Source organism: Variovorax sp. GW821-FHT10B04 (assembly GCF_059415645.1).
This window is the reverse complement of sequence record NZ_JBWKNQ010000007.1, coordinates 110,769-165,840: the sequence shown is the minus strand read 5'-3', so window position 1 is coordinate 165,840 and position 55,072 is coordinate 110,769. Positions and strand designations below refer to the sequence as shown.

Annotated in this window: 52 protein-coding genes and 1 tRNA gene (2 of these 53 only partly in view); 20 read left to right on the top strand and 33 right to left on the bottom strand. The window is 68.7% G+C overall.

The window, feature by feature from the left end:
- The 3 genes from AC07PZ_RS18660 to AC07PZ_RS18650 all read left to right on the top strand — a co-directional run.
- Positions 1-182 carry the end of an outer envelope protein gene (locus tag AC07PZ_RS18660; RefSeq protein WP_495296622.1) on the top strand. 634 nt of this gene lie to the left of the window's left edge, so 182 of the gene's 816 nt are visible here — the last part of the coding sequence; its start codon lies off the left edge, out of view; it ends in the stop codon at positions 180-182.
- 138 nt (positions 183-320) lie between these two features.
- Positions 321-566 carry a hypothetical protein gene (locus AC07PZ_RS18655; RefSeq protein ID WP_495296621.1) on the top strand — a complete coding sequence of 82 codons (246 nt, stop codon included), beginning with the start codon at positions 321-323 and terminating at the stop codon, positions 564-566.
- A gap of 119 nt (positions 567-685) precedes the next feature.
- Positions 686-994, top strand: coding sequence for a hypothetical protein (locus tag AC07PZ_RS18650; RefSeq protein WP_495296620.1), 309 nt, complete (start codon positions 686-688; stop codon positions 992-994).
- Between the two features lie 10 nt (positions 995-1,004).
- Here the strand turns inward: AC07PZ_RS18650 and AC07PZ_RS18645 are convergent, their stop codons facing one another.
- Complete coding sequence (locus AC07PZ_RS18645; protein ID WP_495296619.1) at positions 1,005-1,829, bottom strand: hypothetical protein; 825 nt, start codon at positions 1,827-1,829, stop codon at positions 1,005-1,007.
- 177 nt (positions 1,830-2,006) lie between these two features.
- Here AC07PZ_RS18645 and AC07PZ_RS18640 point away from each other — a divergent pair, with 177 nt between their 5' ends.
- Positions 2,007-2,576, top strand: a complete 570-nt coding sequence (locus AC07PZ_RS18640; protein ID WP_495296618.1) for a PH domain-containing protein — start codon at positions 2,007-2,009, stop codon at positions 2,574-2,576.
- 40 nt (positions 2,577-2,616) lie between these two features.
- Here the strand turns inward: AC07PZ_RS18640 and AC07PZ_RS18635 are convergent, their stop codons facing one another.
- The 8 genes from AC07PZ_RS18635 to AC07PZ_RS18600 all read right to left on the bottom strand — a co-directional run bounded on the left by AC07PZ_RS18635 (position 2,617) and on the right by AC07PZ_RS18600 (position 12,962).
- Positions 2,617-3,780 carry an acyltransferase family protein gene (locus AC07PZ_RS18635; RefSeq protein ID WP_495296617.1) on the bottom strand — a complete coding sequence of 388 codons (1,164 nt, stop codon included), beginning with the start codon at positions 3,778-3,780 and terminating at the stop codon, positions 2,617-2,619.
- A gap of 35 nt (positions 3,781-3,815) precedes the next feature.
- Positions 3,816-3,890: transfer RNA gene (locus tag AC07PZ_RS18630), tRNA-Arg, on the bottom strand.
- Between the two features lie 28 nt (positions 3,891-3,918).
- The gene (locus AC07PZ_RS18625) at positions 3,919-8,007 is read right to left on the bottom strand and encodes a translocation/assembly module TamB domain-containing protein (protein WP_495296616.1); all 4,089 of its coding nucleotides are present in this window, start codon (positions 8,005-8,007) and stop codon (positions 3,919-3,921) included.
- A gap of 11 nt (positions 8,008-8,018) precedes the next feature.
- On the bottom strand, positions 8,019-9,935 hold the full coding sequence (locus tag AC07PZ_RS18620) for an autotransporter assembly complex protein TamA (RefSeq protein ID WP_495296615.1): 1,917 nt from the start codon (positions 9,933-9,935) through the stop codon (positions 8,019-8,021).
- 86 nt (positions 9,936-10,021) lie between these two features.
- Positions 10,022-11,209, bottom strand: coding sequence for a vWA domain-containing protein (locus AC07PZ_RS18615; RefSeq protein ID WP_495296614.1), 1,188 nt, complete (start codon positions 11,207-11,209; stop codon positions 10,022-10,024).
- Positions 11,210-11,229: 20 nt separating this feature from the next.
- The gene (locus tag AC07PZ_RS18610) at positions 11,230-11,829 is read right to left on the bottom strand and encodes a GNAT family N-acetyltransferase (protein WP_495296613.1); all 600 of its coding nucleotides are present in this window, start codon (positions 11,827-11,829) and stop codon (positions 11,230-11,232) included.
- 12 nt (positions 11,830-11,841) lie between these two features.
- A complete protein-coding gene (locus AC07PZ_RS18605; protein ID WP_495296612.1) occupies positions 11,842-12,087 on the bottom strand; it encodes a hypothetical protein in 246 nt (81 codons plus the stop codon).
- A 20-nt stretch (positions 12,088-12,107) separates the two neighbouring features.
- Positions 12,108-12,962 carry an AAA family ATPase gene (locus AC07PZ_RS18600; RefSeq protein WP_495296611.1) on the bottom strand — a complete coding sequence of 285 codons (855 nt, stop codon included), beginning with the start codon at positions 12,960-12,962 and terminating at the stop codon, positions 12,108-12,110.
- Positions 12,963-13,127: 165 nt separating this feature from the next.
- On the opposite strand from AC07PZ_RS18600, the gene AC07PZ_RS18595 reads away from it, so the two are divergent.
- A complete protein-coding gene (locus AC07PZ_RS18595; RefSeq protein WP_495296610.1) occupies positions 13,128-13,811 on the top strand; it encodes a c-type cytochrome in 684 nt (227 codons plus the stop codon).
- Positions 13,812-13,898: 87 nt separating this feature from the next.
- Here AC07PZ_RS18595 and pcaG read toward each other — a convergent pair whose 3' ends face one another.
- Together pcaG and pcaH are read right to left on the bottom strand one after the other, a co-directional pair.
- Complete coding sequence (gene pcaG / locus AC07PZ_RS18590) at positions 13,899-14,504, bottom strand: protocatechuate 3,4-dioxygenase subunit alpha (protein WP_495296609.1); 606 nt, start codon at positions 14,502-14,504, stop codon at positions 13,899-13,901.
- Positions 14,505-14,517: 13 nt separating this feature from the next.
- Positions 14,518-15,246 (bottom strand): protocatechuate 3,4-dioxygenase subunit beta, encoded by a 729-nt coding sequence (pcaH, locus tag AC07PZ_RS18585; RefSeq protein WP_495296608.1) that lies wholly within the window; start codon positions 15,244-15,246, stop codon positions 14,518-14,520.
- A 98-nt stretch (positions 15,247-15,344) separates the two neighbouring features.
- Between pcaH and AC07PZ_RS18580 the strand changes: the two genes are divergently transcribed.
- A complete protein-coding gene (locus AC07PZ_RS18580) occupies positions 15,345-16,301 on the top strand; it encodes a LysR substrate-binding domain-containing protein (protein ID WP_495296607.1) in 957 nt (318 codons plus the stop codon).
- Between the two features lie 15 nt (positions 16,302-16,316).
- Here the strand turns inward: AC07PZ_RS18580 and AC07PZ_RS18575 are convergent, their stop codons facing one another.
- Entirely contained in the window at positions 16,317-16,748 is a 432-nt protein-coding gene (locus AC07PZ_RS18575; RefSeq protein ID WP_495296606.1) for a DUF1841 family protein, read from the bottom strand.
- A 169-nt stretch (positions 16,749-16,917) separates the two neighbouring features.
- On the opposite strand from AC07PZ_RS18575, the gene AC07PZ_RS18570 reads away from it, so the two are divergent.
- Positions 16,918-19,071 carry a TonB-dependent receptor domain-containing protein gene (locus AC07PZ_RS18570; RefSeq protein ID WP_495296605.1) on the top strand — a complete coding sequence of 718 codons (2,154 nt, stop codon included), beginning with the start codon at positions 16,918-16,920 and terminating at the stop codon, positions 19,069-19,071.
- 25 nt (positions 19,072-19,096) lie between these two features.
- Here AC07PZ_RS18570 and AC07PZ_RS18565 read toward each other — a convergent pair whose 3' ends face one another.
- The 5 genes from AC07PZ_RS18565 to AC07PZ_RS18545 are packed head-to-tail and all read right to left on the bottom strand — an operon-like array spanning position 19,097 to position 25,965.
- The gene (locus AC07PZ_RS18565) at positions 19,097-20,485 is read right to left on the bottom strand and encodes an FAD-binding oxidoreductase (protein WP_495296604.1); all 1,389 of its coding nucleotides are present in this window, start codon (positions 20,483-20,485) and stop codon (positions 19,097-19,099) included.
- A gap of 25 nt (positions 20,486-20,510) precedes the next feature.
- Positions 20,511-22,400 (bottom strand): dipeptide ABC transporter ATP-binding protein, encoded by a 1,890-nt coding sequence (locus AC07PZ_RS18560; RefSeq protein WP_495296603.1) that lies wholly within the window; start codon positions 22,398-22,400, stop codon positions 20,511-20,513.
- Positions 22,401-22,413: 13 nt separating this feature from the next.
- Positions 22,414-23,316: an ABC transporter permease gene (locus tag AC07PZ_RS18555; protein ID WP_495296602.1), complete on the bottom strand. Its 903-nt coding sequence runs from the start codon at positions 23,314-23,316 to the stop codon at positions 22,414-22,416.
- On the bottom strand, positions 23,313-24,329 hold the full coding sequence (locus AC07PZ_RS18550) for an ABC transporter permease (protein ID WP_495296601.1): 1,017 nt from the start codon (positions 24,327-24,329) through the stop codon (positions 23,313-23,315). The genes AC07PZ_RS18555 and AC07PZ_RS18550 overlap by 4 nt, the downstream gene beginning before the upstream one ends.
- A 19-nt stretch (positions 24,330-24,348) precedes the next feature.
- Positions 24,349-25,965: an ABC transporter substrate-binding protein gene (locus AC07PZ_RS18545; RefSeq protein ID WP_495296600.1), complete on the bottom strand. Its 1,617-nt coding sequence runs from the start codon at positions 25,963-25,965 to the stop codon at positions 24,349-24,351.
- A 182-nt stretch (positions 25,966-26,147) separates the two neighbouring features.
- On the opposite strand from AC07PZ_RS18545, the gene AC07PZ_RS18540 reads away from it, so the two are divergent.
- The 4 genes from AC07PZ_RS18540 to AC07PZ_RS18525 all read left to right on the top strand — a co-directional run bounded on the left by AC07PZ_RS18540 (position 26,148) and on the right by AC07PZ_RS18525 (position 29,809).
- Positions 26,148-26,948 carry a GntR family transcriptional regulator gene (locus tag AC07PZ_RS18540; protein WP_495296599.1) on the top strand — a complete coding sequence of 267 codons (801 nt, stop codon included), beginning with the start codon at positions 26,148-26,150 and terminating at the stop codon, positions 26,946-26,948.
- Positions 26,949-28,043, top strand: coding sequence for an LLM class flavin-dependent oxidoreductase (locus AC07PZ_RS18535; protein WP_495296598.1), 1,095 nt, complete (start codon positions 26,949-26,951; stop codon positions 28,041-28,043).
- 159 nt (positions 28,044-28,202) lie between these two features.
- Positions 28,203-28,973 (top strand): HpcH/HpaI aldolase family protein, encoded by a 771-nt coding sequence (locus AC07PZ_RS18530; protein WP_495296597.1) that lies wholly within the window; start codon positions 28,203-28,205, stop codon positions 28,971-28,973.
- Positions 28,970-29,809, top strand: a complete 840-nt coding sequence (locus AC07PZ_RS18525) for an alpha/beta fold hydrolase (protein WP_495296596.1) — start codon at positions 28,970-28,972, stop codon at positions 29,807-29,809. The genes AC07PZ_RS18530 and AC07PZ_RS18525 overlap by 4 nt, the downstream gene beginning before the upstream one ends.
- A 6-nt stretch (positions 29,810-29,815) precedes the next feature.
- Here AC07PZ_RS18525 and AC07PZ_RS18520 read toward each other — a convergent pair whose 3' ends face one another.
- Positions 29,816-30,640, bottom strand: coding sequence for an IclR family transcriptional regulator (locus tag AC07PZ_RS18520; protein WP_495296595.1), 825 nt, complete (start codon positions 30,638-30,640; stop codon positions 29,816-29,818).
- Between the two features lie 164 nt (positions 30,641-30,804).
- Between AC07PZ_RS18520 and AC07PZ_RS18515 the strand changes: the two genes are divergently transcribed.
- The 4 genes from AC07PZ_RS18515 to AC07PZ_RS18500 are packed head-to-tail and all read left to right on the top strand — an operon-like array spanning position 30,805 to position 34,176.
- On the top strand, positions 30,805-31,506 hold the full coding sequence (locus AC07PZ_RS18515; RefSeq protein WP_495296594.1) for a 3-oxoacid CoA-transferase subunit A: 702 nt from the start codon (positions 30,805-30,807) through the stop codon (positions 31,504-31,506).
- Between the two features lie 9 nt (positions 31,507-31,515).
- Positions 31,516-32,157 (top strand): 3-oxoacid CoA-transferase subunit B, encoded by a 642-nt coding sequence (locus tag AC07PZ_RS18510; RefSeq protein WP_495296593.1) that lies wholly within the window; start codon positions 31,516-31,518, stop codon positions 32,155-32,157.
- Between the two features lie 20 nt (positions 32,158-32,177).
- Positions 32,178-33,386: a 3-oxoadipyl-CoA thiolase gene (pcaF, locus tag AC07PZ_RS18505; protein ID WP_495296592.1), complete on the top strand. Its 1,209-nt coding sequence runs from the start codon at positions 32,178-32,180 to the stop codon at positions 33,384-33,386.
- Positions 33,387-33,417: 31 nt separating this feature from the next.
- Positions 33,418-34,176 carry a sulfite exporter TauE/SafE family protein gene (locus AC07PZ_RS18500; RefSeq protein WP_495296591.1) on the top strand — a complete coding sequence of 253 codons (759 nt, stop codon included), beginning with the start codon at positions 33,418-33,420 and terminating at the stop codon, positions 34,174-34,176.
- Between the two features lie 40 nt (positions 34,177-34,216).
- Here the strand turns inward: AC07PZ_RS18500 and AC07PZ_RS18495 are convergent, their stop codons facing one another.
- From AC07PZ_RS18495 to AC07PZ_RS18450, 10 genes are all read right to left on the bottom strand, one after another.
- Positions 34,217-34,714: a MarR family winged helix-turn-helix transcriptional regulator gene (locus AC07PZ_RS18495; RefSeq protein WP_495296590.1), complete on the bottom strand. Its 498-nt coding sequence runs from the start codon at positions 34,712-34,714 to the stop codon at positions 34,217-34,219.
- Positions 34,715-34,760: 46 nt separating this feature from the next.
- Complete coding sequence (locus AC07PZ_RS18490) at positions 34,761-36,521, bottom strand: acyl-CoA dehydrogenase family protein (protein WP_495296589.1); 1,761 nt, start codon at positions 36,519-36,521, stop codon at positions 34,761-34,763.
- 23 nt (positions 36,522-36,544) lie between these two features.
- Positions 36,545-38,287: a tannase/feruloyl esterase family alpha/beta hydrolase gene (locus tag AC07PZ_RS18485; protein ID WP_495296588.1), complete on the bottom strand. Its 1,743-nt coding sequence runs from the start codon at positions 38,285-38,287 to the stop codon at positions 36,545-36,547.
- Positions 38,288-38,321: 34 nt separating this feature from the next.
- Positions 38,322-39,077, bottom strand: a complete 756-nt coding sequence (locus AC07PZ_RS18480) for an ABC transporter ATP-binding protein (RefSeq protein WP_495296587.1) — start codon at positions 39,075-39,077, stop codon at positions 38,322-38,324.
- On the bottom strand, positions 39,077-40,897 hold the full coding sequence (locus tag AC07PZ_RS18475) for a branched-chain amino acid ABC transporter ATP-binding protein/permease (RefSeq protein ID WP_495296586.1): 1,821 nt from the start codon (positions 40,895-40,897) through the stop codon (positions 39,077-39,079). Before AC07PZ_RS18475 ends, AC07PZ_RS18480 begins: the two co-directional genes overlap by 1 nt.
- Position 40,898: 1 nt before the next feature.
- Positions 40,899-41,939 carry a branched-chain amino acid ABC transporter permease gene (locus AC07PZ_RS18470; protein WP_495296585.1) on the bottom strand — a complete coding sequence of 347 codons (1,041 nt, stop codon included), beginning with the start codon at positions 41,937-41,939 and terminating at the stop codon, positions 40,899-40,901.
- 69 nt (positions 41,940-42,008) lie between these two features.
- On the bottom strand, positions 42,009-43,145 hold the full coding sequence (locus AC07PZ_RS18465; protein ID WP_495296584.1) for an ABC transporter substrate-binding protein: 1,137 nt from the start codon (positions 43,143-43,145) through the stop codon (positions 42,009-42,011).
- Positions 43,146-43,194: 49 nt separating this feature from the next.
- Positions 43,195-43,959 carry an SDR family NAD(P)-dependent oxidoreductase gene (locus AC07PZ_RS18460; protein ID WP_495296583.1) on the bottom strand — a complete coding sequence of 255 codons (765 nt, stop codon included), beginning with the start codon at positions 43,957-43,959 and terminating at the stop codon, positions 43,195-43,197.
- A gap of 51 nt (positions 43,960-44,010) precedes the next feature.
- On the bottom strand, positions 44,011-45,918 hold the full coding sequence (locus AC07PZ_RS18455) for a feruloyl-CoA synthase (protein ID WP_495296582.1): 1,908 nt from the start codon (positions 45,916-45,918) through the stop codon (positions 44,011-44,013).
- Between the two features lie 25 nt (positions 45,919-45,943).
- Complete coding sequence (locus tag AC07PZ_RS18450; protein ID WP_495296581.1) at positions 45,944-46,717, bottom strand: crotonase/enoyl-CoA hydratase family protein; 774 nt, start codon at positions 46,715-46,717, stop codon at positions 45,944-45,946.
- Positions 46,718-46,841: 124 nt separating this feature from the next.
- Here AC07PZ_RS18450 and AC07PZ_RS18445 point away from each other — a divergent pair, with 124 nt between their 5' ends.
- On the top strand, positions 46,842-47,753 hold the full coding sequence (locus AC07PZ_RS18445) for an amidohydrolase family protein (RefSeq protein ID WP_495296580.1): 912 nt from the start codon (positions 46,842-46,844) through the stop codon (positions 47,751-47,753).
- A 21-nt stretch (positions 47,754-47,774) separates the two neighbouring features.
- Here AC07PZ_RS18445 and kefC read toward each other — a convergent pair whose 3' ends face one another.
- Together kefC and kefF are read right to left on the bottom strand one after the other, a co-directional pair.
- The gene (kefC, locus tag AC07PZ_RS18440) at positions 47,775-49,604 is read right to left on the bottom strand and encodes a glutathione-regulated potassium-efflux system protein KefC (protein ID WP_495296579.1); all 1,830 of its coding nucleotides are present in this window, start codon (positions 49,602-49,604) and stop codon (positions 47,775-47,777) included.
- 1 nt (position 49,605) lies between these two features.
- Entirely contained in the window at positions 49,606-50,385 is a 780-nt protein-coding gene (gene kefF / locus AC07PZ_RS18435) for a glutathione-regulated potassium-efflux system oxidoreductase KefF (protein WP_495296578.1), read from the bottom strand.
- Between the two features lie 112 nt (positions 50,386-50,497).
- On the opposite strand from kefF, the gene AC07PZ_RS18430 reads away from it, so the two are divergent.
- The gene (locus AC07PZ_RS18430) at positions 50,498-50,953 is read left to right on the top strand and encodes a MaoC family dehydratase (RefSeq protein ID WP_495296577.1); all 456 of its coding nucleotides are present in this window, start codon (positions 50,498-50,500) and stop codon (positions 50,951-50,953) included.
- A 102-nt stretch (positions 50,954-51,055) separates the two neighbouring features.
- Here AC07PZ_RS18430 and AC07PZ_RS18425 read toward each other — a convergent pair whose 3' ends face one another.
- On the bottom strand, positions 51,056-51,328 hold the full coding sequence (locus AC07PZ_RS18425; protein ID WP_495296576.1) for a DUF4148 domain-containing protein: 273 nt from the start codon (positions 51,326-51,328) through the stop codon (positions 51,056-51,058).
- Positions 51,329-51,483: 155 nt separating this feature from the next.
- Between AC07PZ_RS18425 and AC07PZ_RS18420 the strand changes: the two genes are divergently transcribed.
- Entirely contained in the window at positions 51,484-52,419 is a 936-nt protein-coding gene (locus AC07PZ_RS18420; RefSeq protein WP_495296575.1) for a LysR family transcriptional regulator, read from the top strand.
- Here the strand turns inward: AC07PZ_RS18420 and AC07PZ_RS18415 are convergent.
- Together AC07PZ_RS18415 and AC07PZ_RS18410 are read right to left on the bottom strand one after the other, a co-directional pair.
- Positions 52,412-52,873 (bottom strand): tRNA (cytidine(34)-2'-O)-methyltransferase, encoded by a 462-nt coding sequence (locus tag AC07PZ_RS18415; protein WP_495296574.1) that lies wholly within the window; start codon positions 52,871-52,873, stop codon positions 52,412-52,414. The two genes, AC07PZ_RS18420 and AC07PZ_RS18415, sit on opposite strands and share 8 nt — an antisense overlap.
- 35 nt (positions 52,874-52,908) lie before the next feature.
- The gene (locus AC07PZ_RS18410) at positions 52,909-53,625 is read right to left on the bottom strand and encodes a ComF family protein (RefSeq protein WP_495296573.1); all 717 of its coding nucleotides are present in this window, start codon (positions 53,623-53,625) and stop codon (positions 52,909-52,911) included.
- A gap of 24 nt (positions 53,626-53,649) precedes the next feature.
- Here AC07PZ_RS18410 and AC07PZ_RS18405 point away from each other — a divergent pair, with 24 nt between their 5' ends.
- Positions 53,650-54,564 carry a biotin synthase gene (locus AC07PZ_RS18405; RefSeq protein ID WP_495296572.1) on the top strand — a complete coding sequence of 305 codons (915 nt, stop codon included), beginning with the start codon at positions 53,650-53,652 and terminating at the stop codon, positions 54,562-54,564.
- Between the two features lie 169 nt (positions 54,565-54,733).
- Positions 54,734-55,072, top strand: the 5' portion of a protein-coding gene (locus AC07PZ_RS18400; protein WP_495296798.1) for a DUF2244 domain-containing protein. It continues 138 nt past the right edge of the window; 339 of the gene's 477 nt are visible here — the first part of the coding sequence; the start codon lies at positions 54,734-54,736; its stop codon lies off the right edge, out of view.

Here is a 55,072-nt window from a genome sequence, read left to right as displayed (position 1 = left end):
CGCCTGAAACCAACATCGATGCAGCGGTCATGTACGACGTGGGTACGCCCATGGGATGGAGCAAGAACGCCTTCCGCATCGGCGTGGGCTACCAGTACTGGCGCAACAAGTTCGGCAATCCGTCGAGCGTGCCGGGCTCCCTGGCCAAGACGCCCATGCTGAAGGCAGACATCCACTTCTAGTCCCGGAGCGCGGATCGGCCGCCCGCCGGTGCCGCGCCGCAGCGGCGATCGTCGATGCCCTGGCGATCCGCCGAACGGCACATGGCAATCTCCTTGCAAAAAGATACATTAGTGCCACTTTGTATCTAAAAGGTGGGCATGCTGGACGAGGAGGGTTTGGGCAAATTTGAAAGATGGCGGGCCGATTCGCGACCATCGAGTTTTGCCGCCCGCGTGCTGGCCGCCTGGCTGAAGGCACGCACCGGTTGCCAGAACACGGTGGCCGAAGACGCTCTGCGGGATCTGCCGATGGAGTCCGGCCTTGGCGAATTGATCGATACCGTGGCGGCACGTACGGCCGAGCGCCCGAGCAGGCGCGCTGGCCGGCGCCCTGGAAAGCCTTGATCAGCGCGGGGGTGGTTGCGTCGTAATTCACGGAATCGTGAACTTTTGTGTGCACTTGGCGTTCAGACGAAGAACGATGCTGGCACGCTTGCCTGCATTGCATGCAAGGGAGCCATCACATGGCATCAGAGCCACATTCCGGACCATCCTCCAACACGTCAGCCGGTGCGGCTGACGTTCACATCGCGCCGTGGGCCAGCAAGTGGGACGCCTTGCCCGAGCCGGTCGAGGCAACTCCTCCGGCCGCTGTTCGGGCCGATGCCGCCAAGACGCCACCTGCTCCACCCGCACCGCGCCCCGCCAAGGCAGAAGCCGCCCAAGGCTTGTTTGCATCCAGGTTGATGGCCGGCATTTCGGCGCTGTCGTTCGCGCTGCTGTTATTGCTGGCCGTGGTTTGCTGGCCCGACATCGCCCGCCTGGTGGGCTGACGACAGAGGTTCAGCGTGCCGGCGCCAGGCCGGACATTGCCCAGCGGATCGTCCACCAGGACACCGCCAGGAAGGCGATCGGCAACACGATCGTCTGCAGGATGAAGAGCGCCATCAGCCGGACCATCTTGGCCGTCCAGTCGGACGCCGCGTTCAGGATGGCGTCGTAGCCGGCCTTCACGTCGGGCAGGCTCTTCCACCAGTTGCGGATGCGTTCGATCAATCCGTCACCGCCCACATTGGATTCCAGACCGCGGCCCGAGACCGAAGCCGGCGATTTCTCGATCGTGGCCAATGCCGCGTGGTACTCGTCGGCCATGAAGGTGCGGTAGATCGCTTCGTTCGTCAGCGCCGACAGGGGCACGGCGAAGCGCACGAGCAGCAGGGCAACCAGCAACGGCTGCAGCCAGCGTCCGGCGCGTGCGTCGCCGCTGCGCCAGCGCAGCACCAGCCAGAGCAGCACGGCCGCAGACACCAACCCCGACACGAAGGCATGCGCGCCGATGTTCAGCAACAGGAGCTGGATGCCGAACGCGACGCTGGCGACCAGCATGATGGCGCCGAAGCGATCGACCAGTTCGTTCAGCGGCTGAAGCGCCTGCCCCGGCGCGAGGCTGACGCCGAAGCCGCCGGGCGTCACATCCAGCTGCGTGCCCTGGGCAACCGAGATCACCGCGCCGAGCGCCCGTGCGGCCGCGAACGCGGTCAGCGCGCGTTGCAGTCCAGCCTCGATCTGCGCCCGTGCGGGTTGGTCGAACGGGGTGACCCAGCAGCCGATGAGCACCGCGGCGGCGAGCAGAAGCAAGGTGAGGCGACGAAGCGTGGAAGAAGGCATTCGGGCAGCTTATCGGGTCGCGCAGCTTCAGTGCAAACCCTCGGCATCCCCCGAACATGGGATATCGCGAGCCCCACACGGGTCGCGCAACGTGAGAACATGTTTGTGTCAATGTTGACTTGATTGAAACAACATGCAAACCGCCGTCGCTACGGCGGACTCTCTCGAGGATGGGTCATGCCTTTCGATTTCAAGAACGCCAGAGCGACGGACAGGAAGCGCGAATGCGCGCGCATCGCCAAGGACATGGGTGACAACGGCCTGCTCGGTCGACGCGAACTGCGGCAGTTGCCCAAGGTGCTCGCCGATCGCGAACCCGTGTTGAGCTTCACGGCGGGTGCCATGGGTGGACATCACTGGTTGATCGCCCTGACGGACCGGCGCCTGCTGTTCCTGCACAAGGGCTGGCTGCAGACGCTTCAGCAGACCTCGATCGACCTGGTCAAGGTCAACGCGGTGTCCAGCCATCTCGGTGTCTTCTCCGGCAAGCTGGTGATCGAAGAGGCCGGCGCCCAGCGCGTGATCGAGCGCGTTCGCAAGAAGACGGTGTTGACCTTCAGCAGCCGGGCACGCGATGCGATCGAGGCCCGGCGCATCGCCATGCGACGGTCATCGCCTGGCCCTGGCGGCAGCACCGCGCTGGAAGACGTGGTCGGTCGCCTCGAGCGCCTTGCGCAACTGGTCGACAGGGGGATCCTGACGCCGGAAGAGTTTGTCCAGCAGAAGCGGAAGATGCTGGTGAGCTGACTCACTCCTGGCCGTCTGCGCCGGGATCGTGCCGGTCGTCCTACCGTCCGGCCGCCGTCTTCGGCACCGCCCGGCTGCCACACAGTGCCGAGCCCAGCCGCATGCCGGGCAATTCGACGATGCGGTACGTGGCATAGGCAAACGCATAGGTCAGGGGAACGACGGCCAGCCAGATCCCGAGGGTTCCCACGTTCAGCGAGAGGCCCATGGCGTGGGCTGCAAGGCCGACCCGGGAGCCGACGATCGCCAGAAAAAATCCGTGGAACAGGTAGACCGAATACGAAACGTCCGACATGAACGTGACGGCGCGCGTACCGCAGACGCGATCGAGGATGTGCAGACGACGGCGAGGCTCTCGACCCGGAATCACACAGGCGGCCATCAGTGCCACGGCACCGAGCAGCCACAGGACATCCAGACCATAACTGCGCCCCATCTGGGCACAGAACACCAGGGCGAGCAAGGCGTAGGCGGTACGCACCGACCGGTCCGTCGTGCGCCCCGCCTCGAAGAGCAGCATGCCGGCCAGGAAGATCGGCAGCCGGAAGACGAGCAGCGATGGCTCGTAAAAAGCCGGTATGGTCTCCGCCGTTGCTCCTTGTGCGAGGGCTCGTTCCAAAGCGAACGACACCGCCGCGAGAACCAGGCAGACGTATCCGGCGCCGAAGCGCCGCATGGCCAGAAAGATGGCCGGAAAGGCCAGGTAGAACTGCATCTCCAGCCCGATGCTCCAGTCGGGCAGGAATGTCGAGAACGAATACGTGGGGTGAAAGCCGAACAGAAAGGACACGTGCAGCAGGATGTTCGTCGCCGTGTAGCGCGTGTTCGCCGGGTCATAGACCACGTCGCCCTGCCAGAAGGCCGGGTTCAGGCCGCGCAACAGCGAATAGCCACCCAGGAAGTCGGCGGCCAGCAAGACCGCGAGTGCGAGAGACAGGTAGTACGCAGGCGCAAGGCGAAAGAACCGCCGAATGTAGAAGCGGAGCCAGTTTTTCTTCGACGACATCGATTCCCTGGGCTCACGGGCAGTGACCGTGTACGACATCAGGAAGCCCGACAGCACGATGAAGATGTCGACGGCGGTCTTCGGAGAGGGGAGCGGGATCGACGTTGCGGCGCCGCCCCAGATCACGCAGTGCGCGGTGATCACCCAGAACGCGGCAAGAGCCCGCAGCGCATTCAAGACTGAAATGTTGTGATTCATTGCAGATCGGCAAGGCGTTGATGCCGAAGCGCGGGTGGTGCCCTCGACAGGAATCGAACCTGTATCTGAGTCTTAGGAGGACCCCGTTCTATCCATTGAACTACGAGGACTTGGGCGGCAGCGACTTTACCAGTTCATTCAGTCGTATTTCAGCGTGTAGATGAGGTCGATGCCGCTTTGCAGCCCGGCCTGCCCGCGCAGCGTGAGGCGCTGGGTCAGGTCGTAGAAGATGTAGAGCGTGCCCAGCGTGCCGGCCAGGCTGCGTTCGTAGGTGAGGTAGAAGTCGTTGGCCAGTCGTTTGCCCACGGTCACCGCCGACTCGCGCACGTCGCCGCCGCTGCCCGGTCCCTTGAAGCCGATCTCGTCCAGGCCGAAGCGGCTGGCCAGGCTGCCGCCCGTGCCGCCCTTGCCGAGTCCGCCCAGCAGCGCCAGCGCGGCCTGCTGCAGCAGCACCGATTCGCCGCCGCTGGTGGCCGACGCGCGGCCCAGCACCACCCACGACAGCGTTTCCACATCCGACAGCGAGGGCTGCGAATACAGGCGCACCCGCGGCGCCTGCGCGGTGCCGGTGACCTGGACGCCCGCGCGCTGCGAGATGTTCGGCCGGATCGCGAGGATGTCGAGCGACGGGTTGTCGAACGGGCCGTTGAAGCGCGCCAGCCCGGTCTCGACGTCGAGCTGCTGCCCGTAGGCGCGGTACTGGCCCTTGACCGTGCGCACCTCGCCGGTGATGCGCGGCGGCCCGCTCAGCGACGTCGTGCGGATGTCGAGCTCGCCCTCCAGCCGCGTCGTGATCCCGCGGCCCTGCACCGCGAAGTCGTCGCCCAGGTTGAAGTTGACGGCGATGTCCGGCGGTTTCGCGGTGTCGGGCTTGGCGATCTGCGCGTTGTTGCGCGCCATCTCGCGCTGGGCAGCGGCGGCGTTTTCCTTGTCCTTCGCGGCCGAGCGCACGACCACATCGGTGCCGAGGCTCGGCGCGGTCTCGTCGGGCAGGATGATCACGGCGCGATCGGTCTTGAGGTTGCCGCGCACCGTGAGCTGGCCGGCATCGAGCTTCGCCTGCAGATCGCCCGACAGCGTGACCTGCCGGTCGGAGCGCACCAGCAGGCGCAGCGCGCGCAGTTGGCCCTGCAGGTCCATCCGGATGCCGGACGCGCCCGGTGCCGCCGCGCCGCCCCAGCTCAGGCTGCCGCGCGCCGACAGCGTGCCGCCGTCGCGCGCGGCCTCGCTCGACACGGTGCTGCGGTTGCCGCTCTGCCCCGCGATGCGCGCGCTGCTGCCGGTGCCGCCCTTGAGCGTGAATTCGGTGATGTCGACCCGCTCGCCGGACAGCGTGGCGCGCAGGCGCCCGTCGTGCAGGTCCAGGCCCTCGACCAATGCCTTGAGTGCGAGCTGGTCGGCGCCGAGCGTGCCGTTCCAGCGCGGTGCGGCGCGCGTGCCGGCCAGCGTGGCGTCCGCGTTCAGCGTTCCGGCCACGCGCCAGCCGGGCGGCGCCAGCATCGACCAGACGCCCAGGCTCGGCAACCGCGCCGTGACGCGGCCGGCGAGCGGCGCGTCATCGGCCCACTGCCAGCCGCCGTCGCGCTGCTGCACACGGGTCGAGGCCTCGGCACGCAGTTCGCCAGCGCGCTCGCTGTCCCACACCAGGTTCGCCTTCACGGCATCGCCTTCGGTCTGCACGCGGATCTCGGCCTGCCGCACGCCGGCCGGCGTGGGCGGCGCGGAGGCTTGCGCACCGGTCGACGTTTCCATCGTGATCTCGCTCTGCGCGCCGGCGCCGTGGCTGCGGATGCGCGTGACCAGCGCGGCCTCGCCGGCCTGCACGCGGATGTCGCCGCTCTGGCGCGACAGGCTGGCGCTGGCACGCAGCATGTCGCCGGCGTCGATGTCCCAGGCGCCGTCGAACAGCAGGTCGCCGGTGATGCCGGCATCGGCCAGCGCGGTGTTGTCCGAGAGCGCCTGCGCCCAGGCCATCGGCAGGCCCTGCAGCGTGCCCTTGGACTGCACGCGCAGCGCGCGATGCGGCGCCGTGCCCGACTGGCGCAGGCGCACCGGCTGCCAGTCGAGCCGCACGGTACCGGGCACCGGTCCCTGGAGGGCCGCACCGCCGGCGGACGTCTCGATCTCGAACTGCGATCCGCCGGTACGCACGGTGGCGCTCACGGCGTCGCGCAGCGTCAGCGTCCAGGGGCCGGGCCGCGTGGTGTCCTGTGCCTGGAGCCGCAGGCTGGCGATCGCGGCGTGCCAGCGGTCGGTCGCCTCGATGCCGCCGCTGGCCTTCGTGTCGAGCGTGAGCTTCTGGGTGCCGCTGAGGACGTCGCCCTGCAGCGCCAACGTGGCCTGTGCCAGGCTGCCGCCGATCTCGGCGCGCAGGCCGCGCAGCTGGATGGGGTTGCTCGCCGCGACCGGGGCGGTGCCGGCGCCTGCCGCGGCCGGCATGTGCAGGTCGAGCCGTGGTGCGTTGAGGGTTGCCTGCAGCGTCGGCTCGACGGTGCCGCGCGCGGCGGGCGCCGACGCGTTCTGCAGCCGGCGCTGCACCGACTGCCAGCCGCCTTGCCAGCGCGCGTCGAGTTGCGCGTTGCCCTGCACCGACATGCCGGCGAAGACCTTCGACAGGCCGGGCAGGCTTTCGACCCAGCGTTGCAGCAAGGCTGCATCGGCCACGGTCGCCTGGATCTCGCCGCTGCCCTGCGTGGGCGCGATGCGGCCCTGTACCTTGGCGCTGCCGCCCGGCAATACCGCGCGCAGGTTGCCGCTGCCGGCCTGCTCGGCCACGCGCAACTGCAGCGTGCCGTCGATCTGCGTGCGTGCCGCGTCGATGCGCAGCGTACGCAGGTCCAGCACCTGGTTTTTCCACTGGCCCTGCGCGAGCGCGCGTTCGAGCTTTACGCCCTGCAGCGCCGGGCTGCCCGCGCCGCCCTGCGCCTGCAGGTCGACGTCGAACACCACCGCGTCGTCGCGCTGCTCGACCTTCGCCTGGCCGCTCACCGGCGCGCCGGCCAGTTGCGTGTGCAGGTCGCCGGGGCGCACGTTGCGCACGGTGACCTGGCCTTGCCACGGCGCCGGCGCGGGACGCCATTGGCCCGAGGCATCGATGCGCCCGCCGCCGGCCCGCACGGTGGCCGCGGGCACGGTCCAGGTGCTGTCGCCATCGAATTGCGCGCGGCCCTGGATCTGTTCGACCGGCAGCTTGCCGCTGTCCCATGGCCCCGGCAGTGCATTGCGGATGTCCGCGCTGGCCTGCCAGGCGATGCCGCTGCCCGTGGCGCCGGGCCCGGCCAGCACCTGGCCGCTGAGTTGCGTCGCGGGCGCGGTGGGCAGGAGGCTGGCGAGGTTCACGTTCTGCAGCTCGGCCCTGGCGTCGATCACCGGCTGCGGCAGCCAGGGCGCGAGGTGGGCCAGCAGTTGCGCCCGCATCGGCGCGGCCGTGTCGGTGCTGGCAGGCTTCAGGTCGGCCGCGACTTCGAGCCGCGCATCGTTGCCGGCGAGCGTGCCCTTGGCTGTGGCCGTGCCGGTGACTTCGAGGCGGCGTCCGTCGGTCAGCGGCGCCTGCACACGGGCGGCGAGCGCGGCCTCGATCGCCATCGGTGCCGGACCCTGCAGTTTCACGTTGCCACTGTAGTGCCCGTCGGCGACGTCCACGCCCTTCAGGTCCAGCAGATGGTGCGCGTCGGTGTAGCGATAGCGGCCTTCGAGCTGCGTCGCTTCGAGCGGCGGCGGGCCGGCCCAGCGGATCCGGTCGATGCGGAAGGGCAGGTCGACCTCCACCGGCAGCACGATCGGCTCCAGCGGCTGCACCGGCTTGTCTTCGGCCGGGCCGCGGCGCTCGACCAGCACTTCGGCCGCATGGATCTCGCCGAGCTCGATCTTGCGCTTGAGCAGCGGCTCGAGTTGCCAGCCGATGTCGACGCCCTTGACTTCGACAGACAGCGCCGGGCTCTGGTAGCGCAGCCAGCCGATGCGGCCGCCGCGGCGCAACGAGCCGTGCACGTCGCGGCTCTCCAGCGTCTGGCCCGCCGGCAGGTAGCGTGCCGCGCGCGCCAGCGTGAAGCCGAGCGATTGGTCGGAGCCGAGCCACCACCAGGCGCCACCCAAGAGCACGCCGGCCAGCAACACCAGCGCCAGCAGCGTCCATGCGAGCGCGCGCAGCAGCCGGCGCAGGCGCGACCGGCGCACGGGCGCCGGTGTGGGCGGGTTGGTTGCGGGTGGCGTCGTCTCGGTCGTCATGCGCTGCGCGGTCAGAAGGTGAAGCCCAGGCGCAGATGCAGCCGGACTTTCTTGGTGGCGACGCCATAGGCCAGGTCGGCCTGCACCGGCCCGACCGGGCTGCGCCAGCGCGCGCCCACGCCGACACCGACCTTGGTCTTGAACTCGTTCGGGTTGTCGGCCACTGCGCCGGCATCGACGAACACCGCGCTCTCCCATTCGGTGAGCTTGCCGTTCCAGACGAAGGGGCGCTGCCATTCGGCGCTCGCGACACCGAGGTAGCGGCCGGCCACGATCGAGCCGTCCGTGCGTTCGGTGCCGATCTGGCGATAGCTGTAGCCGCGCACGGTGGTGTCGCCGCCGGTTAGGAACATCAGCGTCGACGGGATCTGCGCGGCGTCCTTGGCCGTCACGGCGCCGCCTTCGGCACGCAATTGCAGCCTGCTGCGGCGGGCCTGGCTGCCGTCGGTGGTCTCGACGGTCCACAGCGGCACGATGCCGAGCCAGCGCGCGTAGGTGCGCGTGAAGGGCAGCCGCTCGCCGATCAGCGTGTAGCCGGTGCCGAGCTCGACCGCCAGGCCGTAGCCGCGCGTCGGCGCGGCTGCATCGTCGAAGTAGCGCGCGGTCCAGCCCCAGTTGATGCTCAACGCGGCGGCCGACGGCGGCGCGCCGTCGCCGACGTTCTTCGCGTAGTCGTACTGGAGGTAATAGCCGCGGTCGATGTGGTCGTCGGCCTTGCTGCGGCCGGTCCGCAGCCGGCCGCTGTCGACGTCGTAGCTGCCTGCGGTCTCGCGCTTCACCAGGCCGGAGCTGACCCAGCGCCAGCTGTTGTCGTCGGGCACCGAATTCCACTCGGTGCCGAGCGATTGCGTCTCTCGGTCGACCGACAGTTTCGACACGGCGCGCCAGCCGAGCAGCGGTATCTGGTTGTGGATGTGGTCGACCGACAGCCGCGGCCCGCTGTCGGTCGTGAAGCCGACGCCCAGTACCACTTTCTGCAGCGGCGCTTCGCGCACCTGCGCGATCACGGGGGCGGCCTGCGGCTCGTCGGCCGCGGTGTCGAGCGTGAGGAAGACCGAGTCGTAGTAGCCGCTGCTCGCCAGCCGTGCCTGGGCATCGAGCAGCTTCTGCTGGTCGTAGTCTTCGCCGGTCGGCACGCGTGCGATGCGGCGCGCGGCGTCGGGGTCGTAGCGCTGGCTGCCGTTGACCTTGAGCGCGCCGAAGCGGTAGGCCGGTCCGGACTGGTAGCTGATGCTGAGCTGCGCGGTGTTCCTGTCGGCATCGACTTCCGCCCGGCTGGTCACGATGCTGGCGGTCGCGAAGCGCTGCGACGTCAGGTTGCGCAGGCCGACCGCCTTGGCGTTGTCCCACGCGTTCTGCGTGAAGGGCTGGCCGGGTTGCAGCGACCAGGCGTTGCGCACGGCGTCGCGCCGTGAGTTCGCGGCCGGCTCGTTCTCGATCGGTCCGCTGAAGTTGATCTCGGCCTTCGCCACCCGCGTGAGTTCGCCGGGCACGACCGTGACGATGATCTCGCGCGGCGCCTTGTCGCTGTCGGGCGTTTCCTTGAGGTCGAGCGTGAGCGTCGGTGTGAAATAGCCGAGCGTGCCCATGAGCTCGCGCGCATTCGTCTCGGCCGCGACCATCAACCGCGAGAGCTCGGTCGCACCCAGGTCGGGAATCTGCCGGTAGCGCTGGAGTTCGAGGTGCAGCGTCAGGTACTCGCGCACGCTGTCGGGGCCATGGACCTCGATCGTGAAGGCGTCGCGCTTCTTGCCGTCCGCCGTGTCGTTGGTCGACGACGTCGTGGCGCCGGCCACCGGATGCGCGCCGGCGCTGTCGTCTTCGGCATTGCGATGCGGCAGCAGGCTGCATCCCTGCAACAGAAGGACGCATGCAAAAAACAACGCCGGCTTCCAAGCCGGCGAAAAAATGGGAGCCACCCTGAGCATCGGGGCATTCTGACAGCAAGGCATGCGCCGTCAGCGGAGCCCCACGGATGCGTGGGGAAAAGTCGGGAAGCCGTCCTACTTGCGCCCTACTTGGACAGCATGCGCATCGCGTCCTCGAGCCCCTTGAGGGTCAGCGGGTACATGCGTTGCGACATCAGCTGCTGCACCACCGAGATGCTCTGGCGGTACTGCCAGACGCCCTGCGGCTCGGGGTTGATCCAGGCGAACTTCGGGAAGGTGTGCGTGAGGCGCTGCAACCAGTCGGCGCCGGCTTCCTCGTTGTTGTATTCGACGCTGCCGCCGGGCTGCAGGATCTCGTAGGGGCTCATGGTCGCGTCGCCGACGAAGATGAGCTTGTAGTCCTTGTTGTACTTGCGCAGGATGTCCCAGGTCGCGAACTTCTCGGAGAAGCGGCGCTTGTTGTTCTTCCACATGAAGTCGTAGACGCAGTTGTGGAAGTAATAGAACTCCAGGTGCTTGAACTCGGTCTTCACGGCCGAGAACAGTTCCTCGACGCGCTGGATGTGCTCGTCCATCGTGCCGCCCACGTCCATCAGCAGCAGCACCTTGACGTTGTTGTGGCGCTCCGGCCGCATCTTGATGTCGAGGTAGCCGGCGTTGGCGGCGGTCTTCGCGATGGTTTCGTCGAGATCCAGTTCCTCGACGTTGCCTTCGCGTGCGAACTTGCGCAGCCGGCGCAGCGCGACCTTGATGTTGCGCGTGCCGAGTTCCTGCGTGTCGTCGTAGTCCTTGTACGCGCGCTGGTCCCACACCTTGACCGCGCTCTTGTTCTTGCCCGCGCCGCCGATGCGCACGCCTTGCGGGTTGTAGCCGCCATGGCCGAAGGGCGACGTGCCGCCCGTACCGATCCATTTGCTGCCGCCTTCGTGGCGTTCCTTCTGTTCCTCGAAGCGCTTCTTGAGCGTCTCCATGAGCTCGTCCCAGCCCATCTTCTCGATCTTGGCTTTTTCCTCGGCCGTGAACTCGCGCTCCAGCGTCTTGCGCAGCCAGTCGAGCGGGACTTCCTTGGTGAAGTCCGTGAGCATCTCGACGCCCTTGAAGTAGCCGGCAAAGGCACGATCGAACTTGTCGAAGTGCTTTTCGTCCTTCACCAGCGCGGTGCGGCTGAGGTAGTAGAAGTCGTCGATGCCGTAGTTGCCGTCGGAGTTCGGGCCCACCACGTCGGACTTCAGCGCCTCGAGCAGCGTGAGGTATTCCTTGACCGACACCGGCAGTTTGGCCGAGCGCAGCGTGTAGAAGAAGTCGATCAGCATGGCGGAACTCCCCGTTCAGGTCATGGTTGGCGAGGCTTGTCGAGCAGGTACAGCAGTTGCGCCTTCACTTCGGGCCATTCGCCCGCGGCCACGCTGTACATCACGGTGTCGCGGATCGTGCCGTCGCGGCGGATGGCATGACCGCGGATCACGCCATCCTTCTTGGCGCCCAGCCGTTCGATCGCGCGTTGCGACGCGAAGTTGAAGTTGTCGGTGCGCCAGCCCACCACGTTGCAGCCGAGCACCTCGAAGGCATGCGTGAGCATCAGCAGCTTGCAGGTGGTGTTGACGTGCGTGCGCTGGCAGCGTTTGGCGTACCAGGTGTAGCCGATCTCCGCGCGCCTGATCGCCGGCACGATGTCGTGGAAGCTCGTGCTGCCGAGCACCGTGCCGCTGGCCTCGTCGGTCACCGCGAAGGCGAAGCGGTTGCCGTCTTCGCGCATCTTCAGCGCGGTCTCGATATAGCCGCGCGTGCCCTCGGGTTCGGGCACGGAGGTGATGCGCAGCTTCCAGAGTTCGCCGTCCGCGGCCGCGGCGCGCAGGCCGTCTTCATGCGCAAGGGCAAGGGGAACGAGTGCGATGCCGCGCAGCTTGAGCGTGACGGGTTCGACGAATGCCATGGAGTCGGGATCTCAGGATCTGGGGTTGCCGTATTTGCGGACGTACCAGCGCCGTCCGAGCTGCGCGCCCGCGCCGCCGCCCAGGCCGATCAGCAGGATGCCCGCGATCTCGCGGTTGCCGTAGCCCGTGTTGCTCAGCGCGTCGAGACCGAACAGCAGTCCGAGCCCGCGGCCGAGCAGGGCGCCCAGCACGAACAGCAGCGCCTGCGCGACGCCGAGCTGCAGAAGCTGCCGCGGCGGATGCGGTCCTTCGCTCATGCGTGCCTCGTGCCTGCCGCTCAGCGGTTGTTGCGCTGCATGAACACGAGCTTCTCGAACAGCGTCACGTCCTGTTCGTTCTTGAGCAGCGCTCCGACCAGCGGCGGCACCGCGACCTTCTCGTCCTTGCTCTGCAACGCCTCAAGCGGAATGTCTTCGGCGACCAGCAGCTTGAGCCAGTCGAGCAGCTCGGAGGTCGACGGCTTCTTCTTCAGGCCGGGCAGGTTGCGCACGTCGTAGAAGGTCTTCATCGCGGCGGTGAGCAGTTCCTGCTTGAGGCCGGGGAAGTGCACGTCGACGATGCTCTTCATCGTGGTCGCGTCGGGGAACTTGATGTAGTGGAAGAAGCAGCGACGCAGGAAGGCGTCGGGCAGTTCCTTCTCGTTGTTGGAGGTGATGAAGACCACCGGCCGGTGCTTGGCGCGGATCAGCTCGCGCGTCTCGTAGCAGTAGAACTCCATGCGGTCGATTTCGCGCAGCAGGTCGTTCGGGAATTCGATGTCGGCCTTGTCGATCTCGTCGATCAGCAGTGCGACCGGACGGTCGGCCGTGAAGGCCTGCCACAGCACGCCCTTCACGATGTAGTTCTGGATGTCCTTGACGCGCTCGCCGCCGTCCACATCGGACAGTTGCGAGTCACGCAGGCGACTCACCGCGTCGTACTCGTACAGGCCCTGCTGGGCCTTGGTGGTGGACTTGATGTGCCATTGGAGCAGCGGCAGGTCGAGGGCTTGCGCGACCTCTTCCGCAAGCATCGTCTTGCCGGTGCCGGGCTCGCCCTTGACGAGCAGCGGGCGCTTGAGCGTGATGGCCGCGTTGACCGCGAGCATCAGATCCTGAGTGGCAACGTAGTTGTCTGAACCCTTGAATTTCATGGATGGCGTCGGCAGGAAAATGGGTGGGTCGGTGCGTTTGATGCGGTGGGTTCTGCGGGCTTGTGCGGGCTTTCGAGGGGGCCTGCGGATGGCTCTTTCAAAAGAGCGCCCCATATAATCAAACGCTGATCTGAAACTGTTCCTCCACGAGATTGTGCGCGCAAAATGAACAAGTTGTTGACCACGATGTTTGGCCTTTCTGTCGCTTGCGTGACCCTCGCCGCGGGGGCTCAGCAGATCACCGGCAGCGTTGAAAACGGTGCCAAGAAAACCGCCATGTGCGTAGGCTGCCACGGCATCATCGGCTACCAGGCCAGCTTCCCCGAGATCCACAAGGTCCCCAAGATCGCAGGCCAGAGCGCCAGCTACATCGTGGCGGCGCTTGGTGCTTACAAGGCCGGCGACCGCAAGCATCCGACCATGCGTGCCATCGCCGATTCGCTCACCGACCAGGACATCGCCGACCTCGGCGCCTATTACAGCCAGCTTGGCCTGAAGGACGGCGAGCCCGTGCCCGCGACCGCCAAGGCGCCCAGCGAGCGTGTGCAGGCGCTCATCGCGCGCGACGCTGCCAATGCCTGCACCAAGTGCCATGGCGTCAACTTCAACACCCCGAACGACGGCACGGTCGCCAAGCTCGCGGGCCAGCATCCGGACTACCTCTTCGTCGCACTCAAGGCCTACAAGGCCGAGAACCATGCGCAGGTCGGACGTTCCAACGGTGTGATGGGCGGCATCGCCAAGAAGTACACGACGGCCGAACTCAAGGAGCTCGCCGGCTACATCGGCTCGCTGCCGGGCGAGGTCAAGACGGTGCCCGAGTCGCGCTTCCATCACGCGGGCAACTGAGCGCCGCGCGCCCAGGCGCAACCAATGAAAAAGGCCCGCATCGCGGGCCTTTTTCTTGTCCACGCGGTCCGTTGGACCGCGGGCCGTTCAGACGTCGAAGAACACCGTCTCCTGCGCGCCCTGCATGTGGATGTCGAAGCGGTAGGTCACTGCGCCACCGACTTCGATGCGCTCGGCAACCAGCGTCTGGCGACGTGCTTCGGGCACGCTCTGCATCACCGCGTCCTCGGCGTTGGCGGCGGCTTCATCGCTGAAATACACGCGGGTGAAGGTGTGCAGCAGCAGGCCGCGCATCAGCACGATCACGTTGATGTGCGGTGCCTCGCCAGGCGCCTCGGCGGCCGGCTTGACGGTCTGGAACACGTAGCGGTTCTGTGCATCGGTGCCGGTGCCCACGCGACCGAAGCCGCGGAAGCCGATGGCGGCGGCGTTCTCGACCGATGCCGGGTAGCGGCCCTCGCCGTCGACGTGGCTGATTTCGACCAGCGCGTCGTTCACCGGCTTGCCGTCGCCGTCGATCACGCGGCCTTCTAGGCGGATGCGCTCGCCGCTCGCGCCGTCGAGCGCCACCACGGCGTCGAAGGGCTGGTCGAAGTCGTAGCCGTACTGGGTGGCGGTCAGGCCGTAGGCGAAATAGGGGCCGACGGTCTGGGAAGGCGTCTGTCCGAAGTTGGTTTCAAGCGAACTCATCATGGCTCGGGTCTCCTCAGCGGGTCTCGAAAGGCGTTTCATCGGCGCCGCGCAGCACCATGTCGAACTGGTAGCCGAGCGCGTAGCCGTCTTCGGTGACGTCGAGGCTGAAGTCGGCGATCAGGCGGTTGCGGGTCTTCTCGGGCGTGCCCAGGACCATCGGGTCGTACTGCAGCAGCGGGTCGCCCGGGAAGTACATCTGCGTCACGAGGCGGCTGCCGAAGTGCTCGCCGAACAGCGACACGTGGATGTGCTGCGGCCGCCAGGCGTTGGGGTGGTTGCCCCATGGGTAGGCGCCGGGCTTGATGGTGAGGAAGCGGTAGCGGCCCTCGTCGTCGGTCAGGCAGCGGCCGGCGCCGAGGAAGTTGGGATCGAGCGGCGCGTCGTGCTGGTCGACCTTGTGCACGTAGCGGCCGGCGGCGTTGGCCTGCCAGATCTCGACCAGCGTGTTGCGCACCGGGCGGCGGCGTTCGTCGAGCACCTGGCCGGTCAGGATCATGCGTTCGCCGAGCGGCTCGCCGTTGCGGCGTGCGTTGCGCGTGAGGTCGTTGTCGAACTCGCCGATGCTGCTGTGGCCGTAGACCGGCTGGCGCAGTTCGCCGAGCGAGGCCTTGAGCGGGATCAGCGGCTGCGTCGGGCCGCGCTTGGCGGTCGACTTGTAGCCGGGGTAGAGGTACGAGGGATGGCTGGGCCAGTCGCGGGGCGAGAGGACGGGCAGGGCGCCGCCGTCGGAGGGCAAGGACATGATGTCTCCTGGATCGTGAGGGATGGCATGAATGTATTCATGCGTGGTGTTGATGTAAATTGATCTTTTATCGATTTTTCATAACCACGGGTAATTCAATGAGCGCGAGCCCCGAGCTGTTCGTCCGCGGCGTGCAACTGCGGCATCTGCGCTGCCTGGTCACGGTGGCGCAGGAGCGCCATCTGGCACGCGCGGCGGAGCGGCTCGCACTGAGCCAGCCGGCGATGTCGAAGACCCTTGCCGAACTGGAGGCGCTGGCCGGTACACGGCTGGTGGAACGTGGCACGGCGGGCCGGCGCGGCATCCAGGGTTTCACGGCCGCGGGTCAATTGCTGCTGGCGCAGGCGCTTCGGGTGCTCGAAGCGATCGATGCCAGCGCGCAGGCCGTGATGCCCGGAGGCGGCGGACGCGTCGAGCGCTTGCGCATCGGTGCGTTGCCCAGCGTGGCGCCTTCGCTGCTGCCCGATGCGCTGGTCGCGCTGCGCGATCGAATGCCCGCGCTGCAACTGCAGGTGCATACGGGCACCAACGCCGGCCTGCTCGACGCGTTGCGGGCCGGTGACCTCGACCTGGTCGCCGGCCGCATGAGCGATCCGCAACTGATGGCCGGCCTGACCTTCGAGCTGCTCTACACCGAGCCGCTGGCGCTGGTCGCGCGGCCTGGCCATCCGTTGGCCCGCGCGGTGACGCCGTCGCTGCAGGGCGTGCTGGGTTTTCCGTTGATCGTCTACAGCGAGGGCACGATCCCGCGCCATCACACCGAGAGCTTCCTGTCGGGCCTGGGTCTGACGTTGCCTGCAGCGGCCACGCAGACGCTCGACCTGGCGCTGGCCCGCGCGATGCTCGCGCGATCCGATTCGATCTGGTTCACGCCGCTGGGCGCGGCACGCGACGACCTGGCGTCGGGCCAGCTCGTGCGGCTCGACGTCGACACCGGTGGCACGCAGGAGCCGGTCGGCCTGCTGGTGCGCAGCGACGCCGAGCCTTCCGCCGCGCGTCAGGCGCTCATCGGGCTGCTGCGCGAAGGCGCCGCAACCAAGCCAGTCCGTCGCTGACGCCGGGAGGACGCTTTATCGCGTCGCGCGACGCTGCACGCATTCGACATACGCATCGCCATCCGGCGGCCGGCCTGCGCGCTGGGCCTCCCACATCATCCGGCCCATGCATTCCATGGCCTCATGGTGCGCTTCGAGCAGCGAGCCGCGGCGCGCTGCCAGCAGTTCGACGGCCTGGCGGATGCCGCGCGGCTGGTCGATCGAACTCTGCTCGCTGATCGACAGGTGCATCGACAGATGGAGGAACGGGTTCTCGCGCCCGTCCTGGCCGTCATAGACGCGGGTGACGGCCGCGTCGGCATCGGCGAGATCGGCGTGGTATTCGGGGTGCTGGTCGATCCAGCCGGCCGCGATGGTTTCGAGCGCTTCCATCGGAAGCCCCTGGCGGTTCTTGGCATAGGCGCCGCAGAAAAAACGGCGGACCTCTTCTTGGGACGGATTGAACATCCGGCGAGGGTAGCACCGGCCTATTCCCGGCCGGGCACGGCGGTTTTTCGGCAAATGCAAGCTGTTCGCATTTACATTCGGACATCCTTCGGACAGCGCGCAACAAAAAACTCCAGAGCGACGTTCCCGGTTTTTCCCGTCGTTCCTTCTTCACTCTGGAGTTCCCTGGATGCATCACGCACCCCGCGGCGCGCAGCCGCGCCTGTCCGTTCTTTCGCTGGCCGTCGCCGGCCTTCTCGCCACCACCACGGCCACCACGGCGTCCGCGCAGGACGGCACCCCGCTCAGGGAGGTGGTGGTCACCGCCTCCGGTTCCGAGCAGGACATCAAGGACGCGCCCGCGTCCATCACCGTGATCCCGCGTGCGGAGCTGCAGCAGAAGCGCTTCTCCAGCCTGGCCGACGCGCTGCAGGACGTGGAGGGCGTCGACGTCGGCGCGGCGGCCGGCAAGACCGGCGGGCTCAACATCAGCATCCGCGGCATGCCGAGCGAATACACGCTGGTGCTGATCGACGGCCGCCGGCAGAACGCCGCGGGCAACGTGACGCCCAACGGCTTCACCGAGACACAGACCAGCTTCATGCCGCCGGTGTCGGCGATCGAACGCATCGAGGTCATCCGCGGGCCGATGTCGACGCTGTACGGCTCGGACGCGATGGGCGGCGTGATCAACATCATCACGCGCAAGGTCGGCAAGGAATGGGCCGGCTCGTTCACGGCCGACTACACGCTGCAGGAGCATTCGGACTTCGGCGACACGCGTTCCGGCAAGTTCTATCTGAGCGGTCCGGTGAAGCAGGACCTGCTCGGCCTGGCGGTGCGCGGCAGCCTGTTCCGGCGCGACGCCTCGCGCATCAGCTACCTCGACCAAAGTGGCGCCGAGATCGCGCCGGTGATGGGCGCCAACCCCGTCAGGTCGGACGTCGACAACTTCGGCTTCCGCGCAACGCTCACGCCCAACCGCGACCACGACCTGAGCCTCGACGTCGACATCGGGCGCCAGACCTACGACAACAGCCGTGGCCAGCTCGGCACGCTGGGCACCGGCGGCTACGGCCCCGAGCAGCGCTACGACCGCGACCAGTACACGCTGGCCCACACCGGCCGCTACGGCTTCGGCCGCTGGGACACCAGCTACATGGTGAACCGCACCGAGACCATGGGCCGCACCATCCCGCCGGGCACGCCCGGCGCCGTGGCCGGATCGCCGCGCACGCTCGAAGTCGAGAGCCGCGTGCTCGACAGCAAGCTGGTGACCGGGCTGGGCAACCACCTGGTCACGGTCGGCGGCCAGTGGTGGGAGGCCGAGATGAAGGACGGCGTCGCGCCGCAGCTGTTCAGCTTCACGCAGAAGGCGCTGTTCCTGGAAGACGAATGGCGCATCGTCGACGACTTCGGCCTGACCTTCGGCGCGCGCTACGACCACCACGACCTGTTCGGCGGCAAGCTCAGCCCGCGCGTGTATGGCGTGTGGAACGCGACACCGCAATGGACCTTCAAGGGCGGCGTGAGCAACGGCTACAAGACGCCGCGCGTCGAGCAGCTCGCGCCCGGCATCAACGGCTTCGGCAACCAGGGCCGCACACCGCTGGTCGGCAGTCCGGACCTGAAGCCCGAGACCAGCACCACGGCCGAGATCGGCACGTACTACGACAACCTGGCCGGCTTCACCGCGAGCGCGTCGCTGTTCCACAACCAGTTCAAGGACAAGATCACCAGTGGGCCGGGCCTGGTCAACTGCAGCTACCGCGTGTCGCCGAACCGCCCGGGCTGCGTGAGCTTCGGCAACTGGCCGGCGGTCGACACCTTCGGCCAGAGCATCAACGTCGACGAGGCGGTCACGCAGGGCATCGAGCTGGCGACGCGCGTGCCGTTGAGCCCGACGCTGTCGGCCCGCGCCAACTACACCTACACGCGCAGCGAGCAGAAGAGCGGACCGAACATCGGCAAGCCGCTGACCGACACGCCAGAGCACTCGCTGAACGCCAGCCTGCACTGGCAGGCGAACGCGCAATGGAGCGGCTGGCTGCGCGCCGAACTGCGCAGCGACCGCTTCCGCGATCCGGGCACCAGCGCATCGACCATCGCGGCCAAGGAGGCGCTCGGCGACTACCGCGGCTACGGCCAACTGCACATCGGCGGCGCCTACCAGGTGAACAGGCAATGGACGATCAGCGCCGCCGTCTACAACCTGCTGGACAAGGACTTCATCGACTACACCGCGTACAGCGTGCCGGGCACGGCCACACCGACCTACGGCAGTTCGTACGCCAACAACTACGACGGCCGCAGGCTCTGGGTGTCGGCGACCTACGAGTTCTGAGCGCGAACCCGGACGGGCCCGCTCTTCAGAACACCTTGCCGGGGTTCAGCAGGTTGAGCGGGTCCATCGCGGCCTTCAGCCGGCGCATCAGCGCGATCTCTTCCGGCGAGCGCGTGAACGACAGGAAGGGCTTCTTGACCAGCCCGATGCCGTGCTCCGCCGAGATCGTGCCGCCCAGGCTGCGCACGATGCCGTAGACCACCTGGTCGACCGCGTGGCTCGGCTGCACGGCGCCGGCCGACGGCACGTTGATCACCACGTGCAGGTTGCTGTCGCCGATGTGGCCGTAGCACAGCACGCGCGCGTCGGGCCATTGCGCCTTGACGTCGCGGTCCAGCCACGCCACGGCCTCGGCCATCGTGGCCGTCGGCAGACCGATGTCGAAGCCGATGATCGGGCCGAGCACGCGCGAGTACTCCGACGGGCTGTCGCGCAGCGCCCAGAGGTCCTGCGTGTCGCGCTCCGACGCGGCCACGATCACGTCGCTCAGCACGTCGCGCTCCAGCAGGCCGCCCAGGCAGGCTTCGAGCTGCGCGGTCTCACCGTCGGCGTGGAAGCCGCTCGACTCGATCAGCACGTACACGCCCTGCGGCGCGTCGAAGGGCCGGCGCAACTGCGGCAGGCCCTGTGTCATGCAGTCGACGAAGCTGGGCCACATCACTTCGAAGGCCGACAGCGCGGGGCCGAGTTGCGCACGCGCGGTCTGCAGCAGCGTGAGCACTGCGGCGTAGTCCGGGCAGCCGCACAGCGCGGTCGCGACCGACAGCGGCTTGGCCTGCAGCCGCAGCACCACGCGCGTGATGACGCCGAGCGTGCCTTCGGCGCCGATCAGCATCTGCTTCAGGTCGTAGCCCGCGTTGTTCTTGATCATCTTGTTGAGCGAGCTGACGATCGTGCCGTCGGCCAGCACGTACTCGAGCCCGAGCACGTGCTCGCGCGCCATGCCGTAGCGGATCACGCGGTTGCCGCCGGCGTTGGTCGACAGGTTGCCGCCGATGGTGCAGGAGCCGCGCGCGCCCAGGTCGAGCGGGAAGTGCATGCCCGCCGCCTCGGCCTGCGCCTGGATCTCGCCGAGCGGCGTGCCGGCCAGCACGGTCATCGTGCCCATCACGGTGTCGATCTCCTCGATGCCGCTCATGCGCTCGAAGGACATCACCACGCCGTCCGCAACCGGCTGCGCGCCGCCGGCCAGGCCGGTCAGCCCGCCCTGCGGCACCAGCGGTACGCGCAGTTGCGTGCACAGCCGCAGCGCGATGCTCACGTCCTGCGTGCTGCGCGGGCGCAGCAGCAGCGCAGGCTGCACCGGCGGCAGGCCGGACCAGTCGTGCCAGTGCTTCGCGTCGATCGCCTCGCGGCCGACCACGGTGCCTTCGGGCAGGGCGGCGGCGAAGGCCTGTTCCAGGTTGTCGTGCATCGTGGGTCCTTGGTCGGGCACCTGCTCAGGCGATTGCCGCCGCCGCATCCGCCGGCACCGGCGGCCAGGGCATGTTGGCGTCGGCCGGCGGCACTGCGCCGAGCAGCAGGCGGGTGTACGCATGCTGCGGGTCGGCGAAGACCGCGTCGGTCGGCCCCTGTTCGACGATGCGGCCGGCCTGCATCACGATCACGCGCGAGCACAGGTAGCGCACCACCGACAGGTCGTGCGAGATCAGCAACAGCGCCACGCCGTGGCGCCGGCCCAGGTCGAGCAGCAGGTTCAGGATCTGCGCCTGCACCGACACGTCGAGGCCCGAGACGATCTCGTCCGCGACCAGCAGCCGCGGCATCACGCACAGCGCACGTCCGATGTTGACGCGCTGCTTCTGGCCGCCCGACAGCTGCGTCGGAAAGCGCTCGAGGCTGTCCGCCGGCAGGCCGACGTCGCGCAGCAGTTCGGCTGCGCGGTCGGCGCGCGGCACGCGGCCGATGGCGCTCGCCTCGGTGCGGTCGACCTCGTAGGCCTGCGTCAGCAGCCGATAGACCGAGCGGCGCGGATTCAGCGCCGAGTGCGGGTCCTGGAAGATCATCTGCACATGCTCGCGCGTGAGCCGCAGCAGCGCCGGGCTCGCGTCGCCGAGCGGCTGGCCCTCGATCGCGATGCGCCCGCTGGTGGCGCGTTCGGCGCCGACGATCAGCCGTGCGACCGAGCTCTTGCCGCTGCCGCTTTCGCCCACGATGCCGACGAACTCGCCCGGCCGCACCGACAGCGTCAACGCATCGACTGCCGTGTTGTGCACCTTGCGCTGGCCCCACAGGCCGCGCCGCGCGGTATAGCGCAGCGTCACGTCCTGCAGGTCGACCAGCGGCGCGGCCTGCGGGTCGCCGGTGGGGGCGCGCCAGTCAGCGGTGGTGGCGTCCGACGCCGCATCCGATGCGATCGCGGGCACCTCGCAGGTGGTGGCGCAACGCACCCAATGTCCGGGCGCGCTCTCGTGCAAGGCGGGCGGGCTCGACGCGCAGGCGGCGTTGCGCGTAGGGCAACGCGAGGCGAAGCGGCAGCCTGCGATGTTGGCGAGCGTCGACACGCCGGGCATCTGGCCTTCGAGCGCCGGCAGCTCGCGGCGTGCGCCGTGCACGTCGGGCGTGGCGGCCTGCAGCGCGCGGGTGTACGGATGGCGCGGCTGGCGCAGCACGTCCTTGGCCGGTCCGTACTCGACCTGCTCGCCCGCGTAGAGCACGGCGATGTCGTCGCAGACATGCGCCGCCAGCCGCAGGTCGTGCGTGATCAGCAGCACGGCGGTCTGGTGCTTGCGCTGCAGTTGCGCGACCAGCGACAGCACGTGCGCCTGGCTCACCACGTCGAGCGCGGTGGTCGGCTCGTCCGCGATGATCAGCGCCGGCTCGGCCGCAAAGGCCATCGCGATCAGCACGCGCTGGCACTGGCCGCCCGACAGCTCGTGCGGATAGCGGCGCGCCATCTCCTCGGGCTTCGGCAGGTGCACCGACGCAAGCTGCGCGCGGATGGCCTCGGCCCGCTGCGCCGCGGGCACGCCCAGCAGCATCAGGTGCTCGTCGAAGGTCTGGCCGATCGTCAGCACCGGGTTCAGCGCGGTCAGCGGCTCCTGTGGAACGAAGGCGATGCGGCGGCCCAGCAGCGCGCGCCAGGCGTCGGGCTTCTGCGCCAGCAACTCGATGCCGTCGAACAGCACGCGGCCACGCGTCACCTCGAAGCCCGGCGGCGTGTGGCCCGCGATGAGCCGGCCGATCATGCTTTTGCCCGCGCCCGATTCGCCGACCAGGCCGAGCACCTTGCCGCGTTCGACCGAGAAGGACACGTCGCGCAGCAGCTCCACCTGCTTGCCGCCGACGCGCGCGCTCAGGTCCAGGTTGATGAGGGACAGGATGCTCATGGGTCGACCTTCCTCATTCGCCACGCTTCTTGAGCCGCGGGTCGAGCGCCACGCGCAGGCCGTCGCCGAGCAGGTTGCAGCCGAGCACGGTGACGACGATGGCGGCCACCGGCACCAGCAGCACCCACAGCGCGCTGTGCATGTCGCTGCGCGCATCGGCCAGCATCTGGCCCCAGGTCGTCACGTCCGGCGGCACCGACAGGCCGATGAAGGACAGCGTCGCCTCCACGATGATCGCGATGCCCATCTCGATCGAGAACAGCGTGATCATCAGCGGCACCACCGCCGGCAGCACTTCGCGCAACACCGTGCGCAGGTGCGAGAAGCCGATGAGCTGCGCGGCCAGCACGTATTCGCGGCGCCGCGTGACCAGCACGTCGGCGCGCACCACGCGGCAGAAGCGCGTCCAGTCGACCAGCACGACCGCGAGGATCACCTTGTCGACGCCGGTGCCCAGGCCGACCAGCAGGATCAGCGACAGCACGACCGGCGGGAACGACATCCAGAGGTCGACGACGTAGCTGATGGTGCGATCGACGCGGCCACCGAAGTAGCCGCCGGCCAGGGCGAGCGCGCTGCCGACCAGCATGGCGCCGAGCGCCGAGACGATGGCCACCAGCAGCGCGACACGGGCGCCGTAGATCACGCGCGACAGCACGCAGCGGCCCAGGCTGTCGGTGCCCAGCGGAAAGGCGGACGTGCCGTCGTGCGCCCACATCGGCGGCGCCAGCATGTTGAGCAGGTCCTGCTCCAGCGGGTCGTGCGGCGCGATCCAGGGCGCGAACAGCGCGGCCAGCAGCACGACCAGCAGGATGCCGCCGCCGATCAGCACGCGCGGCTGGCGGGCCAGCTGGCGCAGTGCCGTGGCCAGCGGCGACGGCTGCGCAGCCGCGACGGGAAGGGTGGCGCGTGTCATGGGTTTCGCAGTCGCGGATTCAGCACCGCATAGAGAACGTCGACGATCGCGTTGATGCCCAGCATCAGCACGCAGAACAGCAGCGCGATGCCCTGGATCAGCGGCAGGTCGTTGCCCTTCACCGCCTGCACCATCAGGTTGCCGACGCCGGGGAAGCCGAAGATCATCTCGACCAGCAGCGCACCGCCGAACAGGAAGCCGAACTGCACGCCGATCATCGTGATGGTCGGCAGCGCGGCGTTCTTCAGCATGTGGCGCCAGAGGATGCGGGTCTCCGACAGGCCGCGCAGCCGCGCGACTTCGACGTAGGGTTCGTTCGCCGCGTCGATCAGCCCGGAGCGCAGCACGCGGATGACCAGCGGCGCGAAGCTCAGTGCGAGCGCCAGTGCGGGCAGCAGCAGGTGCGACAGCGCGCTGAGCCAGGCGTCGAACTGGCCGGTGACCAGCAGGTCGACCAGCGCCAGGCCGGTGATGCCGGGCAGCGTGACGTCCTGCCCGACCCGGCCGCTGAAGGGCAGCACCGGCCACAGCACGCCGAACACGACGATCAGCAGCAAGGCCCACAGGAAGGACGGCATCGACTGCAGCAGCGTGACGACCAGGTCGGCCGCGGCCTCGCGCTTGCGGCGGTACAGCACATAGGCGATCACCCCGCCCGGAATGCTGATCACGAGCGAGATGAACAGGCCGGCCAGTGCGAGTTCGATGGTGGCCGGAATGGCCGCCGCCATCAGCGTCGTGACCGGCTGGCGGAAGTTGATCGACAGGCCGAGGTTGCCGCGCGCGGCTTCCCAGAGCCAGATGGCGAACTGCACCGGGATGGGCTTGTCGAAGCCCATCTGCTGGCGCAGCGCCGCGGAGTCCGCCGCGGTGGCGGAGGGCGGCAGCATCATCGACAGCGGGTCGACCGGCAGCAGCCGCAGCACCACGAACACCACCAGCGAGAGAAGGATCAGGGTGGGAATCGCGACGGCCAGGCGCCGCAGCGCGATTCCCAGGGTCAACTGAAGCATCGGGTTGCCGCGGGCCTCGTCACTTGTACTTGTATTCGACCGGCAGCACGTAGCCGTTGTCGAACAGCGTGGGCTGCAGCGCCGACGAATAGGCCACGGTGGTCACCGCCTGCAGCAGCGGAATGGCCCAGGACTTCTCCGACGACTCGACGTTGAGCGCCTTGTAGCCGGCCATGCGCTTGCGTTCTTCCACCTCGGTCATCAGGCCGTCGATGCGCGGCGCGAGCGACATGTCCTTCCAGGTCGCGAAGCGCAGGCGCGGGTCGAAGATGCGGCCGGCGTAGTTCTCCGGGTCGCCGGTGCTGTTGGCCCAGCTGTAGAGCAGCACGCCGGTGAGCTTGCCGTTCTGCGCGGCCTCGACCAGCTTGGCCGGCGTGGTTTCCTCGATGGTGGCGTTGATGCCCACCGCCTTCCACATCTGCGCGATGGCGCGCGCCATGTCGTAGTCGTTGGGGAAGGTGCCGTTGGTCGACAGCAGCGTGATGTTGACCGGGTTGGTGGTGCTGTAGCCGGCTTCCTTGAGTTCCGCGATCGCCTTGGTCTTGTCGAACGGGTACTTGAAGTCGGGCACGTACGACGGTGTGCCTTCCGGCGTCATCACCGACAGCGGCTTCGCCATGCCGCCATAGAAGGCCTTGGACAGCGCGGCCTTGTCGACCGACAGGTGCATCGCCGCGCGCACGCGGTCGTCGTCGAAGGGCTTCACATAGCTGGGGATGCGCAGCATGTAGACCTCCGAATACGGATAGATCTTGGTCGTCAGCCCGGGCTTGGACGCGAGCCGCTGCACCTCGCGCACCGGCAGCTGCACGCCCAGGCCGGCGCGGCCCGACTCGACCAGCGCGACGCGCGCCGAGGGCTCCGGCACGATCTGGAAGATCACCTGCTTGATCGCGGGCTTGCCGCCCCAGTACTTGTCGAAAGCCTCCAGCACGATGCGCGAACCGCGCTGGTGCTCGACCATGCGGTAGGGGCCGGCGCCGATCGGCTTGGCGTTGAAGCCCTCGGGCCCGACCTGCGTCATGTAGGCCTTGGGCACGATGTAGGTGGCCAGGAAGCCGAAGTAGATCGGCGCGGCCGGGGTCGGTCGGCTGTAGACCATCACGCCCTTGGTGGGCGACTGGATCTCGACGTCCGCCAGCGTGTTGAGCATGCCGCCGACCAGCAGCTTCTTGTCGGCCTTGGCGCGCTCGGACAGGCTGTAGCGCACGTCCTCCATCGTCATCTTGGTGCCGTCGTGGAACAGGATGTCGTCGCGCAGCGTGATCTCCAGGCGCGTCGCCTTGTCGTCGAGCCACTTCCACTCCTTGAGCTGGCGTGGCTTCAGCGTGAGGTCGGGCGAGTAGCGCAGCAGCGAGTCGAACACCGTCTGGTAGATGCCCTGGATCGTCGGGATCGAGTTCGCGCCCGGGTCCCAGGTCGGGATGTCGACCGGGTAGGCGATCGACAGCGTGTTCTTGTCGACGCCCTGTGCGGCGGCCATCTCCCACGGCAGGAGTCCGCCGAGGCCGGCCGATACCGCGCCGAGCAGCAGGCCGCGGCGTCGCGCGTCGTATGCGGCCACGGATGGCGAGGAGGACGAAAGAGACAGGTCGGCTGGCGTGTCCTGAATGGCGATGCGGCGTGGCTCGTTCATGTGGATCTCTCTGGTGAAGGCGCGTGCAGGAAAAGCCCGGCAACAGGCCCTGATAGCAACCCCCGTGCCGCCTTCGGCTGCGGGTTCGACGTGTCGGGTGCCCCAAACCCGTTCTTCTTCTGTCCAAACTCGTGCAAACTATATACAGTATTCTTTTGTTCGTGCAAGCTGATTCGCAGTCCATGACCACTTCCCGCAAGACGTCCCTGTCCACGCCGCTGTCCCGCGAGGGCAACCTGAGCGAGCGCATCTACGCCGAGCTGCGGCTGCGTCTGCAGCAGTTGCCGCTGAAGCCGGACGAGCGGCTGCTCGACCTCGACGTCGCCTCGGCCTATGGCACTTCGCGCATGCCGGCACGCGACGCGTTGCTGCGTCTCGTGAACGAGGGCTACCTGGTCGGCACCACGCGCGGCTTCGTGGCCCCCGTGCTCAGCGAGGAAGACATGCACGAGATCTTCGACGTGCGCCGCATGCTCGAGCCCGACGCCATCGCCAGCGTGGCCCGCGCCATCGATGCGGCCGGGCTGAAGGCGCTGACCAAGGCGCTGCAGCAGGCGCGCCGTGCCGCCAAGGCCAAGGACGGCGAGGAGATGATGCTGGCCAACATGGCCTTCCGGCATGCATGGCTCAGCCGCGTCGCCAACAAGCGGCTGGCCGCCACCATCGCGCGCTTCGTCGACCACGTGCAGACCGTGCGCCTCAACACGCTGAGCGACGCGCAGACCCGGCAGATCGTGCTCGACGGCCTCGAGGGCCTGCATGCCGCGCTCAGCGCGCGCGACGACGTGCGGGTGCGCGAGGAAATGAAGGACTTCATGGACGCGGCGGAGCACGCGTTCTTCTTCGGGCGCGAAGCCGGTGCATCGGCCGCGGCCGCACCGCCGGTGCCTGAGCCTGTCGCGACCGGTGCAACGACCGCGGTCGCCGCCACACCCGCCACAGCCGTCACAACCGCCCGCCGCGCCACCAGAAAGGTGCATTGAATGACCATCGTCCATCCGCTCCACGGCCCGAACCGTTTCAAGCTCGGCGTCTTCTCCGCCAATGCCGACGGCGGCCTGGCCATCACCGACGTGCCCGAGCGCTGGCGTGCCAGCTGGGCCGACAACCTGGCGGCCGTGAAGATCGCCGACCAGGCCAGGCTCGAGTTCTTCCTGCCGATCGCGCGCTGGCGTGGCTTCGGGGGCAAGAACCACGTGCGCGAATGGTCCTTCGAGACCTTCACCTGGGCCGCCGGCCTGGCCGCGGTCACGCAGCGCATCGGCCTCTTCATGACGGTGCACGTGCCGCTGGTGCATCCGGTGTACGCGGCCAAGGCGCTCGCGACCGTCGACCACATCAGCGGCGGCCGTGCCGGGCTCAACGTGGTCTGCGGCTGGAACCCGCAGGAGTTCGCGATGTTCGGCGCCAGGCTCAATGACGATGCCTACGGCCAGGCGGCCGAATGGATGGAGATCATCGAGCGCTGCTACGGCGACGACCAGCCTTTCGACTTCGAAGGCAAGCACTACGCGCTGAAGGGCGTCGTGAGCCGGCCGGCCAGCCTGCAACTGCCACGCCCAGTGACGATGAACGCCGCCTTCGGTTCGCCGGGACGCGACTTCGCAGCCAGGAAATGCGACTTCCTGTTCTCGCCCTTCTCCAACATCGAGGACGGCCGCAAGCACGTCGCCGACATCCGCGAGCGCGCCGCGCTGCAGGGCCGCGACGTCGGCATCTACACGGTCTGCCACGTGGTGGCGCGCGAGACCCAGCGCGAGGCCGAGGACTATTACGAGCGCTACGCGGTGACCGAGGCCGACCATGCCGCGGTCGACAACCACATGGCGCAGAAGAAGGAGTTCGCCAACTCCCACGACAAGAACGCCTTCGACCTCTACCGCAAGCGCTTCGCGGGCGGCGCCGGCACCTATCCGCTGGTCGGCACGCCGGAGAAGATCGTCGACGACCTCGTGCGCATCTCGCAGGAGGGCTATGCCGGTGCTGCGCTCACCTTCGTCAACTATGCCGACGAGCTGCCTTTCTTCTGCGAACGCGTGCTGCCGCTGATGAAGCAGGCCGGCCTGCGCACGGAATGAGGCTCGCCCCCAGTCTTCGCGCACTTCGTGTCGCTTCGCCAACCCCCTACCGGGGGCAACACCAGCGGCCCGGCGAAGCCGGTTCCGCGGTGTTCCTGGTATTCGGCCGCGCCTGTTTCATACGTCGCGCGTCACGCGGCAGCATGGTGGAAAACTGAAATGTTCTATCCCGACCGTCCCACTCTCAAGACCCGCATCGCCGCGGGCGAATGCCTCGCCGTTTCATGGCTCGCGCTCGGCTCGGTGGCCGTGGCCGAGATCGCCGCGCGTGCCGGCGCCGACGCCATCGTGCTCGACCTGCAGCACGGCCTTTGGGAGCGGCGCGATCTCGAGGCCGCGATCGGCCTGGTGCCGGCCGACATTCCCGTCATCGTGCGGGTCGCCGAGAACTCGGCGCTCGCGATCGGCACCGCGCTCGATGCCGGCGCCGAGGGCGTGATGGTGCCGATGATCGAGAGCGCCGCCGACGCCGCGCAGGCGCTGCGCCACGCGAAGTACCCGCCGCACGGCACACGGTCCGCGGGTGGCGTGCGTCCGCTGAAGGACTTCGGTGCCTACGTGCAGGGCGCGCACCAGATTGCGGTGATGGTGATGATCGAGACCGCGGCCGGCCTCGCGCAGGCCGCCGAGATCGCGGCCGTCCCCGGGCTGGACATGGTGTTCATCGGCTCCGGCGACCTGTCGCTGTCGTTGCAGGTGGGCGGCGCCGATCCGCGCCTCGCCGAGGCCTGCGCATCGATCCGCAGCGCCTGCGACGCGGCGGTGCTTCCTTGCGGCATCTTCACCGGCACGCGCGCCGCCGCACTCGCATCGCGCGCGGCCGGCTACGGCATGGTGGTGGCCGCCAGCGACATCGATGTCGTCGCGCAGGGTTTTGCCGACGCCGTGGGTGCGCTGCGCACCGGCGGCGTGCCGGAGTCCGCACCATGAGCGCGCTGTCGAATCCCGTCGCCGTGGCGGTGGAACGCCGCTTCGTTCCGACCGCTTCGGGCCGCATCCACGTCGCGATCGCCGGTCAGGGTTTTCCGGTGCTGCTGCTGCACCAGACGCCGCGCTCCTGGGACGAATACCGCGACGTGCTGCCACTGCTCGGCCGGGGCTTCCAGGCGATCGCGATGGACACCGTCGGCTTCGGCGATTCGCAGCCGCTGCCGATCGCACCGCAGGCCAACACCATCGAGCGCTGGGCCGAAGCCGCCTTCGACCTGCTCGACGCGCTGGGCATCGAGCGCGCCGCGTTCGTCGGCCACCACACCGGGGCGGTGATCGCGATGGAGATGGCCGCGAGCCGGCCGTCGCGGGCCGCCGCACTCGTGCTGTCGTCCTGCCCCTTCGTCGATGCGGCGCGGCGCGCCAGCCACCACGGCAAGCGGGTGATCGACGAGGTCGAACCGACGGCGAGCGGTGCGCATCTTGCCGAACTCTGGCAGCGCCGCCAACCTTTCTATCCGGCTGGCGACATCGACCTGCTGCAGCGTTTCGTCGCCGATGCGCTCAAGTGCGGCGCGATGGCGGCCGAGGGCCACCACGTGGTCGGGCGCTACGAGATGGAACACCGCGTCGGCGGGGTCGCGTGCCCGACGCTGGTGATCGGCGCGCCCGACGATCCGCATGCGTTCCCGGCGACGCCGCGCGTGGCGCAGGCGATTGCCGGCAGCACGCGCATCGACATTCCGGGCGCGATGGTGCCGCTGCCGGACCAGTTGCCGGAAGCCTTCGCGGACACGGTGTCCGGCTTTCTCTCGGGGCTGTCGCTGCGGGGCTGAAGGCGATCAGAGCAGCGCGGAGATCTCGCGCGCTGCAGCCAGCAGGGCGGGCAGCATCGTGTCCTGCATCACCTTCGCGCTGGTGCGGTTGGCCTGCCCGCTGATGTTGATGGCGGCCACCGTGCGGCCGCTGCGGTCGACCAGCGGCGCGGCGATCGAGATCAGGCCTTCTTCCAGCTCCTGGTTGACCAGGCACCAGCCCTGGCGCCGCGCCTGCACGATCTTCGCGAGCAGCGCGTCGGGGTCCGTCACGGTGTTCCTGGTCAGCGTCTCGCGCGGCATCGCGGCCAGCCGCGCCTGCACCTCGGCGTCCGGAAGACCGGCCAGCAGCACGCGGCCGAGCGACGTGCAATAGGCCGGCAGCCGCGAGCCCACACCCAGGCTGATGCGCATGATCTTGTGCGTCGGCACGCGCAGCACGTACACGATGTCGGCGGCGTCGAGCACCGCGGCCGAGCACGACTCCTGCACCTGCTGCACCAGCTTTTCCATCACCGGCTCGGCGCGGTTCCAGATCGGCATCGACGACAGGTAGGCGAAGCCCAGGTCGAGGATGCGCGGCGTGAGCGTGAAGAGCTTGCCGTCGGTGTCGACGTAGCCGAGCGTCTGCAGCGTCAGCAGGATGCGGCGTGCGCCGGCACGGGACAGGCCGCTCGCGGCGGCGACCTCGCTGAGCGTCTGGCGCGGCGCGGCGGCGTTGAAGGAGCGGATCACCAGCAGGCCGCGCGCGAAGGACTGCACGTATCTGTCGCCCGGTGCCGGAGGCGCTGTCCCGGTCGCGACAGCGTCGGGTTCGGCCTTGTCGGCCGGCTTGGAGCGGGTGATTGCCATGCGGGTTGATCTTCTCTAGAATTCATTATAAGAACAAATGTTCGTATGTCGAACAAATGTGCCGCGACTGGATCGGGAGCGGCCCGGGACATCTGCCTTGCCAGCCGCCTCGTGCCCTCGCCGATGCACGCATCCGTTTCGTCCACCCTTCCGGAGACTTCTCCATGATCAACAAGATCGCCGCCTCGGTCGCCGACGCGCTGGCCGGCATCCAGGACGGCGCCACCGTCCTGATCGGCGGCTTCGGCACTGCCGGCATTCCCAACGAACTGATCGACGGCCTGATCGCGCAGGGCGCGAAGGATCTGACCGTCGTCAACAACAACGCCGGCAATGGCGAGACCGGCCTGGCCGCACTGCTGAAGACCGGCCGCGTGTGCAAGATCATCTGCAGCTTTCCGCGCCAGGCCGACAGCCAGGTGTTCGACGGCCTGTACCGCAGCGGCAAGCTCGAACTCGAGCTGGTGCCGCAAGGCAACCTGGCCGAGCGCATCCGCGCGGCCGGTGCCGGCATCGGCGCCTTCTTCTGCCCGACCGGCTACGGCACGCAGCTGGCCGGCGACCGCGAGACGCGCGAGATCAACGGCAAGCAATACGTGCTCGAGTACCCGATCCACGGCGACGTCGCGCTGATCAAGGCCGAGAAGGGCGACCGCTGGGGCAACCTGGTCTACCGCAAGGCCGCGCGCAACTTCGGCCCGGTGATGGCCATGGCCGCGAAGAAGACCATCGCGACCGTGCACGAGATCGCCGAGCTCGGCACCATCGACCCCGAGACCATCGTGACGCCCGGCATCTTCGTGAAGCAGATCGTGCAGATCGAACGCGTCGCCACGCAAGCCGGCGGCTTCAAGAAAGCGGCATAAGGAGCACACATGACCTACCAACGTCGCACCAAGGACCAGCTCGCCGCGCGCGTCGCGCAGGACATCTTCGACGGCGCCGTCGTCAACCTCGGCATCGGCCAGCCCACGCTGGTGGCCAATCACCTGCCGGCCGGCCGCGAGGTCGTGCTGCAGAGCGAGAACGGCATCCTCGGCATGGGCCCCGCGCCGGCGGCCGGCGAGGAAGACTACGACCTGATCAACGCGGGCAAGCAGCCCGTCACGCTGCTGCCCGGCGGCGCGTTCTTCCACCACGCCGACAGCTTCGCGATGATGCGCGGCGGCCATCTGGACATCTGCGTGCTCGGCGCGTTCCAGGTCTCGGCCACCGGCGACCTGGCCAACTGGAGCACCGGCGAAGAAGGCGCGATCCCCGCGGTCGGCGGCGCGATGGACCTCGCCATCGGCGCCAAGCAGACCTGGGTCATGATGGACCTGCTGACCAAGAAGGGCGAAAGCAAGATCGTCGAGAAATGCGGCTATCCGCTGACCGGCATCGGCTGCGTCAAGCGCGTGTATTCCGACCTCGCCACACTCGAATGCACGCCCGGCGGACTGAAGCTGATCGACAAGGTCGACGGCCTCGAACATGCCGAACTCGAGAAACTCGTGGGCTTGCCCATCGCCGCCTGAACATCCTGGAGACACCGAACATGAGCAACCAAGAAGCCTTCATCTGCGACGCCATCCGCACGCCCTTCGGCCGCTACGGCGGCGCGCTGAGCAGCATCCGCACCGACGACCTCGGCGCCATCCCGCTCAAGGCGCTGATGGAGCGCAACAAGGGCGTCGACTGGCAAGCCGTGAGCGACGTGCTCTACGGCTGCGCCAACCAGGCCGGCGAAGACAACCGCAACGTCGCGCGCATGTCGGCGCTGCTGGCCGGCCTGCCGATGGAGCTCGGCGGCGCCACCATCAACCGCCTCTGCGGTTCGGGCCTGGACGCGGTCGGCACCGCGGCACGCGCCATCAAGTCGGGCGAAGCCGGCCTGATGATCGCAGGCGGCGTCGAAAGCATGAGCCGCGCACCCTTCGTGATGCCGAAGGCCGAAAGCGCCTTCAGCCGCAACAACGCGGTCTATGACACGACGATCGGCTGGCGCTTCGTCAACAAGCTGATGAAGGCGCAGTACGGCGTCGACTCGATGCCCGAGACCGCCGAGAACGTCGCCACCGACTACAAGATCGAGCGCGAAGCGCAGGACCGCATGGCGCTGGCCTCGCAGCAGCGCGCTGTGGCGGCACAGAAGGCCGGCTTCTTCGACAGCGAGATCGTGCCGGTGCACGTGCCGCAGAAGAAGGGCGACCCGATCATCGTGAGCAAGGACGAGCATCCGCGCGACACCAGCCTCGAGGCGCTCGCCAAGCTCAAGGGCGTGGTGCGGCCCGACGGCACGGTGACGGCCGGCAACGCCAGCGGCGTGAACGACGGCGCCGTGGCGCTGCTGCTCGCCAGCGAGGCGGCAGCCGGCAAGTACGGCCTCACGCCACGCGCCCGCATCGTCGGCATGGCGACGGCCGGCGTCGCGCCGCGCGTGATGGGCATCGGCCCCGCGCCCGCCACCCAGAAGGTGCTGGCACTGACCGGCCTGACGATCGACCAGATCGACGTGATCGAGCTCAACGAAGCCTTCGCGGCACAGGGCATCGCGGTGCTGCGCCTGCTCGGCCTGAAGGACGACGACGCGCGCGTCAACATCAACGGCGGCGCGATCGCGCTGGGCCATCCGCTGGGCGCCAGCGGCGCACGGCTCGCGACCACGGCCGTGAACCAGCTGCACAAGGGCGGCGGCCGCTATGCGCTGTGCACGATGTGCATCGGCGTGGGCCAGGGCATCGCCGTGATCCTCGAACGCGTGTGAACCCGCACGCCGAGCGTCGGGTGGCGGGCGCTTGAGCCTGCCGATCGTCGGCGACCCGTTCTTCTACGTGGTCGCGATTCCGGCAGTCCTGCTGCTGGGCATCAGCAAGAGCGGCTTTGGCGCGGGCTTCGGCTCGCTCGCCGTGCCGCTGATGGCGCTGGCCGTCACGGTGCCCGAGGCCGCGGCCATGCTGATGCCGGTGCTGCTGCTGATGGACCTGCTCGGCATCGCCGCGTTCCGGCGCGACTTCGACCTGGCGCTGCTGAAGTTCCTGATTCCCTGCGGGCTGGTCGGCGTGGTCATCGGCGCGTTGCTGTTCCGCTGGCTGTCGCCGCACACGGTGGCCGGCATCGTCGGCGTGTTCACGCTGCTCTTCCTCGCGCAGCGGGTGCTCTTTCCGCCCAAGCCCGGCGACCCGCACGCGCCGAAATGGGTCGGCGCCATCCTGACGGCGATCTCCGGCTTCACCAGCTTCATCGCGCATGCGGGCGGCCCGCCGGTCAATGCCTACGTGATCCCGATGCGGCTCAAGCCGGTCGTGTTCACCGCGACCATGGCCTACCTGTTCTTCGCGGTGAACCTGGGCAAGTGGATTCCCTACGCATGGCTCGGTCTGCTCGACCTGCGCAACATGGCGACCTCGCTGGTGCTGCTGCCCTTCGCGCCGCTGGGCGTGTGGATCGGCATCCGGATCGCGCGCCGGATCGACGCGACCTGGTTCTATCGCTTCGTCTATGCGGGCATGCTGCTGACCGGGCTCAAGCTGGTCTGGGACGGCTTTTTCGCCTGAACGCCGTAAAGTGCCCGAGCCCGACCACCGGGCGACGGCGCTACAGATAGAGCTTCTGCAGCAACCGCACCAGCGTGTCGCGCTCGCGGGCGCTGAGGCGGGCGCTGGCCTCCGCTTCCAGCTGCACCACGGCGCGCTCGGCTTCGGCGATCAGCCGCTCGCCGGCCGGCGTCAGGTGCAGGCCGAGTGCGCGGCCATCGCGCGGATGGGGCCGGCGCTCGATCAGTCCGCGGCTGTCCATCGCGGCGATCAGGCTCACCAGGTTGGGCGGCAGGATGTCGAGCGTCGCGCAGAGTTCGCGCGAGGTCGCGCCGGGGTTGTGCGCCAGCAGCGACAGCACGGAGAAGTCGGCCTGCTTGAGCCCGTAGACCGCCATGCGCTCGGCGAACAGCGCGGTGACCACGAGCCAGGCACGCCGCGCGTTGTAGCCGACGAGTTTCTCGAGCACGCCGGTGTCGAGCCTTTCGGCCTTGAGGGCGGCAGCGCCCGTGGCGGGGGCTGCCGTTGTGTCGGTGGTCTTCTTGCGTGTCGTGGCCATCCGGCGAGCCTATCGCAGTGCGCCGCGCGTTCCGGCCGACGCCACGTCACGCATGCGCCGCTGCCGCCGCGGCCGTGACGGCGTCGCAGGCGCGCTTGACCATGCCGAGCCGCATCTCGAATTCGGGCAGCACGTGGCGATGGAACGCAGCCGAGGCTCTCGCCCAGCGTTCGCCGTCGATGCCTTCCGCGCCGTTGGCCGCCACGTCGATGCGTGCCCAGGCCCAGCCCAGCATCGCCAGCATCGTGACGCGCAGGTAGTCGTCGGCGACCTCGTAGGGCAGCGTCGGCGCCGCATGCGCGGCCATCGCGATGCTGGTCGTCAGGTAGCGCAACTGGGCGAGCCGGCGCTGCGCGTCGGCGTCGACTTCGCGCGAGGCGTCGAGCTCGTCGCGCAGCTCGATCAGCACGTCCGACATGGCGGCACCGCCATCGGGCAGCACCTTGCGCACCAGCAGGTCGATCGCCTGGATCTCGTTGGTGCCCTCGTAGATCATGCTGACCCGCACGTCGCGCAGCACCTGTTCGATGCCCCATTCGCGCACGTAGCCGTGGCCGCCGAAGACCTGCAGGCACTCGCTCGTGCCGGTGAAGCCCTGTTGCGTGCAGGCGGCCTTGAGGACGGGCGTGACCAGCGCGCACCAGCGCTGCGCGCGCGCCTTCGCCTTGGAGTCGGCGTCGTGCTTCGCCACGTCGAGCATCACCGCGGTGCGATAGGCCAGCGCGCGGCCGCCGTCGATCCAGGCGCGCTGGGTGTCGAGGATGCGGCGGACGGCCGGATGCTCGGCGATCAGGTCGGCCGCCTCGCCGCCGCGGCTCGCGGGCAGCGCGCCAGGCGCACGCATCTGGCGGCGCTCGCGCGCATAGGCGTCGGCCTTCTGCCAGGCCGCGTCGAGCAGCCCGATGCCCTGCAGCGCGACGTGCAGGCGCGCCGCGTTCATCATCACGAACATCGCGGCCAGTCCGCGGTTCGGCTCGCCGACCAGCCAGCCGGTGGCCTCGTCGAAGCGCATCGCGCAGGTCGGGCTGCCGTGCAGGCCCATCTTCTCCTCGATGCGCTCGCAGTGCACCGCGTTGCGCGTGTCGTCCGGCAACTGCTTCGGCACCAGCGCGAGCGACAGGCCCTTGGGTCCGGCCGGCGCATCGGGCAGGCGGCACAGCACGAGGTGGACGATGTTCGGCGTCAGGTCGTGTTCGCCGCCGGAGATGAAGATCTTGCTGCCGCTCACGCGCAGGCTGCCGTCGGCTTGCTGCACGGCGCGGGTGCGCACCTGGCCCAGGTCGCTGCCGGCATGCGCTTCGGTCAGGCACATCGTCGCGAGCCATTCGCCGGTGGCGATCTTCGACAGATAGCGTGCCTTGAGGTCTTCGCTGCCGTGGTGCTTGAGGCAGTCGTAGGCGCCGTGCAGCAGGCCGGGCGCCATCGTGAACCCGTGGTTGGCCGCGCTGAGCCATTCGTACAGCACGGCCTCGAGCACCGCGGGCAGGCCCTGGCCGCCATCGGCCGTCTCGGCCGCGAGCGCCGGCCAGCCGCCGTCGACGAAGGCCTGGTAGGCCTCGGCGAAGCCGGGCGGTGCGGTCACCGTTGCGCCATCGGGTCCGTTGTCGAAGCGGCAGCCCACGGTGTCGCCGGTCCGGTTGAGCGGTGCGATCGCGCTGCCGACGAAGCGTGCCGCCTCTTCCAGCACCTGCGCCTGCAGGTCGCCGTCGATCTCGGCAAAGGGGGCGAGCGCCTGCAGGCGCGCAGGCGCGTCGAGCACCGCGTTCAGCACGAAGCGGATGTCGTCGGGGCGGGGCTGGTAGTCCATCGTCGGTTCAATGTCAGATCAGGTCAGGGCGTGGGGAGCCGGCAGGCGAAGCTCGCCGCCGTTTCGGTGTCGCCGCCGGTGTAGACGGCGACGCGTGGATAGGGGCACAGCGGACGCGTGCGCTGCGGCGACCAGCTGGCCGGCACTTCGGTATTGGCGACCGGCGTGCCGGCGCCGCGGGCGCTGGCCGTCACGGCGTCGGGCGCGCGGCCCTGCTCGACCCAGTCGACCAGCGCGCTCAGCATGTCGAATTGATCGGTGGCCGGGCCGCCCGCGCAGTGGTTCATGCCGGGCACCGGGAAGTAGCGCGCGAAGGCCGATGCGTCGCCGCCGTTCGCCGCCTGCACGCGGGTGTACCAGGCGGCCGTGTCGTCGGACGAGAACACCGGGTCGCTGGTGCCGTGGTAGACGATCATCCGGCCGCCGCGGTTGCGCAGCGCCGACAGGTTGGCGGCATCGGGCGGCGTCATGAACGACAGCGATGACTCGCCGAAGACGCCGCTCGCGGTGGCGATCAGTGGCGCATCGCGGTCCATGTCGAAACCCAGCGCGAAGGGCAGGCCCTGCGCCCGGTCGGCCAGCGGCGGCGTCGTGAAGATGAAGCCGACGGCGCCGGTGTCGCGCGTCTGCGAGCTGTTGAACTTCCAGTCGCGCCAGTTGCTGCCGCCGATGCCGGAATCGAAGGGGAAGCTGCTGTAGAGCGGCGTGCCCGCGCTGTTGCGCGCACCCGCGAAGACGTTCGACAGCGCGGTCTTCTGCGCCGGGCTCAGGCAACGGCCGTCGCGCGTGCCGGCGGCACAGGTGGGCACGTCGGTCTGCAGGTTGAAGGCGGCTTGGCAGGCCTGCACGTTCGACACGATGCCGTCGGCCAGCCCGTCGAGCGCGTCGCAGCGCGCCAGCACGCGATCGGACACGAGCGTGAGCTCGGCGGGCGTGAAGGCGCTCTGCAGATCGGGCAGGCCGGCCGGCGTCTTGCCGCTGGCGACGCCGGCGTACTGCTGCGCGCCATACAACTGCGCCACGGCGGCCTTCGGCAGGTTGTAGCCGGGGTCGCCTGCGAGGATGCCGTCGTACTGGTCGGCCGACCGGACGGCCGCGACCATGGCATGCCGGCCGCCGTTCGAGCAGCCACCGAAGTAGGAGCGATCGGGACCGCGGCCGTAGGCCTGGGCGATCAGGTTCTTGGCCATCGGCGTGAGTTGCGCGACTGCGTTGTAGCCGTAGTCGAGCCGCGCCTGCGGATCGAGCCCGAAGCGCGGGCCCATCGCACCGGCGTGGCCGGCGTCGGCGCTGATCACGGCGAAGCCCATCTGCAGCGCGCTGCTGCGCGGGCCGCCGCCGCCGATGCCGCCCAGTGCGGGAATCACGACACCGTCGAGGCCGCCGTTGGCCTGGTAGAAGAAGCGTCCGTTCCAGTCGACCGGCAGGCGCATCTCGAAGCCGATGGCATAGCGCTGGCCGTCGACCGCGCTGGTGCGCTCGTTCGTGCGGCCCTGCACCAGGCAGTGCGCGGGCGCGGGCATGGCACTGCCGCCCACCGTCACGGTGCCGGCCGGCACCTGCGTGATGCTGCTGTAGACCGTGCCCGGCAGTGCGGCGCGGGCGGCCAGGTCCTGGCAGGCCTGCAGCGTGCCGGGGCGCGCCGCCGCGAGCGTGGGCGGCGTCGGCGATGCCCCGCGACCGGCGCCGGCGCAGGCCGCGAGCAGGGCGATGAGGCCGAGCGCGCTGGCGCCCAGGCCGACCTTCATGTGGCGCTGTCTTGTCATGTCGTCTCCATGTCGCGGCACGGGCCGCATTGCTTCAGGCGGCCTTCGCGGCACCCAGGTAGGTGTCGATCACGCGCGAGTCGACCGCGAGATCCGACGCCCGGCCTTCCAGGCTCACGCTGCCCATTTCGAGCACGTAGCCATGGTCGGCCACTTCGAGTGCGGCGCGTGCGTTCTGTTCAACCAGCAGGATCGTCACGCCGGTGGCGCGCAGCGCGTCGACCGTGCGGAAGATCTCCTGCACCACCAGCGGCGCGAGGCCGAGGCTGGGCTCGTCGAGCATCAGCAGGGTGGGCCGCGACATCAGCGCGCGGCCGACCGCAAGCATCTGGCGCTCGCCGCCCGACAGCGTGCCGGCGAGCTGCGCGCGGCGCTCCTTCAGGCGCGGGAACAGCGCGTAGATGGTGTCGAGCTGGTCGCGCCATTGCCGGTTGCGCAGGCGCACCTGGCGGAAGGCACCGAGCACCAGGTTGTCTTCGACCGGCATCGTGCCGAACAGCTCGCGCTTCTCGGGCACCAGCGCAATGCCGAGCATCACGCGCTCTTCCAGCGACAGGCCCGAGATCGGCTGGCCCATGTACTCGATCTGTCCCTTGGCGGGCAGCACGCCCATCAGCGAGTTGAGCAGCGTCGACTTGCCGGCGCCGTTCGGCCCGATCACCGTGACGACGCTGCCGGCGTCGGCCTGCAGGTCGATGCCGTGCAGCACCTCGGCGCGGCCGTAGCCGGCGTGCAGGTCGCGCACGCGCAGCAGGGGCGTGGTGGTGGCGGTCTTGGTCGTGGTGGTCATCAGTGTTCCGTTCCCAGATAGGCGGCGCGCACCTTGTCGCTGCGCTGCACCTCGCCCGGCGTGCCTTCCATCAGGTGGGTGCCGAACTCCATCACCACGATGTGATCGCAGATGTCCATCACCAGGCCCATGTCGTGCTCGACCAGCAGGATGCTCATGCCCTCGCCGCGCAGCGTGCGCAGCACCTGGCCGAGCGCCTCTTTCTCCTTGTGGCGCAGGCCGGCGGCCGGCTCGTCGAGCAGCAGCAGGGCCGGGTCGGCGCACAGTGCGCGCGCGATCTCCAGCAGGCGCTGCTGGCCCATCGCCAGGTTGCCCGCCGTCTCGTGCAGGTAGTCGCCCATGCCGACGCGGCGTAACTGGCGCTCGGCCTCGCGGAACAGCTCGCGCTCCTCGTTGCGGTCGAGCCGCAGCATGGCCGATATCGCACCCTTGCGGCCGCGCAGGTGCGCGCCCAGCGCCACGTTCTCCAGCACCGTCATGTCCGCCACCATCTTCACGTGCTGGAAGGTGCGAGAGACGCCGCGCTCGGCGATCTGCCGTGCGCCCAGTCCGCCGATCGGCTCGCCGCGGAAGCGCACGTTGCCGCCCGACAGGCCCAGCACGCCCGTCACGAGGTTGAAGGTGGTCGACTTGCCGGCGCCGTTCGGCCCGATCAGGCCGACGATCTGGCCGGCACGCGTCTGGAAGCTGATGTCGTTGACCGCCACCAGCCCGCCGAATGTCTTGCGGATCGCCTGCACGTCCAGCACCACCTCGCCGGCCGCCGGCTTGCTGCGCGCGGGCAGGTCGGCCGCGTCGTGCCAGTCGACCGCGCGCCAGGGGCGCGGCAGTTGCCGGTCGACGAACTCCCACAGGCCGTCGGGCAGGTACTTCAGCACCAGCACGATCATGATGCCGAACACGATCAGCTCGTAGTTGCCGCTGGTGCCGATCAGCTTGGGCAGCAGCACCTGCAACTGGTCTTCCAGCAGCTTGACGATGCCCGAGCCGGCGACCGCGCCCCAGACATGCGCCGAGCCGCCGAGCACCGCCATGAACAGGTACTCGATGCCCATCTTGATACCGAAGGGCGACGGGTTGACGGTGCGCTGGAAGTGCGCAAAGAGCCAGCCCGAGATCGACGCGAACATCGCCGCCAGCACGAAGATGCCGACCTTGAAGCGCAGCGTGTTCACGCCCATCGCCTCGGCCATCTGCGTGCCGCCCGCGAGCGCGCGGATCGCGCGGCCGCTGCGCGAGTCGAGCAGCCGGATCACCGCGAAGCACCCGAGGATCGCGAAGGCCCAGACGACCGCGTAGAACACACGGCGCTGGCCGATCTCGAAGCCGAACAGCGACAGGCCCTTGACGCCCAGGATGCCGTCGTACTTGCCCAGCGCATCGAGGTTGCCCATCAGGTAGTAGAGCGCCAGCGCCCAGGCGATGGTGGCCAGCGGCAGGTAGTGGCCCGACATGCGCAGCGTGATCGCGCCGATCACGGCCGCGCTGATGCCGGTGAGCGCCAGCCCGATGAACAGCGTGAGCCAGGGCGAGAGGCCGAAGTTCACGCTCAGGTAGGCGGTGGTGTAGGCCCCGATGCCGACGAAGGCGGCCTGCCCGAAGGAGGTCAGCCCGCCCACGCCGGTGAGCAGCACCAGCCCCAGCACCGGCAGCGTGTAGATGCCGATGTAGTTGAGCTGGATGATCCAGAAGTCGGGCAGCGGCAGCAGCGGCAGCGCGATCAGCACCAGCACGAGCGCCAGCGGGCCCCAGGTGCGCAGTGCGCTCTTGCGAGGCGCGGCCAGCGTCGTTGCGGTGGGAGGATTCACGAGCGTGCTCATTTCAGTGTTCCTCGTCGGAATGGCCGCTGCGCAGCGAGCGCCACAGCAGCACCGGCAGCACGATGGTGAACACGATCACTTCCTTGAAGGAACTGGCCCAGAACGAACCGAAGGCCTCGATCACGCCGACCGCGAGCGCACCGAGCAACGCGCCCGGGTAGCTCGCCAGTCCGGCGATCACGCCGGCCACGAAGCCCTTCAGGCCGATCAGGAAGCCGGAGTCGTAGAACACGGTGGTGGTCGGCCCGATCAGCAGGCCCGAGAGCGCGCCGATGAGACCGGCCATCGCGAAGGTGAGCTGGCCGGCGGTCTGGGTCGAGATGCCCATGAGCCGCGCACCCAGCCGGTTCACGGCCGTGGCGCGCAGCGCCTTGCCGTACAGGCTGCGCTCGAAGAAGAGCCACAGCAGCACGATGAGTGCGGCCGAGGCGCCGAAGATGATCATCGTCTGGCCGCTCAGCGTGAGCGGGCCGAGCGCGATGCGCACGTCGAGGAAGGGCGGGTTGCGAAAGCCTTCCGCACCGAAGAACAGCAGGCCGAGGCCGGTCATCGCGAAATGCACGCCGACCGAGACGATCAGCAGCACCAGCGAGCTGGCGCCCGCCAGCGACTGGTAGGCCACGCGGTACACCAGCGGGCCGAAGGCGGTGACGATGCAGACCGTGAGCAGCGCCTGCACCGGCAGCGGCAGGTTGCGCGGGCCGGCCCAGGCCGAGACCGCGCACACCACGGCGGGTATGGCGAAGGTGCGCAGCGCCGCCATGAAGGCGGGCGCCGCACGGCCGCGATGCCGCCAGACCGTGCCCAGCTCCATCAGCGCCGCGACGCCGGCCAGGATCAGCAGCAGCCAGACCGTGCCCGGCGTCTTGCCGGTCTGGAAGATGGCCAGTGTCAGCGCGCCGTAGGCCACGAATTCGCCCTGCGGAATGAAGATGACGCGGGTCACCGTGAAGACGAGCACGATCCCGACCCCGAGCAGGGCATAGATCGCGCCGTTGGTGAGTCCGTCCAGCATCAGGATGCTGGCGATTGAGAGGTCCATGGCGGCGCCGGTGAGGAAAGGAGGGTGGCGGGCCGTCGCCGGACGGCGTCCGGTGGCCCGCCTGGGTGTTTACTGCTCGACCTTGAACTTGCCGTCCACGACCTTGAGCATCACGCCGGTCTCGGTCGTGTAGCCCCAATGGTCCTGCGCGGTCCAGTTCAGCACGCCATGCGCGAGCACGGTGCGGCCCATGGTTTCCATCGCGTCGCGCAGCGCGGCGCGGAACTCCGGCGTGCCCGGCTTGGCCTTCTTCAGCGCGATCGGCACGGCCTTCTCGAGCACCGTGAGCGCGTCGGCCGCGTGGCCGGCGAACTGGTTGCGCGAACCCGGGCCGTAGGCCTTCTCGTAGCCCTGCACGAAGGCCACCGCAGCGGCCTTCGACGGGTGGCTGTCAGGCAACTGCTCGGCGACCGTGGCCGGGCCGGACACCACGAAGGTGCCTTCCGCGTCCTTGCCGGCGGTGCGCATCAGGTCCTGCGTGGCGGCGGCGTGGGTCTGGTAGACCTTGCCCTTGTAGCCGCGTTCCATCACGGCCTTCTGCGGCATGCCCGCACCGCTGCCCGAGGCGACGATCAGGATCGCGTCCGGGTTGGCGGAGCTCAGCTTCAGCACCTGGCCGGTCACGCTGGTGTCGGCGCGCGCGAAGCGTTCGGTCGCGACGATCTTGATGCCGTTCTTCTCGGCTTCGGCGGTCATGGCCTTGAGCCAGAGTTCGCCGTAGGCATCGGTGTAGCCCAGGAAGCCGACGGTCTTCACGCCGTGCGCCTTCATGTGCTTGACCACTGCGAAGGCCATCACGTCGTTCGACTGCGGCAGGCGGAAGAACCACTTGTCCTTGCCAGGCGGCAGGCCGGCCGGCGAGGTGGAGAGCTGCGGCGTGCCCGCTTCGGCCGTGACGTCGGCCATCGGCGTTGCGACCGGCGTGGCGCTCGAACCGACGATCACGTCGGCCTTGTCCTCGGTGACCAGGCGCTGCGCGTCCTTCACGCCCGTCGTCGGGTCGGAGGCGTCGTCGAGCACGATGACCTTGAGCGTCTCGCCAGCGATGGCCTTGGGCCAGATCGCGATCCCGTTCTTGACCGGGATGCCCAGGCCGGAGGCCGGACCGGTCAGTGGCTGCACCACGCCGATGGTGAGGTCCGCATGGGCCACGCCCATGGCGAGAAAGGCCATGACGGCCGCGACACTTGTCTTCTTCAATTTCATCGATGTCTCCTGGTTGGATTCGGGGAAGGCCGCGATTGCAGCACAAGGTTCAGCGCGGCGCCATGCGCAGCGCGCCGTCGAGGCGGATGACCTCGCCGTTCAGATGGCCGTTGGTCACGACATGGCAGGCCAGTTCCGCGAACTCCGACGGCTTGCCGAGGCGCGGCGGAAACGGAATGGACGCGGCCAGCGATTGCTGCACCGGTTCCGGCAGTTCCAGCAGCAGCGGCGTGGCGAACAGCCCCGGCGCCACGGTGCACACGCGAATGCCGTGCTGCGCCAGGTCGCGCGCCATCGGCAGCGTCATGCCGACCAGGCCGCCCTTCGATGCGCTGTAGGCCTGCTGGCCGACCTGGCCGTCGAAGGCCGCGACCGATGCAGTAAAGAGCATCACGCCCTTCTCGCCGCCGTCCAGCGCGTCGAGCTTCGCGCAGCGCGCGGCGAACAGGCGGCTCATGTTGTAGGCGCCGATCAGGTTGACCGTGACCACGCGCACGAAGTCTTCCAGCGGCGCGGCGTTGCCGTCCTTGCCGACGATGCGCCTGGCGCTGCCGATGCCGGCGACGTTCATCAGGATGCGGGCCGGGCCGTGTGCCGCCACGGCACGTTCGAGTGCGGCCTCGACGCTGGCGGCGTCGGTGATGTCGCAGACGCACGCGATGCCGCCGATCTCGGCCGCGACCTTTTCCGCGAGCGCTGCATTGCGGTCGAGCACCGCGACCTTGGCGCCGAGGCGGGCCAGCTCGCGTGCCGTTGCTTCGCCCAGCCCCGACGCGCCGCCGGTGACCAGTGCGCTCTGTCCTTCGATCTTCATGGTGTGTCTCTTTCTGCAGTCGGTGGTGTTCGCGCCGTGATCGACGTGTCTTCAGCGCGGCTTCAGCGTGAAGGGCAGCGTGCCGCCGTGCAGCGCGTCGGCCACGTCGGCCCGGTGCTTGAGCACGGCGCGCTGGTTGATCGAGCCCTTGTCGGTCACCTCGCCCTTGTCCAGCGCAGGCGGTTCGGCCACCAGGTGCGCACGCGCGATGCGGTTGGCGCTGCCGGTGGCGTTGGCTGCGAGCTCGTCCAGCACGCCCTGGAAGTGCGCCTGCACCGGCGCGCTGGCGAGCACGTCCTGCATCGGCGCACCGGCCGGCAGGCCGGCGAGCTGGCGCACCGCCTGCGTCGGAAACACGAGCGCGCCGACTTCCTTCAGGTTGATGCCGGTCAGCACCACGTCCTGCACGTAGGGCGCGCCGGCGGCGATCACTTTGGCGCGCAACGGGCCGACGCTCACGAAGGTGCCGGTGGCGAGCTTGAAGTCTTCGGCGATGCGGCCGTCGAAGCGCAGGCCGCGGTGGATGTTCGACGGGTCGATCCAGGCGACGGCGTCGCCGGTCGAGAAGAAGCCTTCGTCGTCGAAGGCCTCGCGCGTGGCGTCGGGCATGCGCCAGTAGCCGGGCGTGATGTTCGGGCCGCTGTAGCGCACCTCGGTCTTGCCGTCGGTCGGCACCAGCTTCAGCCGGATGCCCGCGGCCGGCAGGCCGAGGTCGCCGGAGGTGACGTACGGATCGGTGATGTACAGCGCGAAGGGCGACGACTCGGTCATGCCCAGGCCGGTGCCCATCACGATGCGCTCGCCGATCGCGGCTTCCTCGATGCGGTGCAGCGTGTCCCACACCGGCTGCGGCAGCGCGGCGCCGGCGTAGAAGAACATCTTCACGCGCGACAGCAGCGTGTCGCGCAGCACGGTGTCGCTCTCCATCGCGTTCGCAATCGCCTCGAAGCCGGTCGGCACGTTGAAGTACAGCGTGGGGGCGATCTCGCGCAGGTTGCGCAGCGTCTCGGCGATGCCCGTGGGCGTCGGCTTGCCGTCGTCGATGTAGAGCGTGCCGCCGTTGTAGAGCGCGATGCCCAGGTTGTGGTTGCCGCCAAAGGTGTGGTTCCAGGGCAGCCAGTCGACCAGCACCGGCGGCTCGTCGCCGATGGCGGGGATCGACTGCAGCAGCTGCTGCTGGTTGGCGCACATCATGCGGTGCGTGTTGATCACGGCCTTCGGGTTCTTGGTCGAGCCCGAGGTGAAGAGGAACTTGGTGATCGTGCTCGGATGCGTGGCGTGCAGTGCGGCGTCGACCGCGTCGGTGGCCGGCGTGGCGAGCAGGTCGGCCCACGGCGTGGTCGTGCGGCCGTCGATGCTGCCTTCGCCCAGCACCACTTCGACGTCGTCGCCCAGCGTGGCCAGGACTGCGCGGCCATAGCGCCTGGCGTCGGCGGCGAAGACCAGGCCCGGCGTCAGCGTGCCGAGCACGTGGCGCAGCTTCTCGAAGTCCTGGCTGATCGTGGCGTAGGCCGGCGACACCGGGCAATAGGCCACGCCCGCATACAGGCAGCCCAGCGCCAGCAGCGCGTGCTCGATGCTGTTCTCGCTCAGGATCGCGACCGGACGCTCTTCGTTCAGCCCGCGGTCGATCAGCGCCTGGCCGATGCGGCGCGCATGCTGCAGCGCCTGCGCGTAGCTCACGTGCTGCCAGTCGCCGGTGCGGCCGTCGGGCAGGCGCTCGCGGCGCGCGACGAAGGTGCGGTCGGGCGCCACCTCGGCCCAGTGCAGCAGCCGGTCGGTCAGCCGGTGCGCATAGGGCCCGAGCGGTTGCTCGGCCTCGAGGTACTGGACGCCGCCATCGGCCTCGCGCAGGCTGGCGCGGGTGATGCCGAAAGCCAGCGGGCGGTAGCGCGCGGGCGTCGCCGCGGCGCTTGCAGTGGCCGCAGCGGGCGGCGTCAGGGTGTGGGTCTCGCTCATCGTTGTTCTTCTTCGGGTGTGGCGTTCAGTCCTTGGAGACCTTGGCCGCGCGGCCTTCGAGGAAGGCGCGCACGCGTTCCTTGGCCTCGGGCGCGTTCTGCGCGATGCCGGCCATCAGCGCTTCGGTGAAGAAGCCGTGGTCGCTCGACTGTTCCGCGATGCGCGGCAGCGCGTGCATCAGCGCGTAGTTGGTCAGCGGCGCGTTCTGGGCGATGCGCTTCGCGAGTTCGATGGCCTTGTCGAGCGCCGTGCCTTCGGGCACGAGGTACTGCGCGAAGCCGGCGCGTTCGCCGTCCTCGGCGTTGTAGACGCGGCCGGTCAGCATCATGTCGGTCATGCGGGCCACGCCGATCAGCTTGGGGATGCGCACCGAGCCGCCACCGCCGACGAAGATGCCGCGCGAGCCTTCGGGCAGCGCGTAGAAGGTGGTGCCGTCGGCCACGCGGATGTGGCAGGCGCTGGCCAGCTCGAGCCCGCCGCCGACCACCGCGCCGTGCAGCGCCGCGATCACCGGCACCGGGCCGTTCTGCACGCGGTCGAGTGCGGCATGCCACATGCGCGAGTGGTACACGCCCTGGCCGGCATCGCGCTCCTGCAGTTCGCTCAGGTCGAGCCCGGCGCAGAAGTGCGGACCTTCGCCGTCGATCACGGCGGCACGCACGCTGGACGGCAGGTTCTCGAAGGCGTCGCGCAGCGCCAGGATGAGGCCGTCGGACAGCGCGTTGCGCTTGGCGCCGCGGGTCAGCCGGATGACGGCGATGTCGCCCTGGATGTCGATGGAGAGGTCGGGGTGGGTCATGATTGCGTTCCGTTCTGGCTTCGATTATGGTTATGGAAAATAACCAATTCAAGGCAAAACGAAGGCCTTGGCATGAGGGCTTACCCGCATCCCGCCACGCATTGCGGCATCACAGGAGACACGCATGGACTACGAGAATCTGATCGCCATCGACACCCACACGCACGCTGAAGTCAGCTGCTGGAATCCGTTCGACAACTATGGCGAGGAGTACGACCGCGCCGCCGACAAGTACTTCAAGTCGGGCCGCCGCCCGACCATCCAGGAGAGCGCCGACTACTACCGCGAACGCAAGATCGGGCTGGTGATGTTCATGGTCGACGCGGAGTCGAACATGGGCCGTCGCCGCATCCCCAACGAGGAGATCGCCGAGGCGGCGCAGAAGAACAGCGACATCATGATCGCCTTCGGCAGCATCGATCCGCACAAGGGAAAGATGGGTGCCCGCGAGGCGCGCCGCCTGATCGAGGAGCATGGCGTCAAGGGCTTCAAGTTCCACCCGACGGTGCAGGGCTACCACCCCTACGACAAGATGGCCTGGCCGATCTACGAGGTGATCGCCGAGTACGGCCTGCCGGCCGTGTTCCATACCGGCCACAGCGGCATCGGCTCGGGCATGCGCTGCGGCGGCGGGCTGCGGCTGGAATACAGCAATCCGATGCACCTGGACGACGTCGCGATCGACTTCCCCGACATGCAGATCGTGATGGCGCACCCGAGCTTCCCGTGGCAGGACGAGGCGCTGAGCGTGGCCACGCACAAGCCGAACGTCTGGATCGACCTGTCGGGCTGGAGCCCGAAGTACTTCCCGAAGCAGCTCGTGCAATACGCGAACACGCTGCTGAAGGACCGCGTGCTGTTCGCGAGCGACTACCCGCTGATCACGCCCGACCGCTGGCTCAAGGACTTCCAGGACGCGGGCTTCAAGCCGGAAGTGATGCCCGGCATCCTGAAGGACAACGCGGTGCGCCTGTTGCGGCTGGCGGACCAGAAGAAGGCGACGCCAGTGGCCGCGCCTGCTGCACCGGCCGCCTGACGTCCTTCGGACCGGATCGCTTCAGTCCTGGCTGCGGTCCCAGCTGGCGCCGAGCCGCTGCTGGCGCTCTTCGCGCTCGCGCGCCATCTGTTCCTGGAATTGCTGGCGGCCTTCCTTCGCGACCGCGATGAACTTGGCGCGGTCCTTGTAGTGCGGGTAGCTCTCGGCCGTGAGCTTCAGGTTGCGTTGGCGGAAGCGCATGACCTGCTCCCGTGCCTCGTGTGCCGGCCAGCCGAGCACTTCGAGCACCGAACGCGCGCTGCGCAGCGAGGACTCGAACAGCTCGCGCTCGATGTATTCGACGCCGCGGTCGCGCAGTCGAAAGAGATGGCTCACGTTGCGCGCGCGGGCGATGATCGCGGCCTGCGGAAAGTTCTCGCGCACGAGGTCGACGATCTCGAGCGACTGGTCGATGTCGTCCACCGCCACCACCACCGCCGTCGCGTTGCCGGCACCCGCGATGCGCAGCAGGTCGAGCCGGGTGGCGTCGCCGTAGAACACGCGGAAGCCGAATTCACGCAGGCCTTCGACCGTGTCCGGATCGTGGTCCAGCACCGTCACCTTGAGGCCCTGTGCACTCAGCACGCGGCCGACGATCTGGCCGTAGCGGCCGAAGCCGCAGATCACGACCTTGGCTTCCTGCTGTTCCGAGATCTCCTCGAGCCCGGACGACTTGCCGCGGCTGTAGCGCGGCAGCACGTACTTGTCGATCACCACCAGCAGCAGCGGCGACACCAGCATCGACAGCGCCACGGCGCCGATCAGCAGCGACGACGTCGCGGGCGGCAGCACATCGGGCCCGGCGGCCTGGAACACTACGAATGCGAATTCCCCGCCCTGCGCGAGCAGTAGCGTGAACACCGGCCGCTGCTGGAAGGGCACGTCCATCGCCATGCCCAGCCCGTAGATCACCGCGAACTTGAGCACCAGGAAGCCGACCACGAGCAGCGCCATCAGGCCGGGCTGCGCCATCAGCACGCCGAAGTCGATGCACATGCCGACCGCGATGAAGAACAGCCCCAGCAGCAAGCCCTTGAACGGCTCGATGTCGGTTTCGAGCTCGCGCCGGTATTCGCTCTCGGCCAGCAGCACGCCGGCCAGGAAGGCGCCGAGCGCCATCGACAGCCCGACGAACTGCATCAGCGCGGCGATCGCCACCACCAGCAGCAGCGCGGCGGCGGTGAAGATCTCGGGCGTGTTGCTGCGTGCGATCCAGCGCAGCACCGGCCGCAGCAGCAGCCGTCCGCCGAACACGATGCCGCCGATCACGCCGACGATCTTGGCGGCCTGCAGCGCACGCGCGGCACCGCTGATCGGCTCGTGGGCGCTGCCTTCGGCCAGCAACGGCAGCAGCGCGAGGATCGGAATCGCCGCGACGTCCTGGAACAGCAGGATCGAAAAACCGGCCTGGCCGCTCGCGGTCGGCAGCAGGTTGCGCTCGCTGAACACGTTGAGCGCGATCGCGGTGGAGGACAGCGACAAGCCGAGCGCCGCGACCAGCGCCACCTGCCAGCTCGCGCCGGCCAGCCAGCCGACGAGGAACAGCACGGCGGCGCAGCCCATCACCTGCGCCGAGCCCCAGCCGAAGATCGGCCGGCGCAGCGCCCACAGGCGGTCGGGCTCGAGTTCGAGGCCGACCAGGAACAGCATCAGTACCACGCCGAACTCGGCGAAGTGGAGCACTTCCTGCACGCTCGACACGAGCCCCAGGCCCCAGGGCCCGATCGCGATGCCGGCGGCCAGGTAGCCGATGATGGATCCGAGTCCGAGTGCGCGCGACAGCGGCACCACGAGCACGGCGGCGCCGAGGTAGATCAGCGAGCTGGTGAGCCAGGCGGGTGCGTGTCCCATGTCAGGCTTTCACTTTCATCTCGGTGGCGTTGTGGTCGTGCAGCGCTTTCAGCAGTGCATTGGCGATCAGCTCGCCGCGTTCGGGTTCGGGTTGCTGCGGCCGGTCGACCGCCGGCACCACGCAGGTCGGGCAGTCGCCGAGTTCGTCCATTTCGGGCCAGTCGGGGTAGCTCTGCAGGCGCTGGGTGAACGTGTCGGTGTGGGCGGTGACGTCGGCCGCGCTCGCGCTGCGCGCGCCGTGCAGGACCAGCGGCGGCAGGAAGCGCATGCCGCACAGCGCGGCCGTCTGCTCGTAGGGCGGCAGGAACGCGTCGAAGAAATAGCGGTTGTAGCTTTGCGGGTGGTAGCTTTCCTCGGGGCCGCCGGTGGTCGCGACCAGCCACAGGTCCTTGCCCTGCAGCGCGTTGCCGCCGTCGCCGTAGGCCCAGCCGTAGCCCAGCACCTCGTCGAGCCAGAGCTTCTGCAGCGGCGGCATCGAGTACCAGTGGATCGGATGCAGCATCACGATCAACTGCGCGCCGGCCGCGCGGGCGCGTTCCGCGGGCACGTCGATCACGTAATCGGGATAGCTCCCGTACAGATCGTTGACGTCGACGCTGCCGAGCGTGCGCGCCGCTGCCAGCAGCCGGCGGTTGACGCGCGAGTCGCGCCAGTGCGGGTGTGCCGCCAGCACGTAGATCGCCGCCCCCGGGCCGGCGCCGCCGACGGCCGGGCTGTCGGCGGCTGGATCTGCCGGGGTCGCGGCGTGCGGCAGCGGTCCTGGCGTTGTTATTGTGTTCATGGCTGCGAACATATCGCAGGTCGGGCCGCGGCGCCGGTGTCGGGTCAGGAGAATCCCTCGACTTGTCGCGGTGCCGACACCGGGCGCCTTGCGTGGCCGCTAGAGTGGCCGCATGAAAACATTCCAGACCCTTCAGGAACTCGCCGCCTGCGTCGGCCAGGAAGTCGCCGTGAGCGACTGGATTCCTGTCACCCAGGCACAGGTCAATCAGTTCGCCGAGGCCACCGGCGATCACCAATGGATCCATGTCGACGTCGAGAAGGCGAAGGCCGGACCGTTCGGTGGACCGATCGCGCACGGCTTTCTCACGCTGTCGATGCTGCCGCGCTTCTTTGAGTCGTCGGTGGAGGTGCGCGAGGTGCGCATGGGCGTCAACTACGGCCTCAACCGGGTGCGCTTCATGTCGCCGGTCCTGGTCGGCAGCCGGCTGCGTGGCCGCATCAAGCTGCTGACGGCCACGCCGATCGAGAACGGCGGGCTGCAGACCACCTGGGAAAACACGATCGAGCTGGAGGGTGCGACCAAGCCGGCCTGCGTGGCCGAATCCGTCGTTCGCCAATATCCCTGAAGCCGTCTGCGCCGGCCGCTCCGGCGCGTGAATGCAGAAAAGCCGCCCGGGTCGCCCCGGACGGCTTTTTCTTTTTTCATCGCCGCGCCGGGGCGCGTGCGATCACATCTCGCCGCTGGTGGTCGTGCCTTCGCGGGTGGCGGTGACCGCGGCGGCGCGCACGGTGGCGCGATCCGTGGTGCTGCTGATGGTCAGCACGCCGGTGCCGCCGTTGCTGATCTGCACCGGCTTCATGGCTTGCGTCTGGACCGCGGCGCGGCTCTGCATCGACTGGAAGGGCTGCGGCGGGTTCGGATTCATTTCGCCCTGGAAGGCTTGCGCGCCGAAGGCGGCAAAGCTGGAAAGGGCGGCGATGGCGATGAGCTTGGTGTTCATGGGAAGACTCCGGTGAGCGTGGTTGAAGTGGACGACTTCGATGCCTGCCTGAAGGGTTCGCTGCATCGATGGACCAAATGTAGACTCAAGAGTCTATGATGTGAACTACTCAGTTTTAAATTGAGCATTCCAGTAATCGCAACGATTGGGAACTCATGGACAGATTGCTTTCGATGCGTGTGTTCCAGCGCGTCATCGACGAAGGTGGTTTTGCAGCGGCTGCGCGTGCGCTCGAGCTGTCGCCGGCCGCGGTGACGCGGCTGATCGGCGACCTTGAGACCCACCTCGGCGCACGGCTGATCCAGCGGACGACCCGCAAGATCAGCCTGACGGATGCCGGCGAGCGCTACCTCGAAAGCCTGCGTTCGATCTTGAGCGACATCGATGTTGCCGAGGCCGCCGCCGTCGCGAGCACCCGCGAGTTGCACGGCACGCTGCACATCCTGTCGACGCCGGTGCTGGCGACCCATCTGCTGGCGCCGCGCATCGCACGCTGGCGGGCGCTGCATCCCAAGCTGATGCTCGACATCGTGGTCGACCCGTTCCCGCAGCACCGGGTCGAGTCCTTCGACGTCAGTTTCCTGCTGCTGGAGGATGGACTCGATCTGAACGCGATCGCGTACCCGCTGGCGCATACGAAGATGATCTTCTGCGCCGCGCCGGGCTATCTGGCGCGTGCCGGCACGCCAGCCCGTCCCGAGGATCTTGCGAGCCACCAGTACCTCAAGTTTCCCTGGCAGCAGGCCACCGGCCACAGTGCGCGGCGCCTGCGGCTGCAGCCGGCGGAGGAAGGTGGTGCGCTGGTGGAAGTCGACGTGCCGGTGGCGCTGCAGTCGGCGAGTTTCGACGTGCTCTACCGCGCCACGCTGGAAGGGGCGGGCATCGCCGCGCTGTCCACCGCGCTGGCCCGGCGCGACCTGCAGAGCGGCGCACTGGTGCAGTTGCTGCCCGACTGGATCTTCGGCCGCTTCACGATCTACGCCGCGGTTCCGAGCCGCAAGCTGTTGCCGGCGCGCACGAGGGCCTTCCTCGATTTCCTCAAGACACCGCCCGACATCGGCCGTACCGGCTTCGAGCCGAACCTCAGCTGAAGCCGTTCTGGCGCCAGGCCTCGAACACCGTCACGGCGACGGCGTTCGACAGATTCAGGCTGCGCTGGCCGGCGCGCATCGGCAGGCGCAAGCGCTGATCGAGCGGAAAACGCTCGCGCAACTCGGGCGCCAACCCGCGCGTTTCGGCGCCGAACACCAGCCAGTCGCCGGGCAGGAAGCGGATGTCGTGCGCCGGCCGGCTGCCGTGGGTCGTGAGCGCGAACATGCGGTCGGTTGCGGGCTGCTCCTCGTCCAGCAGCGCCTGCCAGCCGGCATGGCGTCGCACGTCGGCATATTCGTGATAGTCCAGGCCGGCGCGCCGCAACAGCTTGTCGTCCATCGAGAAGCCGAGCGGCTCCACGAGATGGAGCGTGCAGCCGGTGTTGGCGGCCAGCCGGATCACGTTGCCGGTATTGGGCGGGATTTCGGGTTCGACCAGGACGATGTGAAACATCCGCCGATTGTCGCCACGCCGGCGCGGGGACGGCGTCAGTCCGGCAGTTCGGTGCGCGCCAGCACGATCGCGGCGATGTGCACCGCGCCGCCGGTGCGCAGCACTTGCGCCGCCGAGAACAGCGAGGCGCCGCTGGTCATCACGTCGTCGACCAGCACGATGCGCCGCCCGTGGACCTGCGCTGCGCGCAGCGGTTCGATCGCGAAGGCACCCTGCAGGTTGAGCAGGCGTTCGGCGCGTGTCAGGCCGCTCTGCGCCGGCGTGTCTCGCGTGCGGATCAGCAGGCCGGCATCGGTCTTGTCCCGCGCGAGGCGGCGTGCGAGTTCGAACGCCTGGTTGAAGCCCCGCTCCCGCAGCCGGGCCGGTGACAGTGGCATCGGAAGAACCAGGTCGGCGCGTTCCAGCGCGGGTTCGGCCCACGGCGCGCTGCGCATCAGCATGGCGAGCGGGGCGGCCCAGCCGGGCTCGCCGCGGAACTTGAAGTCGCCGATGACGCCTGGCCAGGGCCAGCTGTAGCCGCAGGCGGCAATGCAGCCGTCGAGCGGCGGAGGCTGGCGTCGGCAGTCGATGCAATGCGTCGTGCCCGTGGCCACCGGCAGCGCGCAGGTCGCACAGCGTTCGGCCGGCGGCGCAAAACGCGCAATGCAGGCGTCGCAGACCGGCTGTGACGGCCACGATCGGCAGACCGCGCACTGGCTGGGGACGCGGCCGGGCCATGCGGAGAAAAGTCGGGCGTTCAACCAGGACAACATCCCCTCAATATACTGAGCGCCCCCATGGCAACCCTTCCCACCGAGCGACCGCCGACCATCGACCCCGCGGCGGCTGCACGCTGGGCCAGCCTTCCGCCCGAGGCGGACTCCCCGTGGCTGCACGAGGAAGTCGGCCGGCGCATGGAAGACCGCCTGCAGTGGATCACGCGCGCGCCGGAGACCTGGGCCGACTGGTCGCCGTTGCGCGGCGGCCTCGACGCCCACGCCCTGGTGGCGCGCCGCTATCGCAACGCGCGCGCCTACGTGATCGAGCGCGAACCCGAACTGGCCACGCGTTCCGCCGATCGGCTGGTCGCGCCGTGGTGGAGCGCTCGCCGATGGCAGGGGGCACAGGCGCGCTTCGATGCCCTCCCCGAATCGGGTGTCGGAATGCTGTGGGCCAACATGGCGCTGCACATGGCGGCCGATCCGCAGGCGCTGATCGGTCAATGGCACCGTTCGGTCATGACGGACGGCTTTCTGATGTTCTCCTGTCTCGGACCGGACACCCTGCGCGAGTTGCGCAGTCTCTATGCGCAGCTCGGCTGGCCGCCGCCGGCACACGAATTCACCGACATGCACGACTGGGGCGACATGCTCGTCGGCGCAGGTTTCGCGGAGCCGGTGATGGACATGGAGCGCATCGTGCTGAGCTGGGCTACGCCGGAGGCGGCGCTCGCCGAGTTGCGCACGCTGGGCCGAAACCTGCATCCGGCGCGGCCGGCGGGTCTGCGCGGGCGCCGCTGGCACGCCGCGTTGAAGGACGCTCTGGCCTCCATGGCCGTGCCTGGCGCCCACGATGGCCGCATCGCGATGACCTTCGAAATCATCTACGGCCATGCCTTCAAGCCCGCGCCGCGGGTCGCGCTGTCGCCTCAGAGCGCGGTCTCGCTGCGCGACATGCGCGAGATGCTGCAACGCGGCCGTCCCGGCTCCTGAATCGCGGATATCAGGGATTTCCGGCGTTCTTCCGCGACGCCAAGGGGACGGTCTGGCGTGGTTCACCCGCTACAATCCGCCGAGCGTGAACTCCAGGGATCTTCCTGTGATCAAGGCCGTCGAGCGTAGGTTGGGTGGCCGCGAACGTACCGATTTACCGAACTCGTCCGTGTCGAATTCCGTGTTTCGTTTTGCCACTGTTTCGGGCCAGAGTGTTCACTGGTTCCTGAAGCGCAATTGCTCGGTCACGCCGAGCCAGCTGGGCTGGCTCTACGCGTCGCTGTGTGTGATTTCGCTTGGCATCGGCGCGGGCTTCTGGCTCAACGGCGCAAGGCTCGTCCTGCCTTTTGCATGGCTGGAGCTTGCCGCGGTCGGGTTTGCTTTCATGTCGTATGCACGGCATGCGACCGATGGAGAGAGGATCGCACTTCAAGGCGGTCGGCTCGTGGTGGAGCTCGAGAACGGCGGGCACTACGAGCGCACGGAGTTCCTTCCGCATCAGGTGCGG

Bases quoted from the DNA above. Each gene is read 5' to 3' on its own strand.
- AC07PZ_RS18655 (WP_495296621.1), top strand. From the start codon at position 321: ATGCTGGACGAGGAGGGTTTGGGCAAATTTGAAAGATGGCGGGCCGAT.
- AC07PZ_RS18650 (WP_495296620.1), top strand. From the start codon at position 686: ATGGCATCAGAGCCACATTCCGGACCATCCTCCAACACGTCAGCCGGT.
- AC07PZ_RS18645 (WP_495296619.1), bottom strand. From the start codon at position 1,829: ATGCCTTCTTCCACGCTTCGTCGCCTCACCTTGCTTCTGCTCGCCGCC.
- AC07PZ_RS18640 (WP_495296618.1), top strand. From the start codon at position 2,007: ATGCCTTTCGATTTCAAGAACGCCAGAGCGACGGACAGGAAGCGCGAA.
- AC07PZ_RS18635 (WP_495296617.1), bottom strand. From the start codon at position 3,780: ATGAATCACAACATTTCAGTCTTGAATGCGCTGCGGGCTCTTGCCGCG.
- AC07PZ_RS18625 (WP_495296616.1), bottom strand. From the start codon at position 8,007: ATGACGACCGAGACGACGCCACCCGCAACCAACCCGCCCACACCGGCG.
- AC07PZ_RS18620 (WP_495296615.1), bottom strand. From the start codon at position 9,935: ATGCTCAGGGTGGCTCCCATTTTTTCGCCGGCTTGGAAGCCGGCGTTG.
- AC07PZ_RS18615 (WP_495296614.1), bottom strand. From the start codon at position 11,209: ATGCTGATCGACTTCTTCTACACGCTGCGCTCGGCCAAACTGCCGGTG.
- AC07PZ_RS18610 (WP_495296613.1), bottom strand. From the start codon at position 11,829: ATGGCATTCGTCGAACCCGTCACGCTCAAGCTGCGCGGCATCGCACTC.
- AC07PZ_RS18605 (WP_495296612.1), bottom strand. From the start codon at position 12,087: ATGAGCGAAGGACCGCATCCGCCGCGGCAGCTTCTGCAGCTCGGCGTC.
- AC07PZ_RS18600 (WP_495296611.1), bottom strand. From the start codon at position 12,962: ATGAAATTCAAGGGTTCAGACAACTACGTTGCCACTCAGGATCTGATG.
- AC07PZ_RS18595 (WP_495296610.1), top strand. From the start codon at position 13,128: ATGAACAAGTTGTTGACCACGATGTTTGGCCTTTCTGTCGCTTGCGTG.
- pcaG (WP_495296609.1), bottom strand. From the start codon at position 14,504: ATGATGAGTTCGCTTGAAACCAACTTCGGACAGACGCCTTCCCAGACC.
- pcaH (WP_495296608.1), bottom strand. From the start codon at position 15,246: ATGTCCTTGCCCTCCGACGGCGGCGCCCTGCCCGTCCTCTCGCCCCGC.
- AC07PZ_RS18580 (WP_495296607.1), top strand. From the start codon at position 15,345: ATGAGCGCGAGCCCCGAGCTGTTCGTCCGCGGCGTGCAACTGCGGCAT.
- AC07PZ_RS18575 (WP_495296606.1), bottom strand. From the start codon at position 16,748: ATGTTCAATCCGTCCCAAGAAGAGGTCCGCCGTTTTTTCTGCGGCGCC.
- AC07PZ_RS18570 (WP_495296605.1), top strand. From the start codon at position 16,918: ATGCATCACGCACCCCGCGGCGCGCAGCCGCGCCTGTCCGTTCTTTCG.
- AC07PZ_RS18565 (WP_495296604.1), bottom strand. From the start codon at position 20,485: ATGCACGACAACCTGGAACAGGCCTTCGCCGCCGCCCTGCCCGAAGGC.
- AC07PZ_RS18560 (WP_495296603.1), bottom strand. From the start codon at position 22,400: ATGAGCATCCTGTCCCTCATCAACCTGGACCTGAGCGCGCGCGTCGGC.
- AC07PZ_RS18555 (WP_495296602.1), bottom strand. From the start codon at position 23,316: ATGACACGCGCCACCCTTCCCGTCGCGGCTGCGCAGCCGTCGCCGCTG.
- AC07PZ_RS18550 (WP_495296601.1), bottom strand. From the start codon at position 24,329: ATGCTTCAGTTGACCCTGGGAATCGCGCTGCGGCGCCTGGCCGTCGCG.
- AC07PZ_RS18545 (WP_495296600.1), bottom strand. From the start codon at position 25,965: ATGAACGAGCCACGCCGCATCGCCATTCAGGACACGCCAGCCGACCTG.
- AC07PZ_RS18540 (WP_495296599.1), top strand. From the start codon at position 26,148: ATGACCACTTCCCGCAAGACGTCCCTGTCCACGCCGCTGTCCCGCGAG.
- AC07PZ_RS18535 (WP_495296598.1), top strand. From the start codon at position 26,949: ATGACCATCGTCCATCCGCTCCACGGCCCGAACCGTTTCAAGCTCGGC.
- AC07PZ_RS18530 (WP_495296597.1), top strand. From the start codon at position 28,203: ATGTTCTATCCCGACCGTCCCACTCTCAAGACCCGCATCGCCGCGGGC.
- AC07PZ_RS18525 (WP_495296596.1), top strand. From the start codon at position 28,970: ATGAGCGCGCTGTCGAATCCCGTCGCCGTGGCGGTGGAACGCCGCTTC.
- AC07PZ_RS18520 (WP_495296595.1), bottom strand. From the start codon at position 30,640: ATGGCAATCACCCGCTCCAAGCCGGCCGACAAGGCCGAACCCGACGCT.
- AC07PZ_RS18515 (WP_495296594.1), top strand. From the start codon at position 30,805: ATGATCAACAAGATCGCCGCCTCGGTCGCCGACGCGCTGGCCGGCATC.
- AC07PZ_RS18510 (WP_495296593.1), top strand. From the start codon at position 31,516: ATGACCTACCAACGTCGCACCAAGGACCAGCTCGCCGCGCGCGTCGCG.
- pcaF (WP_495296592.1), top strand. From the start codon at position 32,178: ATGAGCAACCAAGAAGCCTTCATCTGCGACGCCATCCGCACGCCCTTC.
- AC07PZ_RS18495 (WP_495296590.1), bottom strand. From the start codon at position 34,714: ATGGCCACGACACGCAAGAAGACCACCGACACAACGGCAGCCCCCGCC.
- AC07PZ_RS18490 (WP_495296589.1), bottom strand. From the start codon at position 36,521: ATGGACTACCAGCCCCGCCCCGACGACATCCGCTTCGTGCTGAACGCG.
- AC07PZ_RS18485 (WP_495296588.1), bottom strand. From the start codon at position 38,287: ATGACAAGACAGCGCCACATGAAGGTCGGCCTGGGCGCCAGCGCGCTC.
- AC07PZ_RS18480 (WP_495296587.1), bottom strand. From the start codon at position 39,077: ATGACCACCACGACCAAGACCGCCACCACCACGCCCCTGCTGCGCGTG.
- AC07PZ_RS18475 (WP_495296586.1), bottom strand. From the start codon at position 40,897: ATGAGCACGCTCGTGAATCCTCCCACCGCAACGACGCTGGCCGCGCCT.
- AC07PZ_RS18470 (WP_495296585.1), bottom strand. From the start codon at position 41,939: ATGGACCTCTCAATCGCCAGCATCCTGATGCTGGACGGACTCACCAAC.
- AC07PZ_RS18465 (WP_495296584.1), bottom strand. From the start codon at position 43,145: ATGAAATTGAAGAAGACAAGTGTCGCGGCCGTCATGGCCTTTCTCGCC.
- AC07PZ_RS18460 (WP_495296583.1), bottom strand. From the start codon at position 43,959: ATGAAGATCGAAGGACAGAGCGCACTGGTCACCGGCGGCGCGTCGGGG.
- AC07PZ_RS18455 (WP_495296582.1), bottom strand. From the start codon at position 45,918: ATGAGCGAGACCCACACCCTGACGCCGCCCGCTGCGGCCACTGCAAGC.
- AC07PZ_RS18450 (WP_495296581.1), bottom strand. From the start codon at position 46,717: ATGACCCACCCCGACCTCTCCATCGACATCCAGGGCGACATCGCCGTC.
- AC07PZ_RS18445 (WP_495296580.1), top strand. From the start codon at position 46,842: ATGGACTACGAGAATCTGATCGCCATCGACACCCACACGCACGCTGAA.
- kefC (WP_495296579.1), bottom strand. From the start codon at position 49,604: ATGGGACACGCACCCGCCTGGCTCACCAGCTCGCTGATCTACCTCGGC.
- kefF (WP_495296578.1), bottom strand. From the start codon at position 50,385: ATGAACACAATAACAACGCCAGGACCGCTGCCGCACGCCGCGACCCCG.
- AC07PZ_RS18430 (WP_495296577.1), top strand. From the start codon at position 50,498: ATGAAAACATTCCAGACCCTTCAGGAACTCGCCGCCTGCGTCGGCCAG.
- AC07PZ_RS18425 (WP_495296576.1), bottom strand. From the start codon at position 51,328: ATGAACACCAAGCTCATCGCCATCGCCGCCCTTTCCAGCTTTGCCGCC.
- AC07PZ_RS18420 (WP_495296575.1), top strand. From the start codon at position 51,484: ATGGACAGATTGCTTTCGATGCGTGTGTTCCAGCGCGTCATCGACGAA.
- AC07PZ_RS18415 (WP_495296574.1), bottom strand. From the start codon at position 52,873: ATGTTTCACATCGTCCTGGTCGAACCCGAAATCCCGCCCAATACCGGC.
- AC07PZ_RS18410 (WP_495296573.1), bottom strand. From the start codon at position 53,625: ATGTTGTCCTGGTTGAACGCCCGACTTTTCTCCGCATGGCCCGGCCGC.
- AC07PZ_RS18405 (WP_495296572.1), top strand. From the start codon at position 53,650: ATGGCAACCCTTCCCACCGAGCGACCGCCGACCATCGACCCCGCGGCG.